We start from the raw sequence: 52,748 nt of genomic DNA, 5'->3' as shown, positions 1-52,748 counted from the left end.
GTAGTCGTAGACGGCGTTGGCGGGCTGTAGACGATCACGCCGAGGCTGGTGGCAGCGCAGACCGCGCGCATGGGTGGCCAGTCCTTCCTAGTCGGCTTCGTTGAGGTACGGGGGAGCAGGCCGTCGGCGCCGGCGCGTTCGGCGGCGCGGGCCATGTCCACGGCCATCGCGGTGCCGTATCCGGCGGGGGCGATCACCGCCAGCTCATCGGGTGTGCCCCGGCGGCGGTGAACACGGACTCGACCTCGGCCGGGGTCCGCGAGAAGAACTCGCCGGTGCTGGCCGGGGTGTTGTGGCTGCTGAAGATCGGTTCCGGGGTGACCAAGCGCGGGGTGGCCGGAACGGCTGGGGATGACACTAAGGTGGGCTATCAATGCAAGCCCAAGTCCAACAATGCTTCGCCGATACCGGGACGGCATCGATGTTCACCTTCAACCAGCTCACCGGCTTCGTCGCGGTCGCCGAGGAGCAGCACTTCGGCCGCGCCGCGCAGCGCCTGCGCATGACCCAACCGCCGCTTACGCGGCAGATCCAGCAGCTGGAGAAGCAACTCAAAGTTCAGCTGTTCGACCGCACCAGCCGCATCGTGCGGCTGACCCCCGCGGGTCGCGCGTTCCTGCAGGACGCGCGACGTCTCCTGCACGAGGCCGAGAACGCCGCGCTGGCGGTGCGGCGGGTGACCCTGGGCCAGGAAGGCATCATCCGGTTCGGCTTCACCGCGACCTCGGCGTACGGGGTGCTTGGCGGCGTGCTGGCCACCGTTCGCGAACACCTGCCGCACGTGGACGTCACGTTGCACGAGTTGGTCACCCGCGACCAGATCGAACGGCTGTCGGGTGGCTCGCTGGACCTCGGGCTCGCGCGCCCCCCGATCGCGCGAACCGAGCTGGCGTCGCGCGAGTTCCGCGCGGAGCCGCTGCTGGCGGCGCTGCCGGAGGGGCATCCGCTCGCCGGCGGTTCGCGACCCCTGGAACTAGCGGAATTCCACGGTGCCGACCTGGTGATGTACTCGCCGACGGAATCGAGGTACTTCCACGAACTGCTCGTCACCACCTTCGGGAACGCCGACGTGCAGCCGACCTACGTGCAGTACGTCAGCCAGATCCACACCGCCCTGGCGCTGGTCCAGGTCGGCCTCGGCAGCGCCCTGGTGCCCGCCACCGCGGCCCGGTTGCACCTCGAGGGCGTGACCTTCCGGTCGCTCCGGCTGCCCGAACCGGATCCGGTGGAACTGCACCTGGTTTGGCGCCACGCGAACGACAATCCGGCCCTGCACGCGCTTCTCGCACTGCTCTGACCGATGGGAGCGCTCAGGCATTCGCCTTCCAACCCACCGGTTCCGGCTCCCGGCGCCGCGACCGGATGAACCCCTGCAGGAGCGGCATCACGAACATGCCGATCAGCGGGCTGCTCATGATCAGCAACAGAATTCCCACCGTTATCAGCGACGCCAAGGTGCCCACCGGGCGGCAGAAACCGATGACCGAGGTGGCCATGCCGTTCGCCGAGATCACCACGGAGAACGGGTTGGAGGACATCGGCTTCAGCTACTCCAAGCCACATCTCGTCGCGGGCCTCGGCCTGACCATCAGCGACCAGGCCCGCGCCCGGACGGTCGAGGAGCGCGAGATCCGCGCATGACGTGCGCCGAGTGCCAACGGATCAGCGCGGCTGGAATGAGCTCGGGGTAGTTCCGCTCTGCTTGCGGAACATGACGGAGAAGGCTGCCGGGGTGTCGTACGCGAGCGCCGCCGCGACCTGCGTGACGGTCCTTCCGGCGGAGAGCAGCCGGATGGCGTGGAGGAGGCAAGCGCGCTGTCGCCACTGCTGGAAGCTGAGCCCGGTTTCGGCGCGGAACACCCTGTTGAACGTTCGCGCGCTGAAGCCCAGGTCGGCAGCCCATTCGGCCGGTGACTCCCGGATGTTCGGCGCGGCCTGGAACGCCTCGCACAGGTTCCGGAGATCTGCTCGGGCGGGCAGGGGCAGGTCGAACGGAAGCGGCGCCAGGTTCCGGATTTCGTGGCGGATCAGCTCCATCAGCGCACCGTCGCGGCCGTGCCTGTCGTATTCGGGCGGCACGTCCACCGCGGCGAGCAGGAGTTCGCGCAGCAGCGGTGAGACGCCCACGACCCGACAGCGCGGCGGAAACCACGGCACGGCGGACGGTTCGAGGTAGAGGCTGCGGGTGCTGACGTCGTCCATCAGCACTTGGTGGTCCGTGCCCGGCGGGATCAGCACTGCTCGGCGGGGCGGGACCGTCCAACTGCCGTCCGCCGTCTCGACCTGCATGGTCCCGGTCGCCCCGTAGAGGAGCTGCGCGCGGCGGTGCCGGTGGAACGCCAGCAGGTGCCGGGGCGGGTAGTCGGTCCCGATCGCCAGGACGGCGCGGTCGATCCAGTCCATCTCGTCCACCGGTACGTTCCGCATCGCAACACGCTAACCCAAGCTTTGGCGCGAACTCGAATGAACATGGCGTGGCATCGATAGTGCGCCATCCGGTGGCGGGCCTACCGTGGCCGTGTGCTCGTCTCCTTCCTCGTGCTGCTCGGATTCGGATGCCTGACCGGCGTGACCACGGTCCTGTTCGGATTCGGCGGCGGCTTCATCATCGTCCCGGTCGTGTTCGCGGTCGTCTCCGCCGCGACCGGTGCCGACGCGATGCACACCGCCGTGGCGACCTCCACCGCGGTGATGATCGTCAACGCGTCATCCGCGACCATCGCCCAGGCCCGGTCCGGTCGCCTGCACGGGAAGCAACTCCACCCGTTGATCGAATTCATCGCCCTCGGCGCGGTGATCGGAGCGGTAGCCGCGAACTGGGCACCCGGCTCCGTCCTGCACGTCTTGTTCATCGCCTACCTCGCGATCACCATCGTCGACAGCATCGTCCGAAGCGGATTCCTCGACAACGCCCGGCACCAGACTTCGGGCGGGAAACCGCTCGGCAAGGTCGCCTCGACCCTCGGTGGGCTGGGAATCGGGGCGGTCGCCAGTTTCCTCGGCGTCGGCGGGAGCGTCATGACGGTGCCGCTGCTCCGGCGCAGAGGGCTGCCCATGTCCGCTGCTGCCGCGATGGCCAACCCGCTCAGCATCCCGGTGGCGGTCGCGGGAACCGCCGTGTACGCCCTCGCCACGCCGGCCGCCGCCTACCCCGGTCAGCTCGGCCACGTCAACTTCGTCGTCGCGGCGGCCCTGCTCTGCGGCTCCCTGCCGACGATCGCGCTCACCAAACGCGTCGTCGGGAAGATCCCCGACCACATCCACGCGATCGCCTACCTCGTCCTCCTAGTGATCGTCCTCATCGCGATGATCGCGACTGCGCTCCGCTGAACAGCGACCGAGCGGGAGGTGCGGAGCGCATTGGGGTCCGCAGTTTCAATTGAAACCGGAGGACCACGTGACCAGTACGAACAGGGCGCATGGTCTGGCCGTCGAGCCGTTCGGCACCACAGTCTCGGGCCTCACAGGGGTCTGTAGACCCTGCTTGGGCTAGCACTCGGTCGGTGGTTGATCGGTATCTATTAGTGATCTTTCGCTAATTGATTGATCTTGGTTATAGGTGGAGACCTGTGTGGTCGAGGAAGGCGAAGCTGAGCTGTTAGCTGCTGCCGATACGGTTCAGGCCTGCGCGTGCGGCGGTGTCGGCTTCGTCGATGGCCTCGGGGCAGAGGTTGGCGAGCTCGGTTGCTTTGATGTTGCCCCATACCTGTTCGACGGGGTTGAGTTCGGGCGCGTAGGCGGGCAGTCGCTCGACTCGGAGCCAGTGTCGCTGGGTGGCCAGCCAGGCTTTCATGTCTTTGGAGCGGTGGGCGGACAGGCCGTCCCAGATCAAGGTGACCGGGTCGCCGTCGAGTTGGTCGTGCGGGTCGGTGAGGAACTCGATCAGCGATTCGGTGTTGTAGCTGCCGGGTTTGGTTTGGAACACCAGGGACGCTTGGCTGCCGTCGGGCCGGTAGAGCAGGGCGGCGGACATCGACATGCGGGTCCAGCCGAAGCGGTGCCGCGGGACCGGGGTCCGGCCTCGTGGCGCCCAGGTCGCTCTTACTGCCGGGAGGAGGGAGAATCCGCTTTCGTCCTGGAAGCAAATCCAGGATTTCCGGCGTCGGGCCCCTTTTTTATCCGTGGCCACTCGACTTTGACCTATTCCTCGATCGCCTCGTCATCGCGTTCGGCGGCTTTCCGTGCCGGGCGCTGGCGGCTCCAGCCCAGCCCGTCACGCAAAATCGTCCCGGTCTGCGTGACCGAGTATCGGACACCGGTCACGCGGTCGATCACCTCGGCCACCCGCGCGAGAGTCCACATCTCCGTAGCGAACCCGTTGGCACGCGGGCCTTTCATCAACTCGGTCTCGACCTCGGCCAGTCGCTCATCGGAGAGCTTGCGCATCCGCCCGGCACGGCCGGCGCCCGCCATCGCCTCTCGTTCACCGGCCGACCACGCCCGGTGCCACTTCGACACAGCCTGCGCCGACACCCCCAATTCGGCGGCCACCCCGGACTGCCGTCTGCCCTGGTCGAACATCTCCGCCGCCCGCATCCGGCGCTCACGCAACGCATCGAAATCCCTTCTGGCAGCAACACGATTACCATCACGGGCCTGCTCGCCCGACTCCCGCGAAGGCTTCGACACCTCACGATCATCCCACCCCGCAACCACAACCCAGAAAACAGATCAACCTATAAACAAAAGATCATTTGATTCGCCGAAGCTAACCGGGATGATATGGGTTAACCGGGCGAAACTGGCGATCTTCGAGACATGCATGTTGCGCTGGGGATGCTGGTTGGGCTGCTGGCCTGGTCAGCGATGTTCATTGTGTGGTGGCTGCCGGGACATCGGCAGACGCAAGTGCAAAAGGCAGCGGTGCGGCGTCGGGATGAACGGCTTAGCCGCCGCGCTCCGGGACGTGCCGTGTGAACGAATATCCTTCAGGGGCGGTGATCCTGGCGCGGCTACGGCCGGAGTACTCGCCGCCGGATCGGCCGCCGGAAGTGCACGCCTACCGCGTCGATCACGTCGTGTGGGTGGCTCCGTGCGGCGACACGGTGAGGCCGGGTGAAGTCGAGATCGTGAAGCCGTTCACGGGTAGCCAGTGCCCGCAGTGCTGGATGTTCGCCGCGCTCGCCAGCGACGCGCCGATGGTCTCACGCGCCGAGCTCGAAACCGCACCGCCGCCGGAGCTTCCGGCGGCATTCCTCTATACGTTGCTGACCTGCTGTGAGTACGCAGTGGGACGGTTTCGAGCCCACGTTTGCCCCACGCGGTTGATCACGGTTTGCCCCACGAGCAAGGAATGGGACGGGCGCGTCACCGCTACTCCGAACGGGTGTCAGGCGTTCGCGCCGGTAGCGCCCGCTTGCTCGTCACCTGATCGGGATCTCGCTAGCCTGGGGGCACCTCTTCGCGGAGGTACGCCCCCGGTCGACGGGCCTTGGGCACGCGAAGAGGCATCCGCGAAGAGGTGATGTGATCGTGTCCACCACCGATCCGTCTATCGGTGCCCGCATCCGGCAGGCACGGGAACGCGCCGGGATGAGTCGCCCTGTGCTGGGCGGTTTCGTCGACCGTTCCGCCGAGTGGGTTAAGGCGGTCGAAACCGGCCGGTTGCAGACGCCGAAGCTTCAGATGCTGACCAGGATTGCCCGTGCGCTCGACATCCGCGATCTTGCCGAACTGACCGGCAACGACGAAGCGGTGTCGATCTCGAAGTTCGCGCCCGGCGCTGCGCACCAGGCGCTCTACGACGTGCAGTCGGCGCTGACCGAATACCGGTTGTCGCCGGACACGCGGCCGGTGGACCTGGCGCACCTGGCGCAGCGGTTGGCCGCAGCGTGGAAGGTGCGGCACTCCTCGCCGGATCACCGCACGCAGCTCGGGGCGCTGCTGCCGGACCTGATCCGGGACTCCCAGCGGGCCGTGCGTGCCCGATGGGACGCTGAACGGCGCGAGGCTCGCCGCATCCTGGCGGGCGTCTACCAGCTCGCCGACTTCTACGTAGCGTTCCAACCCGCGCCGGAACTCGTTTGGCTGGTCGCCGACCGGGCGGTCACCGAAGGCCAAGAGGCAGACGACCCGTACGCGATGGCGGCCGGGGCGTGGGCACTGGTTCAAGCACTCCGGGAGTCTGGGCGCTGGGAAGAGGCGATCAGCGTCGCCCACGATGGCGCAGCGCAGCTAGAGCCCTATTTGGAGTCCGCGCCGGATGACTGGCGCGGCATGGTCGGTGCGCTGCGGGCGGAGAACGCGCTCACCTATGCCCGCCGGGGCAGGCACGGACAAGCCTGGCGGTGCTGGGAGTCGGCCTACGACATCGCCCGCAAGCTCGGACCTGGTTACCGCCACGTGCAAACAAGTTTCGGTCTGCCGGTAATGCAGGCGAACGCGGTCACGCTCGGCGTGGAGCTACGGCGCGGCGGGGAAGCGTTGCAGGCGGCGAACGCACTCGACCCCGGCGACATCGTGTCGGTGCCGCGCCGGTCCCGCCACCTGATCGAAGTCGCCCGCGTTCACGCGCTACAGGGCGATTGGGCGGCAACGCTGGCCACGCTTGACCAGGCGGAGCGCACAGCGCCGGAAACCGCCAGGTTCAACGGGTGGGCACGGGAGTTGACGCACAAGCTCATGGATCGCCCGCCGGGTGGTGAAGCGGCGGCGGTGCGGTCACTAGCAGGACGCGTCGGGGTCCGCTGATCGGGTAGGGGTACAAACCGTACCTATCGGCCGTGTCTGGCCGGGCGATCTTGGCGTCATGCATGAGGCGCTGGGGATATTGCTCGGGTTGCTGGCCTGGTCGGTGATCTTCGTTCCGCTGTTCATCCTGTGGTGGCTGCCAGGGCATCGAGAGAAACAAGCACTCAAAGCAGCGGCACGGCGTCGACTGGAACGGCTTCGCCGCCGCACTCCGGGACGTGCCGCGTGAACGGCCGACGTTCCGTGATCCTGGCACGGCTAAGGCCGGAGTACGCGCTACCGGATCGGCCACCGGAAGTACACGCCTACTGCGTCGATCACGTCGTGTGGGTGGCTCCGTGCGGCGACGCGGTGAAGCCGGGCGAAGTCGAGATCGTTGAGCCGTTCACGGGCAATCCGTGCCCGCAATGCTTGGTGCTCGCCACGCTCGCAAGCGACGTGCCGCCGGTCTCACGTGCCGAGCTCGAAACCTCGCCGCCGTCTCCGGAGCTCCCGGCTCCCCCCAACGGACGGCGCCGTTGAGTCGCCAGGCGCAACGCTGCTGTACGCGCCGTCATGGCGCGAGCGCGTCGTCCACTACGCACACTCCAAAGCGCCGACGCAGAAGTACGGGACAAGTGGGACCGTCGTCTCCGGTCTCTGCGGAGAGATCGGGTGGGGGCCGCACACGCGCCCGCCGGTCGACTGGCCGATGTGTTCCGAGTGCGTCGAGACCGCGAGCACAGGGGTTTCGTAGTCATGTCGGGAAAACACCGCCGCACAGGAATCGTTGCGTCCGGATGTTGTTGGCAAGGAACCATTTCCGAGAGCGCTCGCGGTTGGTTCACGCCGTACACCGAACCGGAGTCCCCGGCGTGGCCGAAGCACGATCACGACGCCGAAGCCGCCCGCGCCGAAGCGCGCCGCGTCGCGGCCACCGAGACGGCGCGGTCTCCTGCCGTGCTCGCCGAAGTCCTAAACGTCTTGCAGCGGATCTAAGACCCGGCGGGGCATCGGTTGCGTTCCATGCCCGATGTCACCGCCGTCACCACGTGGCCGCCGTCGGCCCCCAGAGGCGGCAGGGCACCCCGGACGGTTGGGCGGAAGAACGCGATCTGGGTTGCCGCCCGTCGCTGAGCGCCGACACCACTGTCTGAACCCGCGCGGGCGGCTGCGGACGTCCTGCTCGGGGAGCTACGGGGTGCGTGAACCTAGCCCAGCGTAGCCCGCCGCCAGTTCCTCGGTCAGCTCTCCGCGCAGCCCTTCATCGAGCAGAGCCCTTGCGAGCACATTGGCGTCGGGCCTCGGGTTCCCGGCGTGAACAACGATCGCGCGCACGGTGCCGGCGTCAAGGCCAAGCCCCTGACGGGGTGGCCTTACGGCCAGCCCTGACACCGACACCTCAACCGCGCGTGCCCACACCCATCCGGAAACCGCGAAAACACCCCACAAACCGGGGCACAAACAGCCTTGACCGGCCCCGCCTCTTCATGGATGATCAGCGGCGAAACGTGACGAGTGCGTTTGAGGTGAAAGGTGCCCTTCTCGCAGAACTACAACCCGATGAGCTGTGCTATTGCTGTTATCCCTGGTCAGAGTGGCTGTTAAGCCTGTTCCAGGATATCACTTGCATGACCTTGTGGGGCCCTCGGTATTACCTGGTCAGACGCTTGTGGGGGTCGTGTAGCTACACGACTGCTACGGGCAAGATCAGGATCGAGGTGTCCTGCGCCCGTAGGCAGATGGCCGGTCCCGTGCGCAGTGGCGTCGGGGCCGGCCATCGTTGTGCCGATCAGTTGTCGAACTTGCCGAACTTGATGTTGGTGAGGAACTTGGCGAAGTCCGCCTTGGCGAAGATCAAGGCGGCTTCGCGCGGGTTCTTCGAATCGCGCACCGCAGCCATGTCGGCGAGGTTCTGTGCAACCTCGACGCACTGGCCGCTGCCAGCGCTGCGTGACGACTTGCGCCACACAGCACCTCCGAGCTCGTACATCGTGCGGTTCTCCCTTGCAGGGGTCTCTCACAGGGACTTCGCCAGGTTAACCACCCGATCGCGTGTCTCCTCTGGTGAGAGCGCCTGCTTCCGCATGGCTCTGAACACCGTGGTGTAGTGCTCGACGTCGGCGGGACGCTCCAGCCAGATCGCGCCGCGCTCGTTCTCCAGATAGACGGCGTCCATGTCCAGAGTTTCCGGGAAGCGGAGCAGTGAGAACGGTCCCTTCATTGCCGGGTGCGCTCCGGCCATGAAGGGCATGAGCTGGATGGTGATGTTCGGTCGTGAGCCCATCTCCGCAAGACGTTCGAGCTGGTCACGCATCGCATCTGCGCTTCCGATCACGCGATGCAGCACAGCCTCGTCGAGCACCACGTGAAGTTGCGTCGGGTGGGTATCGCGATTGAGACGGCTCTGACGAGCGGTGCGGAGTTCGACCGAGCGGCGAAGGTCGGCGTCGGTCGACTGCGGCAGGCTGGCTTCGATCAGAGCTTCGGCGTAGTCCGGCGTTTGGAGTAGGCCGTCTACCACCGAGGGGTTGTAGTTCCACAGCTCGGTCGCATCGCTTTCGAGGCCGACGAATTGCTCAAACCAGTCGGGCATGGTGTCCGAATAGAAGTCCCACCAGCCCCGCTGGTTCGCCTCGTCCGCGAGCCGCACAAGCAGGTCTGAACGGTGGCGAGCCGACGTCGTAGAACTGGCACAGCAAGCGCACGTTGCGCGGCATGATCGCTTGCTTTCCGTTCTCCATCTTGCTGATCGTGCCCTCGCGCAGACCGGACCAGGTCGCGGCTTCCTTCAGTGACCTGCCCCGGCTCTGTCGGATCTCGCGTAGCAACCGACCGAGGTGCCGCCGACGCAGGTTAGGCCCAGCGTCTTCCTCCAGGACGAGGTCCTGTTCGATGCCGTGATCCTCTGCCATGACGACCTCTCTACGACTCCAGTGAAACGCTGCTCAGTCTGCCCTACTCGGCCATGTTCCTGAACAGCACACGATCGGAGCAATAGCCTCAGGAACTTTCCTGAGATACCTTGTCTGACGTTGGTTGCATTGGCGGAAGCCTCGTGCAGCCAACGGGCCCTCCCCGCCCAGGTCTCTCACAGGGCTAAGCGGCGGGGAGGTGTCCCGATCAAGGACCGACGAGATACGAAGGAGGCGGTCATCAAATGACCGTTCTCGGACTTCTCGGATTCACCGCTGGGACGCTGCTTACCGGTCCCGTGGTGTTTCTCAGGTGGACCCCTGACTGCTTCAAGACGGCCACTCGGACGCGACGACCGACCCGCAGGTTGGCGCGCAGTGGCCCGGCGGGGCCGGTGTGCGTCGGCGATGAGAAAGGCACCGGCCCTGCCCTGACTCCATGGATGGTGGCGTGATGTATCGCCCTCATCCGTTCAGCTGGGTTCCAGCAGGCGGGGCGCGGCACGCGAGCGCTGAGGACAAGCCGGCCGGAGGTTGGCCGGACGGCACGGTGCTCACGTCGCTGTGTGACCGGCAGATCCAGGCCGCGTCGGGCGAGCTGGCGTGGTTGTGGCAAACCTGTCCCGAATGCGCTGCCGCAGCCCGGGTTTTGGCCGGACTACCGCCGCTGGGGGCCGCACAGTCGCCACACCGGGAACACCACCCAGTTCGCGGAAGGCAGGGGAAGTGAGCCGCACCGAGGTTGACGAACTGCTGAGCGCACTGCGTCGCAGGGGCGGGGTGCTCTACGTGTTCGGCCCGAAGGACGGTCCAGAATTGGTGGCCCATGTGTTTCAGTGGCCGACATGCGCTGACGTCCTGATCCTCCGTGGGGAAGACGATGCGAGCGCCTATCGCGCCCCGACATTGGCCGACACCGACGTGTTCGCCCCCGTACTGGTGTCTTGGCAGTACCACTCCACAACCGTATGGACCCTCCGGGCCGCACTCACACTCCCGCCGCCCGGACACGTTCACGCCCCGATAGCGGTGCTGCGACCGGCCCCTCTGTGCTTCCTGCCCGCCGACATCGGCCGCCCGATCACGATCCGCCCCACGTCGCTCACCGGGCAAGCGCACCTTGCGCAGCCGGTCCTCACGGAAAGGGCACGAGCAATGATCACCTGGCCGACGCGCACACCACCAAGCCGCCCCCAAACCGGCCATCGCCGCCAACAGCGGCCCCCGCGCTCGGAGGCGGGTTCCCCACGCCATCCGACGACCTGCTGCAACACGTCCGGAATGGGCGCCTGCGGCTAGAGCCCGGGCCGGATGCCGTGCCCCCGAACCCCCGACCGGCATCCGGGCCGCGTGGGCGGGGATGTCCTGCCCCCTGGGGCATCCCCGCCCGCAACCACCTTCCCGTTTTCATGCTTATAGGAGAACGTCCTTGCCAGACCATCAGTCCAAAGAAGACAGTCCTGTTGGATACTGGGCTGCGTTCGGCTACCAGAATCACGTCATATCTATCGAAGCTCTGCCCCGAAAAGACCGTAAAATCGCCGGGCTGTGTGGCGTTCTGACCCCGCCACAAGAAGCGTCCGGCAAGGACGATCGCCCGACGTGTGCATGGTGCGCCGAGCAAGTCCGTACCGGACACGTTCGGATCGTTCCCAGGCCCAACACGGCATGAAAAAGCTGGCCGCGCCCTACCCGAGATGGACGGGGGGCACGCGGCCATCAGTCAACTCGATGTTCGTCGACTACTTTTCCTCAGGCGGACGGGGCGGTTTGCCGTCCTCGGTCTGCGCCGTCCAGTCGCCGAACACCGGCGGCGCGGTATTGGGCAGGCCGAGGTCGGTGAACGGGTCGGTGTTGTGTTCGGCGTATTTGTTGGTGTGCTCTTTATCATCATCGGAGCCCTGGCCGCGTCCCTGCGCACCGGTCGCACCGGTCACACCACCAGCTGCGCCGCCACGCGCTGTTGTACCGCTCGTACCCGAAGCTGCGCTACTTCCTGGTGTGAGGCCGCCGGTTCGCCCACCGCTCCCGAGATTGCCTCCTCCACCGCGAGGAGTCCCGGCCCCGAGACCACGACCCGTACCGGTGCCGATTCGGCCGCCTGTTCCCGTCCCGGTTCCCGTGCCACCGGGCGGGATCACCGCTCCGCCGACGAACCCACCGCCGGGCGCTGGAGTCGGTGCTGCCGGACCCGGCAACGGGCCTGCTGCGGCGGGCGGGGTCGCCCACGCCGAACCGGACTCGGCCGGAACCTGCGGCGCCGGATCCACCGATGACTGCCCGCCAGGCGGCATCGAAGCCGAAGGGATCGGACTGCCGGGAGTACGTGCGGTCGAAGACTGCGCCGAGCTCATGTCACCGGTACCGGTGTAGCCCGTACTCATCGGGCTGACCTTGTTCACCGGCGTGGTCTGGGCCGGGGTCACGTCTCCGGCGAACGTCGGTGGCGGCGCGAACTGCTGGATGCCGTTGACCCGGTCGTTGGTGGCCTGGGTGTAGGACTCGTACTGCTGCCGCGCCTGCGCCTCGACCTGATCGTGCTTTTCTTCGTGCGCAGCGCGGACCCCGGACTTGTAGCCGTAGGAGATCGGGTTGACGTAGTCGCCCCACCCGATGTTGTCCGGCGGAACCTGGTGCGGAGCGGGGAACGCGTTCTTGAAGTCCGCCGAGCCCTGCGCCTGCTGCTGCACCGCTGCCCCTGCCTGCGCAGCGACCTCGATCGAGCCCCGCGTCGCCTGCGACAACGGCGTCACGGCATCCCGCGACTGATCCCCCGCAGCGCCCTGCATCATGATCTCGGAGTCTTTGAGGACCCGGTCAAGCGCAGCGTCCGCATCGGCGAATGCGGCACTGACTTTCTCTTGCCAATCCGCTGCAGTTTGTGATGCCACAGCGACGCCTGGGCCAGTCTCCACGTCGCCGTAGACCTTCGGGTGGTCAAACGCCATCTGCGCCTGACCAGCGACCTCCTGTTTACCGAAAAGCCAGTCGAACGCCCCCATAGCCCTCTCCTCGTATTCCGCGAAATCCGGCCTCACGCCGGAGGAAGGTTCGAGATCACCATTCCTGCGATCTTGTCGGCCGTCGCACACGGATCGGTAAACTCGGGATTACTACGGCCTTCAGACCCCACCCCGAAATGCACCAAGACCATTTCCTTGTCCGAGACACCGACGTAAGTTCCGCACGACCCACTACTCTTTCCTTCGTGAACCGCTGGATATCCGTCGATCTTGGCAGTAGGGTTTCCGTTGTCGTCGCCAGCGATCTTCGCGATGTACCGAATCCCTTGGCCCTGCACTGTGTCCGGCGAAACCTGAAGAGTGAGCTGTTCGTTGTCCCAGGCACAGTTGGTTTGGCCCCATTGGGCTTGGGCTGGCTTCCCTTCGGTCGTAGCGCCGAGCTGCTGCAATTGCTGAGGGGTCAACAGCTGGCAGGGTTCACTGACCGCCTTGAGGTTCTTCGGCTGACCTATTTGGAACGGATCGTTTGCGGCCGACGTAGTCTCGCCGCCGTTGGTGGGTTCCGGGGTTCCCGGTGTCGGGCTTGAGCATCCGGCTAGGCCGAGAGTGAGCAGGCTTGCCACGGCGGTGACGGCGGTACGTGTGGTGTTCAAGGTCAGGCCATCCGGTTTTCGTCATCGATGCGCTGGTGATCTTCGATCGCTTTCTGGACTGCGGCTTTGAAACCGTCGACCCAATCGATCATCCCCTGAGCAGTGTCGTACAGGCAGCCCTCACCACCTTGAGCACGCTCGCGGATCTTCTTGAACGCTGCGACCGTAGTGTCATCTGCGAACGGGGGCGTGACGGCTGATAGCTGGACTGCAAGCCGCTGCGCCTCAACGTACTTGCCGCGGACTTCGTCGAGTCCGGCAAGAACGCGCGGCAACTGTTCGGGCTGGATTTCGAAGGTCTGGTGGCCGCTGACGGTGCCGGCTGCGATCATCGCGGCGCCGGTGACCGGGTTGAACGGCGTCATCACCATCCCGGCGGCCTGCATCGCGGCCCCTTGCTGCGGCGACATGGGCTCGCTCACGCCTGCTGTCCTCCTGTATCCGATCTCCCCTACGGGCGTGATCCTGGCACAACTGCCCGTAGTCGTGGGCAAAGTCGAGTAGAACTACCCAAAACGCCGAGCGGCACCCCGCCGCCGACAGGAGTACAGGAATTATCGCTGGTCACGGACTTGCCTCCGGAGTTCATCGCGATACGAACGCAGCGCGCCCGAGATCACGGAAGCCGCGCCTGGTTCAACGCGGGTCTGTTCTCCTCGGGGTGGCTGTGGGATCTGCGCGACTCGCCCAGAGGGACAGTGGTGGGTCACGATCGCCCACGGCGCAAGATGGCTGCGGCCGTCGAACTCGCGGATACCGACGTTGAACTGTCCGATCACGCGATCAGCCAGTTTCGCGAGCTTGCCGACCGTGCGGGCGTCTTCGGTGCGGATACCGGCCTGCCCAAGCTCGTAGGTGACCCAGTCACCCTGGTCGGCCTTGTGGTTTTCGGCGTCGGTACCGGCTGCGGCCAGGATGTTGGTCGGAACCGTGACGCCACGACCGGATGCCGGGGCCACGTCGGGCAGACACCCCACCAATGCATTGTCGGCCGCCTTCCGGGAGACCTCGTCGATCCACACCTGGTCACCGCGCAGGACGATGCGGAATCCCAGGTGATTCACGGTCACCATTGCCCGGGTCTCGGCCTTACCCGGCTCGGTGAGGTAGAGGTAGGCGAAGGAGTGGCCGAAGACCAGGGCGGAGACGATCTCGAACCACTGATCGTTCAGCTTGCCGCTGCGCTCGATCCAGCCCTTGGCCCGCGCACTGTCCTCGGCGGCTTCCAGCCTCGCCCGCGGATCGGCTGGCTGGTCAAGCCCGCTGTCGCGGGAGGCTACGAATGCCGGGACCTCGAACCGGCGCCGCGCATCGGAAGACGCGTCCATCTCGGCATCGTGACGCGCCTTCTCGTGGCGCACGATCGCGCCGAACTCCCAAAAACTGCACTCCACCCCAGGCACCTACTCGGCTCCACATAAGACATCTGGCGTCATCCGACCGGGCGGTAGCATATCGACACCCGGCGCCCGGCATGTTCGATCCGGTCGGCACGAGCGCGCTCTCACACGAATGGTCTAGTCAATGCATTTTGACTGCTACGGTCGCCGAAGAGAAACGACAGGAGGCCCCCGTCGCCGTGCCATAAATCACATATGCGGGGAAGGGCGAGTGCCCTTGTCGTCGCCCCGTCCAGTGGTTCGCTGGCTCGGTCGGCTTGGACGCCCAGGGGAGGGAACGGAAGCCAGTGGCAGGTTTCGGTGTCAGCAGCGAGGATCTCGCTGCGGTGGGAAATTCAATCCAGGCAATGGTGGGGCCGGTGGAGGACAAGTCCGCCGAGGTGGCAGGTAGCACCGTGTCCGGGGGGAACGTAGGCGAGCCGTTCCATTATGCGGGCGAGCAGTACCGCGCACTCATGATCGACATGAGCAAAGGACTTCGTGACTACGCGTTGCGTGTCGCAGGAATCGCAAACGCGTTGGGCGCCTCCGCGGACACGTACGGCTCAGTCGACGCGGACAACGCCCGCAGTGTCGGTTCCGTCCAGGCTGGGGAGTAAGAAACATGGGCGAATGGGACGAAGTCAAAAAGGCTGTCGAATTTGCAGGCCGACTTAATCCGATAACCGCAAGTCGAGAATACGCAGATGTAACTGCAAAAGCACTTCCTTCGATCAAGGAATACGGGGTCCGGGCTGCGGAGGCGAAACGAACCGTCGAGGGCGCCAAGGGTGAGCTGGCGCAGATGGCGAGCTCTGGTGCGAGCCGGTCCGACGAGTTGCTGAACGTCGGGATCTCGGGGCTTGGATTCTTTGACGCCTTCCTGCCGCTCTACAACGACTGGACGAAGGCCGGACTCGATCTCGAACGTGATATCTACGGCCAGTACCGGAAGTTTTTCGGCATCGACTTTGGCGCCTTCCGTCATGACGTCGGCACGGTCCAAGGCTCCTATAGTGCCATGCAGAACACCTACGCCGAGGTCGATTCGGAGTTCCGAGCCTTGGTGGAAACCTGGAGTGGCGATGCCGCCGTGGCCGCGACGAACCACATCTCGAAGTTCCTGGAAGCAGGCCATGCGTTCCAGGAAGGTGTCAATACGTTCGGCCGCAACGTCGAGCACCACGTGAGCGCGATGGAGTCCATCATCCGGCTTTGCGCGCAGTCCGCCCTTGAACTGTTCAGCGTGGACTGCGCCGGCCAAGTACCGCCCACGGTCCAGCAGCACATCAAAATGGCACGACACCAATCAGGCGTCGCAATGTACGACGCCGTAGGCGCTGTCACGGACGGATTTGGGGACATTGTCAAAGGCGCGGCTTCCTACGTCCCGGTGGTCGGAGAATATGCGGACGGCGCCGTGGACATGCTCACGGAAGCGGCTAACCTGGCGAAAAAACTCCTGGACGAGAAATTTGTTCCCGCATTCGAGTCGAAGCTGACCAAATTCAACGAGATCGTGTGCGCCAAGACGGAGGAAGATCTGCGGAGCCTGTGGGACGAGTTCATCGGCGCAGCCGAGTGCGTTCCGGATAACCCGTTCGCGGACGTACCGCCGCTGTTCTCAACATGAAGGCAGTGCCAAAATCTTCCCGAAGTTGATGCAAAGCAGAGGGTGAAGTTTCGTGGACTCCTACCCGGCTCGTGTTGCGGCGATTGTCAACGGCGCACATGAACGAGTCGCAAATCTCGCCTCCGAGCTGCGGGACGAAGAAGAGTGCTACCGTGAGGCGACAATTCGTGATTCAGAGGATCTTGAGCAGAGCCTGAAACGCGCCTCTGAACACCAGGACCAGCCTGAACAGCCGCAGGAACCGGTACGACCGAACCGCGATTCGTCCCCATCCTGGGACGACGATGACGACTTTTCCGACAACACCTGGCTGGAGAATGTCGATGACTAACCAGGGATATCCGCACCCATCGCAGCCAGGCGGTTTTTATGGCGCTCCATCTTCCGGTGAAGCGCCCCGCCGGCCTGCCGTTTTGGAGCTTGCAGCCGGAACATGGGCGGCAGTCGCCGTATTGTTCTGGCTGCTCGGTGCGATGGCATCCGAAGGCGCGATTCTTGCCAGCCTTATCTTCGGCGCGATCCTCGCTGCGATTTTTTTGTTCGGCTGCTGGAAAGTGCGTTCCGGGTCTAACGGCTGGCGCGTGTTTTTCACAATAATATCCGGTTGCTACGCCGTCCTGGTTCCTTTCGGCTTGCTCGACCCAGAATGGGGAATCGACCGCAAGGCGCTCAGTGTGCTCATCGGTGCACTATGCGTTGTAGGCCTTGTGTGTTCCTGGCTACCGGCCTCAAACCGCTACTACCGTGACAACGCCGAGTACCGACGCGCTCGTAAAGCCCAGCAGTTCGCGGAGTTCGTCCGGGACAACCCGCCGCCCGAGAGCCTGCGACGGAAAATGTTCTCCAACCAGCCGCCCCAGCCTCCCATACCGCCTGGACCGCCCAGTCAGAACGAGCCACCGCACCACAGCTGATCTGAGGTTCGGGCTCGGCTACCCAGTGACGAGCCGCAGGTCGACGGCCTGCCCGTGCACATGACGAAATGCCCCCGCCCGCGTCCGGTTACAGGCACACAACCGGAGGGCAGGCGGGGGCGTTTCTGTGCCCGGCGGTAGCGCACCGGGCCACTCAGAGGGCTATTCGGCGGGCCGGGCCGGTGGCTCGGCGGACACGAGCGGCGTGCCGTCGGTGGCGCGTGGGGCGGCGAGACTGGTGACCTTTCGCCGTGTCCACCAGGTCAAGGCGACCGAGGCCAGCACGCCGACCACTGACACGATCGAGGCGAGGGTCGTGTCGTCGAGGGTGAGCCACCCGGCGCCGACGAGGGCGATCAGGATGATGCGCACTGCCTCGGCGATCGCAGCCGGTTCAGTCTGCGTCGGTGGGCCAGTTGGTTGGTTCATGGCGTGCCTTCCGGTCATGGTCACTTCCACTGGGTGTCAAACTCGAAGCTGACGTAGATCTCGGCATCGCCCTGGTAGGCGATCGACAACTGGGTGGCGTAGTCGGGCATCCGGAACGACTGCCGATCGCCTGGTTGGAGCGTGTAGTGCCCTTGCAGGCCGACCTTTTCGCCGCGCTTGCCGTCCGCCTCCCAGTCACGCTCGGCGTAGATCTCGTGGACCTCCACCGGCTCGCCAGCGGTCACCGAGGCGAAAACCGTGCCCTCGTTGCCGGTGATCACCCCGTTTCGCGGGGCGTACGGGATGGTGGCGGTGCGCACTCGGTCAGGCGAGCGCGGGACGGTCACAGTGGTGGTTAGTCCGCTGGGGATGTAGCGCCGCACGATGTCGGCGACTTCTTGCAGGGTTGCCATGTCGAGCTCATCTCCTCCGTGCAGTGCCGCCACGCCACCGTCGAGCAGCGCACCTCCCAGGCGCCGGCAGTCGTTCCAGCGGCGTCGGCGATCGTTGATGCCGTTGGTGCCGCCGTTGATAGCCCTGGTCGCGCCGACGATGTCGCCAGCGTCAGCGAGCCTGTTGAGCTGTGGGCGAGCGGCGGTCCAATACCAGGCCGCGGCAAGGAATCCCCATTGCGAGGTAGCGACGACGGACGGGTTGTTGACGAAGTAGTTCGCGTCCTGAACCAGGCCAGCATTCTTGGCCCACCGTCCGAACGCGCCGTAGTTGTTCCGGCCCGTGAGCTGGATCGGTCCCCGGCCTTTGAACCTCCGGCCGTCGCCGGGCTGGGTGTTGCCGAGATCCCTGCGGCCTTCGTAAGCCTGGCCCGAGGCGATTTCTTCCATGTACCGCAGGCCCGCCGACTCGTGGCCGATTTGCGCGCACCACATGGCAACCCTGTCCACTGTGGTGCACTGGGCCGTGACCAGCGCTCGGGTGAAGTCCGTGGAGTATTTCGCGGCGACCGCTGGAGAACAGCCCATCGCGAGCGCGAGCGTCGCGCCATTCACTGGTGATCACCTCCCTGGTTGGTGCGGGTCGGTGCCGTCGCGGCTCAGGCGGTGTTGCGGCGCGTGCGGCGGGTCTGGAGCTCGTCGGGCAGCTCGGGCACCGCGATCTGCGCGGCGGTCATGACCCCGCGCAGCTCGTAGATGTGGCGCAGGGCGACGTCGAGCCGGGTGCGCATGTCCTCGACTTCGGAGGTCAGGTCGCCGATATCGCGGGACACCTGCTCGGTTTCGACTTTCCGCTTGTTGAGCGCGTATCCGGTGAGCACGGTCAGCACGCCGGTGACACCCGCGAAGATGCTGCCGATCAGTGCCGGGTCCACGGCGTACCTCGCTTGGAGTAGGCCGAGGCCAGCAGCAGCGCGTGTATGGCGAGTGCGGTGGCGAGCCCGGCCGTGACGATGCCTCGGGTGGAGACGGAGAGGATGGCGGTGGCCCAGAGTGCGGCGGCGTAGCCGCTGAGGCAGCCAGCGGCGAGCGCGTGTGCACCGTGTCGCCCACGGCCGGAGACGAGCGCGAGCACCAGGAGCAGCGCCGTCGTTCCGAATAGGAGTTGCAGCAGCGGCCCGAGGCGATCGAGGTAGCCGACGACCGACTGCGGCGGTGACGCGGCCGTGGTGACGGTGTAATGGACGCAGGCGCTGACCAGGGCGATGATGATGCCGGTGGAGGCCAGCCAGCGGTAGTTGTTCATCGTGGCCCCAGGTAGCGGACGACGAGTTGGGTGGAGGCCGCCAGCGAGCGGGCCAGAAGCCGCACGCTGGCGAAGCGCGACCAGAAGTTGATCCGGAGCTGGTCTCCGGCCGCGAGCACTCGGTCTTCGGTGTGCAGGTCGTAGCAGGTGCTGGCGAAGGGCAGCATGTACGCACTGGCCTCCGCGATCGCGTTGGTCACGGGGTCGGTGCGGGAGTTCAGCAGTACCGAGGTGGATACGCAGTTCGGTACGTCGGGGTTGAAGCTGCTGGGCCTGCCCCACTTCGAGGCCACGGTGATGGAGTACCGGCCCGCACAGGGCAGCCGGACGAAGCTGTCGCCGTTGTCGTTGTAGTGCCACATCCCTCGCTCGTCGCGTTCGGGGACGGACTGCCACTCAGTGATCGGCACGACGTCCTCGGACTCGGCGTCCCAGGCGGTGACGTCGGTGGTGAGGCGCACGACGCACAGTGGTGGGGAGCCGGTGTTGCGGCTGAGTTCGTCGACGCGGCGGCCCAGCTGGCGGAACTGTTCGCCGAGTGTGCCGGTGCCGGGAGGTTGGGGCATCACAACTCCGCAGGGGTGGGTTGCAGGTCGATCTTGATCGAGGAGGCGTCGTTGTTGCCGTAGCCCAGGATTCGGCGGCGGTAGTGCCCGTCGGAGATCCAGGGGTGGCCGCTGACGCCGAGCATCGGGGCGTCGCCGAGGCTCCAGTTGCCCAGCGCCGGGGTCACCTCGAACCGGCTGGTGTTGGTGCCGTCGATGCGCACCACGCACGACCAGGTTTCGGTGGGTCGGCTGAAGGCGGCCAGGTCGGCGCGGGCGTAGCTTTCCAGCGTCGCCTGCTCGATGACGGAGGTGTGGTCGCCGTCGACATAGTCGGTGGGCGGAAAACCCAGACCGACGAGTGCGGCGTCCTCGGCGAAGCCGGTCAGCAGCGCCCGGTCGGAGCCGGAGCCCTTGGCCCACACACGGGTGCATGGGCTGGCGCTGCCGTTGACGTCGAGGTCGATACCGGTCAGCGCCGCGCCGGAATCCCACACTGCGGCGGAGTTCTGGTCGCCCAGCAGCGGGGCGCCGATGAGCAGCTGCCAGCGCACCTTGTTCTCGCCGGGAACCAAGTACGGGAAGAAGTCCAGCTCCGGGCCGCCTTGCACTTTGGTCAGTTCGTCCAGGCGATCCCAGACCGTGGCCAGGTCGTAGGCGAAGTAGTTGCGGGTGGCATCGCCGTGTTCCGGTGCGGGCAGGTCGAGGGGCAGGCCGTAGCCGGGCTGGGCGAGGTTGGCCGCCACGATCTCCCGGGCGATGCCGCGCAGGGTCTTGTCGGAGATCATGAGGTCTTCGCTGGGGTCCACGATCGCCGTGTGCCCCAAGGGATTTCGCAGCACTCGGCGGGCGAACAGTCCTTGGATGCCGGTGCCGGAGACCGACAGCGTGCGGGTGGACTCATCGAAGGAGTACGTCCAGGTCGGCCCGGCCTGGACCACGACGGTGCCGTAGAGCACGATCCACGAGAACCGTCCGGCGTCGGTGAAGGCGTGGAAGTCCAGCGTGGCGTTGGCCGGGTCGTCGGGGACGACATTGACCGTCCATGAGCCCTTGTCGGTGAGCTTGCGGGAGAACGAGGGGACATCACGCGGGGTCACGTCGGCCATCACCGTGCCGGTCACGGTCTCGGCCACCATGACCCGCCAGTCGCTCATCCCGTCCCCGGGGGCTGCACCGTGGACGGGTAAACCACGACCGACAGCAGGTTGTGGCCGGTGTCGGAACCGCGATACCCGAATCCGCCGCCGTTCGGGGAGGCGATGACCTGCGCGGTGAGGTAGACGCTGGTGGAGCCGGTCAGCTCGCCGAACATCAGCGGCGGGATCGAATAGACGTGGTTGGTGTCGGCGTTGACGTTGCCGGTGTCGTCGCCGACCCAGTTCACCGCTGGACCGTCGGGTTTGGTCAGCTTGATGTGGGCGTGCACAGCAGTGCCGGGGCTCTGCAAGACGGCCAGCCGCCCCGTCGGGAAGATCATGTACGGCACGCCGGGATCCGGGATCGTCACCGAGCAGATCGCTTCCAGCCGCCCGGCCCCGAGGACCCATTTCCGTTCACCGGCTGGCGGGTTGGCGTTGAACACCTGGGCGTTGTGGACACCGCGCCAGCCCTGGCCTGCGCCGTAGTACACCTGGTGCTGGAACCCGCTGGTGTGCACCCACCTCTGGTCACCGGGATAGGCGCCGGGTTCGGCGTAGGCGTCCGAAGTCGGCTCGGCATCGGCGCCGTACAAGCTGCGCATCCCGCCGCGAGCCACGAGTGCCGGCCCTCGCAGGTCGGTGATGTCGGACGCGCTGATGGTGGTGGCGTTCTTGTTCACGCGGACCTCGGCGAGCGGATGCCACCCGGCGTTGACCGTCGGCACGGGCCGGGTCGGAATGCCCGTCGCCGGATCGCCGGTCCAGATCTCCACGGCGAACTTGCGCACGCCGGAGGCCGAGGCCAGGGCGGGGTTGAGGTCGTCGTAGACCCTGGCCACGATTAGGTCGATGCGGTTGGTCGTGGCCGACGATGCCGCCAGGTTCAGCGTCTTCACGCTGTCGAGCGCGCACATGTAGGCGCCCATGCCCGGCGTGTTGATCACGCAGTTGCCCATCTCGACGGTGACCGCCAGCCCGGAGGCGGCGGGCTTGACGAGCATCGCCATGTGCGAGGTGCCCGCGTCACCGCTGGCCATCACGCCCGAGCGGTAGTCGATGTAGGACAGGTTCGGCCGGGGCATGAGTACCGAGTCCAGCGCCAGTCGCGCATCGGTGAGCCCGATGCGCGACTGCACCGCCCACGGGTCCACCGCCGAGGCCATTGACGAGCCGAGCGCGACCATCGCCTACGCCGTCCCGCTCGCGGGATCGGTGCCCGGCTCGCTGTCGTCGGCAGGCCACTCGTCCAGCGAGGGCTTGAGCGCGGAGGCCCGCAGTGTCTCGTCGTCGATCGCGGTGTTGCCCTTGTAGAGCCAGTCGCCCAGCCGCAGCTGGTAGTAGCCGAACCAGCGGATGGTGGTGCCGTCCTCGCCCATGCGGACGTTGGTCGACGCCTGGCCGCCGAAGGCGTAGTTGATGCGGTCCATGAACCACCGCGCCTGGCTGAGGTCGGTGTAGCGCACGCAGTCGGCCGTCTCCACGACCTGGAAGTAGGTCGGCGGATCGGGCTCGTCGGAGTAGATACCCATGCGGGAGCGTCCTTTCTGATCGCGGAGGCGAAAGGTGTGACACAGGCGGTGCTGAACGGGAGAGGTCAGAACCAGGCGCTGCGGAAGCGAGCGCGGACCGAGCCGGCATCCGTGACCGGGCCGGTGTGGGTGAGGCCCACCGACAGCTCGCCGGGCTTGCCGGTGGCCGGGTCGGCGGGCGGGATCGCGAAGCCCGCGAAGCTGGCGGGGTTGAGCAGGTGGCGACGTACCGCGGTGCCACCCAGAAGCACCGACGGTGCGGCGGGGTCGATCACGACGTACTCCCCGGGAGCCAGCACCGCGTTGTAGCGCATGCTCGCCTGCCCTGCCGTCAGCACCGGATTCGTCAGCGGCCCGTACAGGGTGAACACCGGCATGGTGGGCGCGGTGCCGGTGTTGGTCAGCCGCATGAACCCCGAGGCGTTCGAGGTGCCGAAGGACAGGCCGTCGTCGTCGGCGCCCATCCCGAAGAACAAGCCCTGGTTCGTGTCAGGCGGCATGACCCGTGCGAAGTCCAGCCCGTCTCCTGCATCGCGGGGCAGGCCGGTGGACATTTCCTGGTAGTCGATGGCGTATTTCGCCGGGTCCGGCGCGACGAGCTGGATGCTGAACTCGATCCCCGGTTCGCTGATGACCTTCAGCGGGGTGCACAGGATGTCGCCGTCCAGGAACACCTCGCAGGACAGCGCGCCGATCTCGGAGTAGCAGGTCAGCGTCGCCGGGCGGCGGGGGTCGGCGAGCAGGCCGAGCACGTTGGCTTCGGCCTGGCGCAGCAGCGCGTAGTTCGGGCAGTAGGCCCGCCCGGTCAGGGTGATCGTGCGCTGGTTCTTCCAGCCGGGCGAGCGGTAGGCCCCGTGCTTGCCCAGCCGGGACGACAGGGTGGCGTTGGTGCCCGGCGAGGACCAAAACCCTTTTTCCTCGGTGAGGATCCACTGGACGCCGAAGCGGTCGCGCTGCGCACCGTCGGGGTGCAGCCTCAGCCAGTCCAGGGTCCAGACGTGCGCGCCGAGTACCACCGCCTCACCTCCGTCACAAGCGAGTGCCCAGCGCCAGGTGGCGGTCCACGGTGTGCGCGATGTGCTGCGGGTCGGCGTCGGTGCGGGCGTAGACGGTCACCGACGCCGACGGCTCCCGTTGCGCCTGGAGCTGCCCGGCCAGCGCTTCGTACTGCTCGTGCGTGAACACGGCCTCGGGCTTGCCGGTGCCGTTGTAGACAGTGGACAGGCCGGGCGGAAGCCAGCCGCCGCTGTCATAGCCGCGTGGGGTGGAGCCGACCGCTTGCTGGACGTTGAAAACGCTGCCGTAGCGGGCCTTGATGTAGTTGATGCCCGCGACGATGTTGGCGATCGGGTCGTAGATGTCGGCCGACAGCCGCTTATCCCGGTAGGCGCTGAAAGTGCCGCCGATGGTCTGCATGAGACCCCGGCTCGGATCCCCGCGTTGAGCGTTGACGTCCCAGTTGTTGATGGCGCGGGGATTGCCGCCGCTCTCCCGCATGATCAGGGTCCGCAGCGGTCCTTCCCAGGACGCGGGCACCCCGGCGATCATCATGCCGGTGCGGATCCACCCGGCCAGGTCGCCGCCGACGGTGGGCGCACCGCCTCCGCTTCCGGCGAACGGGTTGATCTTCTCCCACAGCCAGTGGACCGACTTGCCGATCAGCTCGGCGGGCATCTTGGCCAGCATCGTGATCCACGGGGAATCCGGGAACCCGATGCGCGACTTGATCCAGCCGATGGGGTCCTTGAACAGCGCGGTCGCGTTCTCTCCGATGCCCTCGGCGAAGGACAGCAGCGTGTCCACGATCCCGCCGCCGGCGAAGCGCGGGAACCCATCACCATCACCGACGGTGGCGGCCCGTCCGGATGCTGCGGCGTTGAGTGCCAGGACATTGGCCGGGCCGACCATCCGTGTGGCCTCCGGGGTAAGCACGGCTTCGCCCGGCGACAGCCACGCCAGCATCGTGTCCCGGCCCGGTTCGTAGCCCGGGATCAGCCCGCCTCCGGCGAAGGTGGGGATCATCGCCGCCTCTTGCAGCTTGCCCAGCCCGAGGAAGTCGGCCACCCAGTTCCAGACGGCGCGGATTCCCCGGTTGTAGACCCAGTCGATGACGAAGTTGACCGGCGTGGCCGCGATGTTCTTGATCTTGGACCAGACATCGCCGATCCACGTCACGGCTTGATCGAAGGCTTCGCCGACGGAGCGCACCGCCGACTTCGCCGCCTCGAACGCCGGGCTGATCGCGTTGGCGTAGACCCACCCGATCACTGCGCCCACTGCGTCCCAGGCTGGGCGGATCCGCTGCTGGTAGATCCAGGTGAAGAAGTCGCCGAGCTGGCCCAGACCCCACTGGATCCAGCCGAACACGACCCCGATCGTTCCATTGTAGACAGACGAGATCGTGTTCCCGATTCCCGTCCAGGCCGGGACGATCTTCTGCTGCCACAACCAGCTCGCGGTGTCGCCGACCCGCCGCAGGCCGTCGACCACGACGCCCACGACCCAGCCGATGGAGTGGTCGTAGAGCCACACGAACGCCTGCCCGATACCGGCCAGCGCGGGCGAGATCTTCGCCTGCCAGAGCCAGGTGCACCAGTCCCCGAAGGCGATCAGCGCTCCCACGATGGCGTCGATGGCGGGCTTGATGTATCCGGTCCACAGTGCCGTCGCTCGTTCGCCGACCCAGGAGAAGAACGGGGAAAGCGCGTTGGCCCAGAGCCAGGTCGCGATCGCGGCGAGGGCCTGAAAGGCAATCACCCAGGGTGCGACCAGGACCGTGACGATTACCGCGACGAGCGTGCGTGCGGCGAGGCCGATGAAGCCGAACACCGGGGAGAGCACGTTCGACCACAGCCACGATGCCGCCGCGCCGACCGCCTGAAACGCGACGACGACACCGTTTTGCCAGATGGTGACGAAGAATTCGCCGACCGCGACCGCTGCCGAGGCGATCCCGTCCAGCGCCGGTTTCAGCGCGTTTTGCCAGGCCCACAGCGCCGCTGTCTGGATCGCCGACCAGCATGCGAGCACGACATCGCGGAAGCCCTCGAAGTTGTTCCAGGCGTAGATGACCCCGGCGACCAGGCCCGCGACCAGCGCGATCACGAACCCGATCGGCGAAGCGGTGAACGCGAGGCTCAGCGCGAGCCAGGCGATGCGCACCGCCATGATCGCCTTCTGGACGAACCCGATCGCCCCGGCGACGGTGGCGACCGTGGCCGCGATGCCGTACCAGGCGGCGAAGCCCGCCGCGATGCCCACCAGCAGCGGCATCAGCGGGCGCAGCCATTCCGAGACCGTGACCAGCGCGAGGCCGAGGACATCCCGCAGGACCGAGCCGGCCAGCCGCAGCCCGGCCAGCAGTGCCCCACCCAGGATTTCCGCGACCGGCTGCACCGCCGACCAAAGGTTTCCCAGTGCGGGCAGGACCGAGTCGGTCACGAACGCGCCGAAGTCCCGGAAGGCCGCTCCGGCGATCTCGGCGGCCGGGCGCGCTGCCTGCTGGAAACGGGTGATGAGGTCCGGCAGAGCGCCGAGCCCCTCGGTCAGCCCGCCCAGCGCGGACTTCACCAACGGCAGCGCTGGGGCGACCAGCCGCCCGAGGGCCTGGTTGACGTTGTCGGTGAAGTTCGACCAGATCCCGGTCAGGGTCGTGGCCTGGTTGGACATCATCCCGGCGAACGCCTGGGTTTCCCCGGCCGCGCCCCGGGTGCCCTGCTCGATGCCGGACATGAGCTTGGGGATCGCCTCGGCGCTGGCCACCACGCCCTTGGAGATCATGTCCTGCATCGCCGAGGTCGTGACGCCGTACTGGTTGGCCAGGATCCGCAGCGCCGGGATCCCGGCCTCGGTCAGCTGCAAGATCTCGTCGCCCTGCACCTTGCCCTTGGCCTGCATCTGACCGACCGCGAGCACGACCTGGTTGATCTGGTCGGCCGAGCCGCCCATGCCCGCCACGGCGTCACCGATCGCGGTCAGCGTCGGCAGTACATCCTGGGCGGCGAACCCGAAGGCCATAAGCCGCTGCGACCCGGTGGTGACGCTCGGCAGGTCGAACGGTGTTTTCGCCGCGAAATCCTGCAACTGCGCGACAAACCGCTGCGCCTGTTGCGCGGAGCCGAGCATCGTGGAGAACGCCATCTCGGCCTGCTCCTGGGAGGCCGCGAACTTCAGGCCCATACCGACCGCGGCGACGCCAGCCCCGGTGAAGATGGTCCCGGCCGACAGCCCGAACCCGGCCAGCACCGTGCCCGCGCCCCGGATCGGTGCGGTCAGGCCCCGGGTGATCGCCGACCCGGTGCGGCTCAGCGCCCCTGCCGACAGCGTGGACATCGCCGTGAACTGCGAGCCGACGCGGCTGGTCTGGTCGACCACGGTGCGCAGCCGTCCGCCGACGGTCCCGGCCGTGCCGGAAAACACCGAGGCGGCGGCGTTGCTGTCGGTGAATCCGTCGCGGACCCGGCCCAGGACCGGGTACAGGCGGCCGAACTGATCGAGTACCGGGGCCGTGCCCCGCGCCAGGGTGCTCATCGAGGTCGCCCCGGAGCGGGCCAGGTCATCGAACCGGCCGCGTAGCCGGGTCAGCGCGCCCGTCAGGCCGGTCTCGACTCCGCCGCCGACATTGCGCCCGACCTGTTGGCCTGCCGGTTCGCCGACGTCGGCGAGCTGGGACTTGATCTGTGATGCTGCCGAGCTGCCGAAGCCGCGCAGGCTGGGGAGAAGCTGGATGTAGGCGGATCCGGCCAGATACACGGGAGATCACCTCCCGAGCATCAGCCGCACTCGCTCCTGGTGACGGTGGTGACGGTCGGCCGCGTCCAGCCGGTCTCGTGCCAACGTCGGACGGGGCATGGAATCGGGCTTCTGGCTCTTGCCGGTGCGTTGAGCGTCCAGCGAGGCCCGGATGGTCAGCAGGATGTCGGCGATGTCGGTCAGCGCCGCCCGCTCCGGGGTCCAGGTGTGGGCGTCCACGCCCGGACGTGGCGCGGCCTGCGGGCTGGTGCGCTCGGCTTCGCGCTGTCGGCGAGCCAGCTCGTCGTCATCGCGGATGGCGACCTTGTAGTGGGAGTGATCCGGTAGCCGCTCGATCAGCCGGTACAGCTGCGGCCACGGGCGTCTGCCGGTGAAGAACTCCAGGATGTCGATCCCGAGTTCGTGCTGAACGTCGTACTCAAGGGCCTCGCCGTAGTCCTCGATCAGCGCGACGAGGCCCGCCCACCCCCCGGCGGCACCGGCGATAGTCCAAAGTGCTCAACCATGTCGGAGACCAAGCCGTTGAGCGCTCCTGCCGGGGCATGGCGCACCAGCTCAAACACGCGGTCGTACTGATCGCCGGTCAGCAGCTCCAGACGACGCCGGGAACTGAACGCCTCCTCGATCTCCAGCAGGACTTCGCCGGACGGAGCCTGGATGCTGATCTGGTCGCCGTCGTCCAGTTCGAGGACGAACGGCTCCTTCTTGGCCTCGGCGACGTAGCGGCTGTACTTGTAGGTCTTGGCCATCGTGGGGTGGTCTCCTTCTTACTCGGTCGTCTCGTCGGCCGGGGTGTCGTCGGTCTTGGTCGCCTTCCGGCGGCCGGGGCGACGCTCGGCGGGCTCGGTTTCCTCGGGCGCGGCCGGTTTGTCGGGAACGACGGTGTAGCCGTAGCCGAGGGTGAGGTTGCGGACCTCGGTGTCGTCATCGGTCCGGTACGTCCGGCCCGATGGGGCTCGGAGGGTGGGCATCGCGGTCCTCCTGGTGGTTGGGCGGGGTGGCCGGATACGTGAGGCGAAGGGTGTGGCGTGGCGCCGTGGCCACCCCAACCGCCAGCGCCGCGCCACGTCTCGAATGCCTCAGCCAGCCGACGGCGAGCTACCCACTCGGCTGCGCCTTCAAAGCTGCGCGAGTGCCCGTGCGTTTCGATTGGAGCGGCGTGGTCGCCAAGGGGCACGGCACGGATCAGTCAAGGGGCTTGAAGCGCCAAACCCAGTCAAGAGGCTTGGCTCCAAACCAGCGTTCAACCAGTTCGCGGCCCTTATCTGTCAGGGACACGTACCTCGCGTTCCGATCAGTGGCCACTTGCTTCATAAAATTGTTCGGACCCGGGCCGTCAGGGTGGCCGGACGGAAGCAGCCAGCCGTCATCGCGCAGCTCGATCAAGCCGTCAGACAGCAGGTCTCCGACCACCCAGATCATGCCATCGGGAAGCATCGGGCGACCGCGCCCAGGCATGTAGTCCACCAACCACCGCAGGAGTCGTAGTTCGAGGTCGGTGTAGCGGCTAGTCAGCACGCCCAGGTTGATCTTGTACTGCTTCATCGACTTGATGTCGATCTCACCGCGGGTCTTGCGAGCGTGGCAGGTCGGGCACAACGCGATCAAGTTGTCGAAATCGTGCCGCTGTACTTTCGCCCAGTCGACGATGTGATCAATATCGACCGGGTACTGCCGACACGTCGGAATCGCGCACCGGTGCCCTGCCTCAACCAGCACAGCACGGCGCAGCTCAGCGGGGATTGACGGACGATCGTTTGGCACCACGCAAGGGTAGGGTTCTGTCCCGACATCCAGAGCGACATAGGGCACCCACGAACGTCACGCTCCGTTCTGGCCGGCGGTCGCCGGAGCGGTCTTGAACCCCATGTCCTCCAGCAACGCCTTCCAGCCGGGGCCGCCGAAGAAGAACCGCATCGCCGTGCCCGCAGCCGCGTCGAAGTAGGCCGTGAACGTCACGTCGTAGCCAACAACCTCACCGTCGGACCACTTCTGGTCGCCGGTCGAGGTGACGGCGGCCCGTGGCGCGAGCTTGGCGACGTAGATCGTGTCCGCTCCCGCGCCGTCCTGGAACAGCCCCATCGCTCGGAAGTAGCGCGGGGCGGGACGCGTCGGGCGGTCGAAGGTGACTTCGCCCGTGGTCGAATCGGGGGTGACCTCGGCGAGGTTCACGCTCTCGTAGATCTCCAGGGTGCGCCGCTTGGTCTCCTGCGCGATGAACTTCAGCCCGTCGGTCTGCTTCACGATGTCGGTACGGGTGGGCTCGACCGCACCCCACGACTCCACATCCGAGGTGTCCACCGAACGCGACCACGTGGCCCCGTCGGACTTCTCCACCCAGCCGACATCCTCATACCCCGATGGCAACGGGAGCAGCTGCGCCGCGTCGCCCGTCGTCAGCGCCGTCGGCAACTCCGCGGACTCGTCGGCGATGAACACCGAGCCCTCCAGAGCCTTACGGATCAGCTGGTTCTTCTTGTCGCGCAGAGCTTCGTAGCTCGTCCCTGATGGAGCGGTCATCACGTCTCCTCTTGTTCAAATCCCGGACACCGACCGTGACGGATGGGTACGCTGCGTTGCGTGGTTGTGCACAGACGTGGATCAAGCCTGGTCACGAAGGAATTCCGCGACCTCGGCAAGGTATTAGTGACAATTGATGGACTCCAGGCGCTTTGTGACGAGATAAAACGTCTCGACGGGGACGGCGACGCCCCCGTGATGGAATTCAACGGCGGCACTTTCGATGAGGCAGTGGACCTCCGCTCTCTATCTGACCTTGAGTCACAGCAACTCGCAGTGAAGGGCAAAACTGTCGAAGTTCACCTTTCTCGAAGTTCCGCAGAGGCAGTCGGAGATCCTGAAACATGTGAAGCCGTGTACGGCCACTGGGCACGTTCGCGACAAACGAAGCAGCGGGCAACTCGGCCACGATGGCACGAGATCCTATTTGCTTTGGTATTCGGATCGGTGGGACTGCTTATTTTTGGCCGCACAATATTTCTACTTCTAGATTGGAATGCGACGCGACTCAACCCTGAAGGTGTTCCTTACTCGCCGCTCCAACTAATCGTCGGCGCCGTTGTTATATTTGGAATGGGTGCAGCATTCCTGTATGGCGCCAAGGTGGCCATAAAGGAGACAATTGGGTCGTATGCAATTATTCGCGCCGTCACAGAAGATGAGTACAGGAAGGAGCGAGCGACGACCGTTCGCCATTGGCAAACTGCCACGATCGCACTTGCTGGCGTCTCTGCAACCCTTCTGATCGGAATGTTGACGCTGCTGTTTAAGAGGTAGCCCGGGGGCGACGCCACGACAGCCGGAAGTAGCCGAGGACGCGGCGGATGTCCTCGGTGTGCGCGTACGGGGTTTGGGTAGGCGGGTTGTCGGTGCGGGCGTTGTCGATGAGCACGCCGTGCGCCACCGTGCGGGGGCTGCCGAGGATGGCCTGTCGGCATTGTTCGGCGAGCTGCCACGCCTGCTCGCGGTCCTGGCCGTAGCAGGCGATCTCCATGCGGGGATGGTCGGTGATCCCGTCGTCGCTGCCGCCGACCCGGTTGACGCGGATCAGCGGCGGAACGAGGGTGGCCGGGGTCGCGGTGACGGTCGATGCCAGGGGTTCGAGCAGGGCCATGACGACGGTCTCGGCGTCGGGGAACGGTGGCAGGACCAGGCCCACCGCTAGCCCGCTTCCACGATGTCGATCGTGCGGGCGAGCACGTGGTGCGGGTGCGGCTGGTGGGCGTTGCCCCATTCCACGGCCGCCGAATGCCCGGCGGTCGCGACGATCAGCCCGACGGCCCGGTCCTGCCGTGGTCCGCCGAGGCCGCCGTCTTCGGCGTGGATGCCCGCCGCGTACTCGCCGCTGCGGTGCGGGGCGATGCTCTGGGCGAACTGCGCGCCGCCTCGGGCACGGTCCATGACGAGCTCGTGGGTCTCGAGGCCGCGCAGCAGCTCGCCGAGCCCCTGGTGGTTGAGGACGACTTCCACAGTGGACATCAGCCGGTCACCCTTTCCAGGTTGATCACGCACACGCCCGAGCCCGGCACGAACGGGCTCAGGTAGCGCTGGGGTCCGCCGGTCACCGCCCAGTGGGTGCCATCCGGCAGCACGATCCGGTCGGTGGCCAGTACGTCGGCCTCCGGTCCGGTGTAGACGGTCATGCGGGCGGTGACCTGATCGGCGCTGTCGGTGTCCTCGGTCGAACCGCCCGGGGCCAGCACGCAGCCGGGGATCTCGTGCTCGGTGGGCGGCAGCGGATCGCCGTAGCGATTGGTGCCCGCCGGTCTGGAGACCGTGAGTACCTGCCCCGCCAGGCCCTCGGGGATCACGGGACGTCCAGGATCGCGCTGCCGGTGCCGACGCTGAAGGCCGCGCCGAGCCCGGCTGCCTTCCGTAGCCGGATGCGCTGTTCCCTGCTGAGATCCATGCCCTGGGGGCCCCCGCTGTCGGTATAGGTCGCCGCGTACGGGCCGATCGTGGTCGAGGCCGCACCGCCCGGCGTGGGCACCGCCGCTTTGGCCACCTCCAGGGCCACCGCGGTGACGTCGGGCGGCACAGGGTCGGGCAGCTCGCCGATCTCGCCGAGGATCGCCGCGAGCGTCCAGGTGTGGATCGCTGCGCCGGTCTCGGCCGAGACCGGGCGGCCCACCAGCGCGGCCAGGGTCTCGGCTGTGAACAGCTCGGCCATCACGTGCGCCGCGTTCTCCGGGCCTTGGCCGGGGCGTCCGTGCCGGGATCCTCATCCCCGCCGGCCTGACGTACTCCGAGCTCGGCCGGGAGGGTGCGCAGCCGGGCCGCCGTCGCGGCGTCGACCTCGGCCACGCCATCGGTGAACCGCACACCCAAATCGCGCACGTACAGGCCGGGATGCCGCTGGCAGGTGAACTTCACGACCGCCCTCCCTTCCGCTTCGGCTTGTTGCGGCTGCCGGTCTTCGGGCCGGGTTTCGCCCGCGCCCGGAAATCCGTTTGTCTTTCGGCGTCCCGGGATTCGGCGTGCCACCCATCACGCCTCCGGTGCGGCCGGGGCGGTGGTCAGTCCGGTGATCTTGCCGTGGGCGCGCTCGTTGCCGTAGTTCAAGCCGACCTCGCCGTAGATCTGGTACTTGTCGCTAGCGCCGCTCTTGGCCAGCGGCTCGGCGAACAGGAATCCGCGACCGGGGACGCGCAGGAACACCGGGGTCAGCTCGTCCAGCGACGCCACCACCACCGTGTCGGCGGGCATGTAGCGGTTGAGCATGATGTTGAGCCGCCCGAAATCCGTTTCGATGGTCTGCAAGCTAACGCCACCGACGTTGCGGGTCTGCTCCTGGTAGTTGCGGTCGGAGATGAACGCCTTGGTCAGCTGTCGCTTCTGGTAGGCGTTGCAGATCAGCGTCGCCGTCTCCGAGACGGTCAGGCCACCGTTCTCCCAGGTCATCTGGAGCAGGTCGATCACCATCTCGGCCGTCAGCGGCGCGGCGGTGGCGTTGGTGATCACGTTGGTCTCGATCGCTTGCAGCAGACCGCGTGTCTTGCGGGGCTGGGCGTTGTCGCCGGGCTGCGCGAAGCGGCCGGTGATGAAGCTCAGCTCGATGTCGCGGGCGATCTGCTCCAGGTGCCGCTGGGTCTGCCACGTCAGCTCGTCGCCGACCGGGTTGATCCCGCTGATCGACGCCGAGGTCGGCACGTTCGACCCGGTCGCGGCGTACTGGCCGGTCGCGGCCTCGCGGGTGTAGGTGATCGACAACGCCTCCTGGTGGATCTCCACCACGTTGAAGTTGTTCCACCGCGTCCTGGCCTCGGCCTCCGGGGCGTCGGCGCCCTCCAGGCGCTGCCGGGAGTCATCGGCGGCACGTAGGTCGTAGGACTGCCAGGTGAAAATCGTGGAATCGGTGGACTGGCCGCCGGTCAGCCCACCGATCGAGGCCAGCAGCGGCGTGTCGGTCGGCGTGACCGAGAACAACTCGCCGACGAAGTTCGGCGAGTTGAACGTGTTGAGCATGCCGGTAATGCCGGGCATCGCATCTCTCCTTGTCTGCTACGACGCCGACACCGCGACGTCGGTTTATCGCTGATCGAGCAGCTGCGCGGTCTTCAGGCGCAGCGCTTCCCGGTGATCTCCCGAGCGTTCGGCGTCGCGGATCTGCTCCGCCACCGACAGCGCGCCCCTCGCCCCCTGCCCCGGATCGGGATTGGGCCCCCGACGGCCGGATTCGGCCGCGCCGAGGTGCGGGCGGTCGGTGAGCACTTCGGCGACATCGCGGGCGATGGAGTCGATGTCGATCTCGCCGTCATCGCCGATGTAGCGGGCCTTGTCGTCGAGGTAGCGCGGTGCGTCGGCGGGGTTGGCCCAGCCGTGGGCGGCGGCGCGGATCTCGGCATCGATCGCGGAGATCAGCGCGGTCTGGGCACGGGCCTCGGCCTGCTCGGCGCGAGACTGCAATTTCTCGGCCTCGCTGCGGTTGGCTTCCTCGGCCTCGTCCCACTTCTTGGCCTTGGAGCTGTTCTCTTTGGCGCGGGACTCCCACTTGCGGGACTGCGCAAGGGTTTGTTCGTAGAGCGTGCGGTAGTCCTTCTCCGGTTCGGCCTGCGCGGGCGTTTCGCCGTGCGGCGGACTCGCCGGCTGGGACTCACCAGCGGAGCCGGAGGGAGTGGTGTCGTCGGTCCCGCCGTCGGCGGGCGCGTCGGTGGTGGTATCGGACATGGTGGTTCCTCCCGTGCGGGATCTCCGGGCGGTGGCGTGCGCCTGCCCGGTCATGGGGTGCGGTGGTGCGCCGTGCGGCGCGACCGGCTTTAGCGGAGGTAGGCGTAGCGGCGCAGCTGGCGCACCAGCTCCTCGCGCCCCCATCCGAACTCATCGCCCAGCCGGAAAATCTCGCCCGGTGTCAGGCGAGGAGCTTTCGTCGTGCGGTACCGGCGGCCCGGTTCCTTATGCAGCTCGGCGTCCGTGCGTCGCCGCAGGCTGCCGTCGGGCCGGATCTCGTAGCCGCCGTAGAGAGCACGCTTGGTCGTGCCCGTGGTCGTGACCTGGAGGGTGCGGCCGAAGCTCTTGACCGTGGCCATCCCGCTCCGGGCATTGACCACCTGCGCGATGTCGCCGCCCATGCGGATCGTCTCGGCGTTGGCGGTGCCGAAGCGCCGGTTCTGCTCGGCCTCCGACATCTGCTCGAACAGCGCCCCCGGCTCGGTGCCCGGCTTTCCGTCGCGCCACTCGGCCCGGCTGACCGGGACCATCGTGCAGTCGCAGCGCGGATGCCGAAGAAATCCCGTGCTGTAGCGGTAGAACTTTCCGGCCAGCACGACGCAGCGATCACAGGCGGGAAGCCGGACCACGCGCTCGTGCCCGGCCGCGCCGGGGTGCGCGGTCTCGGCGATCTGCACCGCCGACCGCGCCGCGTCGCTGATCTCGGTCGAGGCGTAGGTCAGTGCGCGCCGCAGCCCGGCCTGGTGGGCATCCATCGGAGACATCCCCGCGAGTAGCTGTTCCAGCAGCCACAGATGCAGCGCCTTAGCCAGCCAGTCCAGGCTCATCCCGCCAGCGGTCACACCGCCGAAGCTCGCGGGCACCACCGAGGCGACCGCGCCCTCGTCGGTGTCGGCGAGGGCCTGGTCCACGAACCCGCCGGCCAGCGCTGCGGCGGCGACCTGAGCACTGCCCACCGCCCGGACGAACGCGGGCTCGATCGCCTCCGGGTAGGCGCTCGCCAACGCATCCGGCGCGACCTCGCGCCAAGCCCGCTGCACCTCATCGGCGGCCCGCCGGACGATCAACTGGGTGGCATCCTGGTGGTCACGCCCCAGCGCGGCCCGCTCGATCGCTGGGGCGGTCACGACGCCGGATGACCGGAGGTGGCCGGGCTCCGCTGCTGCTCGTCGGCGGCGGCGGGTTCGGCCTTCGGGCCGGTCTCGGCCGCCGGGTCGAAGACCCCACGGGTCACGTCCTCACGGTCCTCGCGCTCCATGTCCCGGATCTGCGCGGCCGTGTAGCCCAAGGTGCGGCGGGCCATCCGGCGCGGCACCAGCCGATCCGCAGAGTAGAGCTTGACCACCGCATCGGACTTCTGCGCGAAGGTGGGCGTCGCCGGATCGGCCCACATGGTCTCCATCCACCGCGCCTCGTCCGGCACCGAGCCGTCGCGCACCAGCATGACCAGCCGCATGATCCGCTCCCACGCGGTCTCGAAGCCCCGGATCCGGCGCTCGGCCCGCTTGACGTGGCGGGACTCGGCGGCGCGGATGCCATCGGCGGAGGCGGGGTTGTCGCTGGAGTAGCCGAGGTGGTGCAGCGCCAGCCCGGCGACCGTGGACACCTGTGTGGCCAGCGCCCGCAGCGTGTTGTGGAAGTTGGTCAGGTCCGCCTCGGCGAACTGGCCGACCTCCACGCCGTCGTCCTTCTTGGTCTTCGCGGTGGCCCAGATCTTGCCCGCGATGGTCTGCCACACCGAGACTTTCTTGCCGTCGGCGTCGCGGAAGTCGTCCTCATCGAAGCCCAGCGCCCACCGCCGGGGCATGGCATGGAACTCGGCGCTGATCATCATGTCCGTGGCGATCTTGCAGGCCGCGTCGGACAGCGGGATCACGTCGGTGAGCTCGCTGGTGCCCAGCGGCGCCCACAGCTGCGGCCGGTTCACGATCGGTACTACCAGGACCTCGCTGAGCCCGTGGTCATCGCGGGACACTTCGATGTAGCCGCCGCTGTCGCGGGAGACGACGAAGGTGACGGTGTAGTCCGGCAGGTACAGGGTGATGAAGTGCCGGACCTCGCCGTCGGGCAGCTGATCGTGCCAGCGCTTGATCGCCGCGATCACCCGCCGGGTCGCGGGGTCCAGCTCGACGTGGACCTCCAACGGCGACTCGATCGTCACCAGCGGGTACTGCGCGTCGCCAACCCTCGGGTTCGAGCCGACGATGGCGTAGGCCCGCTTCATCACCATCGCCGTGACGTGCGCCTGCTGGTATCCGGCGTCGAGGTCGTTGTACTGCGCGACGTGATCCAGGTCGGCGTCCAGCTCGGGCTTGCCGCCGAGCCGGAACCCCTGCAAGTCGATCCGTTCCTCCAGGGCATCGACCACCAGACGCGGCCAGTTGATCACCACCTGGCGGACCCGCTCATCCAGCGTCTCCACCAGCTCCGGATGCATGTAGGACAACCGCTGACGGCCCCCGTAGTAGGCCAGAAGCTCCTGCAACTCCGGAAGTTCGGCGTTGTGCTGCAAGATCAGCCGGGTCAGCCATTGCTGCTCGACCTGCGTGGGAGCGTCACCGATCGCCATCAGTTCACACCCCCTGGAACAGAATTAGTTGATCAACAAGATGCAGGATGCCGAGTCTTTACAAGTCGTTAGCGCGAACATTTTCCGAGGCCGAGGAGTCACTCTCGTCGTCATTCAAATCACTTTCATTTCGCTCGTGATCATTTTTGCGAACCATGCCTTCGAGCTCCCGTAGTGTCACCCACAAGTCGTTACCCATTTCTTTCCTGGAGGAATCTGAAAAGCCATCGCTTGTTCTCCATTTTCCTTCGGAAAGTTCGCCGCGAGGGCTTCGCTTCCACTCAACTTGAGTCACGTCCGTAAATTGAATTGCGATTCCTTTTTCCTGGCTGAGTTCATAAAGAATTTTATGTAACTGTCCCTTGGTCCGCGAAATTCACCCCCGAACTCTTCCTTCAGGGAAGAGTGGCTCTCCCCGGCGATGCGCTGGACCTCTGCCGTCAACTTCGCCAGTGAAATTCTCAATGGCTTCTTCGTGGGCGGGAGGGTGTCGGCCTGCCAAAACCGCTCCGGGATACATACAGGGAAGGCGAAGAAGTTAAACACAGGCAGGTCACTGCTGTTCATGCAGCGGAGAACCAGCTCTTTTTCCGACCGGCCATTGTTTCCAAAAACGACCTCTACTGTGATCCAGGCGGCCACTTTGTTCGCCTGTTCGCGATCTTTACTTCGAATCGTTTGTTTTAACGTTTCATCTGAATTCTTGACTTGTCGCCACGCTGCACGTGCAGCCAAGGCGGCAGTGCTAAACGCTGCGAGCGAACCGATCGCGGACACCCATGACGGAACGTTTCCCCAGTCGACCATGGCGATGAATACTAGCGGATTTCCTGTTTCACGAGGGCCATCGGCGCACTATCTGACGATCATGCGCCCGGACCGTGCGTGCTTCTGCGCCAGCTCCCGCCAGCGCGTCACCGCCATCGCGGCCGTGGGTACCGCGTCGATGCGTTTGCCGACGGCGGCGCGGTCGGGTTTGTCGGGACGGAGCTGGTCGGCGTCGCCTGGTGGGTGGCGGACTTCCACGGCGTCGAAACACCACCCGGCGACCGGGTTGGCGTGGTGGGTCCAGCCTCGTGATTTGGTCAGCGCCATCAGCTCGGTCATGCCGTAGGTGAGCCCGCGGTAGGTCTGCGGGATCGACGCGAGGTCCAGCCGTGTTTTCTTCTGGATCTCCTGCCGCACCGGTTCACCGGACCATTCGTCGTATCCGGCGGCCATCACCTTGAAGTCGCGGCAGTCGGCGGCGATGTCGGCGTAGATGACGTCGTAGTCGATGACATCGCCCGGCGTGACGGTGATCCAGCCGCCGTCGGCCCACTGCGAGACCCGCCCGTTGGTCCGGGAATCGAGGAAGTGCACCGCCGACTCCGGCAGCCAGAAGCGCCACAGCATCGAGGGCATCCCGTCCAGCCCGTCCGGAATGACCAGTGCCCACGCGGTCATGTCGAGCTTGGCCGCCAGGTCGAGGCCGCCGTAGGCCCGCCGTCCGGCCAGCTCGGCGCGCAGCCAGTCCGGGGCTGGTGCGACGGTGCCCGCGCACTGGCGGTAGAGGTGCATCGGCATCCAGCGGTGCGACTGCTGCACCCACTGGTTCAGCCGGTACTGCCGGAACGCGTTCTCTTTGCTGGGGTCGTTCTTGGCCTCTTCGGCTTCCTGCCGCAGGGACCGGATCGAGAGGAAGTCGCCGAGTGCGGGGTTGGCCAGCGGCCAGTTGCGCTCGTCCCAGGGGTCGGCGTCCTCGGGAACATTGCGGACGTAGGCGAAGCGGTGCTTGGCGCGGTCGGGGTCGTCCATGATCCGTACGCACTCGTCGTGTTCGGATCGTGCGAAGCTCGCTGGGTCGTCGCCGGCGGTCGTGGCGGCGATCATCATCGGCTGCATCCGCGTGCCCATGCCGGTGCGCATCGCATCCCACAGCCGGGCGTCGCGCTGCGTCAGCACCTCGTCGAACACGACCCCGTGGGGGTTGTGGCCGAGGTTCCCGGCCGCGTCGGCGGCGACGACTTCGTAGTAGGAGCCGGTGCGCTCGTCGATGATCCGCTTGATGTGGTCCTTGACCACCAGGCGGGCTGAGAGCACCGGGGAGAGCTTGACCATCCGGGCGGCGACGTCGAAGACCTTGGCGGCCTGGCCCCGGTCCATCGCGCAGCCGTAGATCTCCGCGCCCTCCACACCGTCACCGACCAACAAGTACAAGGCGATGAAGGCCAGCAGCTCGGACTTGCCGTTCTTGCGCGCCAGCTCGATCCAGCCGATCTGATACCGGCGGACGTAGGACTCCCACTCCGGATCCCAAGCGACCTCGCCGAACAGTGGCTCGATGATGTCCTCACGTTGCCAGGGCGCGAGAACGAACGGCCGGCGAGCCCACTTGTCCTTCGTGTGCACGCACAGCTCGGCGCAGAACGCCGCCGCGTGTGCGGCCCTCGGACGGCAGAAGTGATCGCCGCGCTCGCGGCAGACCTCGCCATCGAGGGTGAACCCGCACTCGGGCAGCTCAGGAGAGCAGGCGTTCGGCACCTGGCCCCTTGGCGGCGCCGCCCACGTCCACCTTCAGCTGCGTGCGGTCAGACGGGGTGAGCCCGAACCTCGCGCCATACTGCGCGAACGTGGACTCGGCCTCGCGCTGGACCGTCAACGCGGGGTTCTTCACGAAGCCGTTCGGCCCCTGCACCAGCAGCGCCGAGCCGTTAACCAGCTTGGTCGCCTGCTTGTACCGGGCCAGCGCCTCGCAGACCACCACGAAAGCGTCCACGTCCCACGGGGTCAGCACGCCGACCGCGATCAGGCTGGGTGCCAGCCGATCCCACGTGGCGCGGGCGTCATCGGACAGATCCCCCGGCGGCACGATCTCACCTTCGGGCGGCATCGGCTCGGCGTCGTTGATCCGGTCGGAGCGGTCACCGTGCAGAACTTTCAGCGCCGTCGGCTTCGGCTTGGTTCCCCGCGATCCCATCGCAACTCCCTTCCCTTGCAGAGAGCACCGAGGACTGCACGGCGTTTTCCCTGGAGTGACGTCTTTGCCGGTGTCTTCTGGCTCGATTTGTTCGCCGAGTTCAGCGCAACGCGGCGATGCGTTGTGATCCCATGCGCCTCAGCGTTGGGCGACACGCGGCTCCGCTCGTAGATGAGGGAGAGGACTCAGAATCCGAACGCACCGCCCTCGATGAGGATCAGTAGTCCGATACCGATCAGGACCACGGGAAGCAGGATGTGACCCCAGCGGGCCAGGGCGCGGGCGATTACCGGGCGGCTGGCGAAGAACCGGCCGAGCAGACACCAGACTGCGACCAGCGCAAGGAACACGACGACGAACACGATCAGTCCGACCGTCCCGACAGTGGCGAAGACCGGCACGTAGACGCCGATGTTGTCGCCGCCGTTAGCGAAGGTCACCGTGGCGACCGCGAATACGGTCGGGCCGCTGCCCGTCGCTGTAGCAGGCTCGTTTCCGCCGGAAGCGTCGTGGCGCTCGCGCCAGGCTTGCCAGGCGGCGCGGAGGCCGAGAGCCAGCGGCAATAATCCGAGGTAGGGGGTCATCTCAGCGGGCAGCAGCCCGGCACCGAGCGCGCCCACGATCGAGGCAATCAGGATCGCGGCGAACCCGAGATACTGGCCGACCACCACCCGGACAGCGCCACCCCGGTGCCCTGTGGCCTGACCGAAGAACAGAGCCAGAATGAGGATGTCGTCGACGTTGGTGGCTGCGAACATGCCGCTTGCCTGGCCAATGAGCCCCAGATCCACCACGGTCCTTTCGTCGCCGCTGTCTGAAGCGACTCTACGGAACGACCAGGACCGAAACGGGGTGACGGTCTCGGTAGGTACGACGAAGCCCCCGCCGGTCGGGGGGCATAAGAGCACGGGGGCTTCGTCGTGGTTCAGGTTTAATCAGGTGCCGGAGCTGCGTCCGCCAGCAGCGCCCGCCGCCCGGCGGCTGCGGAACATGCTGCCTGCCATCCGGCGGACTGCTCCGCCTGCGAGTCGGAACCGCATGACCTCCTCCTTCCCTTACTCGTCGTCCATCTCCACGCCGAGCACGCGGGCCACGGCGTAGCCGTCCATGTACTTGTCACCGATGGCGACGGCGTGTCCTACCTCCACCCGCTCAGCGACCCGGCCAGCCATGAGCCGGTGCCGGTGGAGGCCCCACCGAACTGGCGCGGACGGTGCGACTTCTGCACGCTCGCTGTACCCGAGTTTCTTTTGCCAGCGAGGGATTTCCGTGTTCCTCACCATGACAACGAGATGAGTCTTGGGAACTGGGCGGCCTGTTCGTTCTGCGCCATGCTGATCGACTCGAACCGCTGGAGCGAGCTGGGCCGCCGGGCGGCGACCGGACACGAGAAGCTGCACGGCGTCCCGCCGGATGAGCAGCGGCTCACCTCGTCCGGGCGCTCTACCGCGAACTGCGCAAGCACATCAGTGGCTCGCTCCGCCCGATCGGAGGCCAGCAGTGATGCGGCACTCCCCAACACACCAGGGCTGCCAGGCCTTCCGGTTCGCGGCCTGGAAATGGTGCATCAACACCGCCGAGGTACTGATCGACGCCGACGGAGAGGCCGCCGCGACTTTCTACGAGCAGAGCGGCATCACCACCCTGGACCAGTTCCTTCCGCTGGAACCGGCCGAGCCGGGCTTCATGCGGCTGATCGAGATCGGGATCGACCACGACTACGCCATGACCCAGACCGATCTGGGGAAGCCGATCATCGTCGCTCCGGTCGCACCGGAGACCGGTGATAACGGCGTGATCGTGATCGATGGCTGGCACCGGGTCTACCGGGCTCGCAAAGAAGGACGCGAGCACCTGCCGGTCTACCTGCTGACTCCGTACGCCGAAAAGGCTTCTCGCATACCGATCTTCGCCTAGGAGGGCAGCATCGTGATCAATTGGAATCCCCGCGATCTGCCAGATCTGCGGTTGCGCATGTTGGATTTCTGGAAAGGCTCCACCTGTGTCGACTGGGCCTCGCATGTCATGGGCCTGAAGGAAGACGTGCCCGACCACGTGCGGAAAGACACCGCCGAGGTGATCCGCACCAGCGTGGCCGATAGCGCGTTGTTCCACGTCGATGACGTGACGGCCGTGATGGAAGAGATGGATGATCTGCGCGTCGACGAGTACGGATTCATGCCGTGGGACCTGCCCTCACCACGGGGGTTCATGTACTTCGCCGACGGGCAGGACCCCACCGAGCCGGAAGACGAACTGTCGGTGGTGTTGACGTGGTGTGTGTACGACGCCGTGGAGGGATTTGATTTCCCGCACGGGGTTGTGGACCTCTTCGTGCACGTTCCGAAGGCCGGGGTACGGAGGGATGTCCTTAAGGATCCGGAGTATCCCACGAAGTTTGATGCCGAGTTTCCCGATCATGTGCTCGTGCACTACGTCACGGTCGGTTTCGCGGAGAACAGCGAAGACCTCACCTTTCATGCGCTGGACAAGGCCTCGGCCTTGTTCGTGCGCATGCTGTTCTCGGTGTGCCACATGCTGCGGCAGACCGAGATGGCCACCGAAGTCCCGCACCGGATGTCTCGCCGTCGGCATCAGCGGGCGGGCCTGGAACCGCCCGAGATCCGCGTGATCCGCTTGCGGCGCTCAGGTAGCCCCGCCGAGACGGCGGAGTCCCGGAAGGCATGGCGTCACCGCTGGAAGGTGCGGGAGCACTACCGGCGCCAGTGGAACCCGAGCCTCGGGGCACACCGTCCGAAGTTGATCGAGGAGTACGAGAAGGGGCCGAAGGATGCTCCGCTGATCAGCGGGCAGAAGGTCCACAGGATCAACCCGGACTGAGCGGAGGTTAACGCCATGTTGAACGATCGCCCCGGCCGTTCGCCGGCCGGGGCTATCGTGTCTTCCTGTGATGTGTCAGCAAGACAGGGAGACGCGCCGATGATACGTGACCCGCTGATTCCACGGCTGGTCTCGGTACCCGAGGCTGCCGACATCTTGGAACTCAAGCGCTCGCGGGTCCATCAGCTCGTGACCGGAGGCAAACTTCCAGGTGCATGGTCAGGCAGCGCCATCGTCTTGGCCGAAGAGACTGTTCGCCGGTACAAGGCCGGTGAGCGGTTCGCGTTCCCGGCCCTGCTCGTGATCTATGCCTACGACGACGCCGCCGAAGGGTGGACCGAGGTCGAGCGCCGGGCGGTGAAGCCGGACTACGTCCTGCCGGGGGCGTTTGGCCTGGACGAGATTGGTGGCGAGCCGGGCGTGAGCTACCGCGTGGAGCTGGTGGACAACGAGGACAAGACCATCGGAGTGGTCAAGGTCGGCGCCTGAGCGGGCCGAAGATCGGGGTTGTCAGGTGAGGGGGCAGAGCCACACTCCTCGAACCTGATAACCCCGATCTTGCACGACGGCCGGGGTGTTGGCAAGGCAGGTTCAGGCGGCGTGTCGAGGCTTACTCACGTGCGCTAACGCGAGGTCGCGGACGTCGCCGAAGCGGAACACCGGGCGTCCGCTGGCGTCGGTGCCGTGCGGGACGATTCGGCCCCGGCTCACCCAGGAGTCCCAGGTGCCGCGTGGGATGGTCTTGTCCAGCAGTAGCCGGGTCCATCCGAGTGCGACCGTGGCGGTGACCCGGAGGTCGGCGGCGTAATCGATCATCCAGCGGCGGCGTTCGTCCACGTCGTGCTCGGTGCCGCAGGTCGCGCACCGGGCGGTATGGGATCCGGGCCGGGCATAGAGGTGGTCGGTGCATCGCTCTCCTTCCACCTGCGCGTCGCATGGTCCGGCGTAGATCCGGTCCGGTGGCCGGTCGATGACCTGGCGGACCCGGGCCACGACGCTGGTGATTTCGTCGTGCAGCTCGTCGGCGGCCGGGTGCAGCGCGAGCAGGTTGGGCAGGCCGACCAGCCACGCGACCGCAGCCGCGGTGGACCCTGCGGGAGGCAGCAGGTGCGGGTTGCGCTCGTGGACCTCCCGCGCCCAGGTCGAGACGGTGTTGGCCATTACCCAGCCGACCTCGCTGGCGGCTTCGTGGAACGGCACCGGTGTGCTCGCCGAGTGTGCGACCACGCCCGAGCCGGAGGCCATCACGTGCTGGCGAGACAGGGTGATGCCGAGTTCGGCGATCAGCCCGCGCCCGCCGTTGCCGTCGGAGATCAGCGGAGCGCGGCGAGCAGTTCGCCGAGGCAGCTCTGGCAGAGCATGTCGTTGGTCGGTCGGCCGCAGCCGGTGACGCAGGTGGTCATCGGTAGATCACCCACAGCGCAGTGACGAGCGCGAACGCGGCGGTCGATGCCGTGAAGGCGACCAGGCGAGCCCAGGTCGTCATGCGGCCACCTCCGGCGGTGTCCCGTAACCAGCGGCGTGCAGCAGCGGCACCAGGTCGGCGAGCTCAACGCGGGCGGGAACGTGCAGCCTGGTGTCGAGCACCGCCGGCCAGTCGTGCTGCCCGGCAGCGACCAGGGCGGCGAGGTCGCCGACAGGGAGCCAGGCCCACCACCTACCAGGATCGGCCTTGCCCGCACGGCGTTGGATGAGGATGCCGTAGTCAGCTCCCGCTGCGATGGCCTGCTGGGTGGTCTCGGCAAGAATCCGGGTGATGTCCAGACTGGACAGATCAGCACGAGCTTTGACCTGCCACACAAGCCGATCGGTGCCCCGGATGTCCCCGAGGTCCGGAGAGACCCGGTCGGCGCTGCGCCAGCCGGGGTCGGGCTTGCGTTCGGCGTCCGGCCAGCCGTGCCCGCGCAGGTAGCGCGCCGCGTGCCGTTCGTAGTTCTTGCCTTTGCGGTTGTTGGCCCGTCCGATCTCGGAGCGACTGCGGGTCGACGTGCTCACGGCGTACTCCTTCGGCCGGTCAACGGCGTTCGATACTGAGCGGGCCGTCCGGGACGGAACCGGCGATGTCGAGGTCGACGTAGACGCGGCCGAGCTCGGAGTTGCTGCGATTCGGGTAGAAGTCGGAGATCTCGCGGATGCGGTACTGGACCGGCGCGGTGATCGTGGGCAGCAGCTCGGCGAGCGCGGCCGTGGTGATCTGGTTTTCGCTGCGGGTTCCGGTGAGGCGGATCTTCATCTGGGCTCTCCTTCAGAACGGCGGCTCGTTAGCGAACCCGCTGTGCGGGCCGGCGGGCGCGGCTCCCCACGGGTCGGTCGGCGGAGGGCTCGCCTTCGCGCCGTGGCGGTCGGGCTTGTTCACCGTGGCGGTGGCGTAGCGCAGAGACGGGCCGACCTCGTCCACTTCCAGCTCGACGACGGTGCGCTTCTCGCCGTCCTTGGTCTCGAAGGAGCGCTGGCGCAGCCTGCCCTGCACGATCACCCGCATGCCGCGTGTCAGCGATTCGGCCGCGTTCTCTGCTGGTTGCCGCCAGATGTTGCAGCGCAGGAACAGGGCCTCGCCGTCTTTCCACTCGCCGGTTTGGCGGTCGTAGGTGCGGGGTGTGCAGGCTACGGTGAAGTTCGTTACGGCGGCGCCGGAGGGGGTGAAGCGCAGCTCCGCGTCGGCGGTGAGGTTGCCGACCACGGTGATGATGGTTTCTCCTGCCATGTCAGAACTCCTTCATCCGGTCGGCGTAGAGGTAGTAGTCGGGATCCGCTGGCGTCCACGGCAGCGTTTGCCCGTGCTGCAACGAGGTCGGCCAGTTGCGTTTCGCGGGAGCCGCGCCAGGCCACGACGTCGACCAGCACGGGCCGCTCTCGGTTGCGGCGGGCCAGTTCGCCCGTGCCGAGGTCGCCTTGGTCCTTGGCTCGGCGCAGTCCATAGCCGTACTCGGGCCAGCGCAGCCACAGCGACGAGCCGGAGGGCCGCATCCGCCGGTCACCAGCGGAGTCGGTTGCATGACCGGCGTGGGCTTCGGTGATCAGTGCGCAGTTGTGCCGTACCCGCACGGAATCCAGGACGTGCACCAGCTCGCGGGCCAGGCGCTCGTCGTTGGGGTCGCCGTGGTGCAGCCGGTACAGCGGGCCGATGACGAGCAGGTCCGGCGCGGTCGCCTGCATCGCCCGTTCCAGCCAGGCCACGTCCGCGCCCCGGGTGAGGTCGAGGCCCTGCGGGCGGATCTCCACGAAGAACTGGTGCGCCCAGTCCACGGGTGGCATGTCGGCGTGGAACCGCAGGCCATCGACGCTGCGGACCAGGCGCCGGTAGCGGCGGCGGGTTTGGGCTTCGCTGTTCTCGGTGTCGACCACCAGGACGCGGATCTGCTGGCTGCCGTCGCCGAGCATGGTGCCGGTGAACGGGTGCAGACCGCCGCAGAGCGTGGCCGCGACCTGCGAGACCAGCACGGACTTGCCGCTGCCTTCCGCTCCGGTGAGCACCATCCGGTCGCCGCGTTCCAGCAGGCCGGGCACCAGCCATCGATACTGGTCCTCGCCCGCGAGCAGTTCGTCCAGCGAGGTCGGCTCGTAGGTGGTGGCCTGGGCGCTGCGTTCGGCTTCGTCGCAGGCGGTGCGCAGCCGGGACACCGCGGAGTGGGTGTCGATCCGGTCGTCTTCGACGAACTCGCCGTCCAGCATCGCGATGTTGCGCTGCATGGTCATCACGAGGTTTCGCTGAGCGCCCAGCTCGGTGATCCTCGCGGCGTAGGTCGGCGCGTGGTTGACGACGGTGAACCCGGTGTAGAGCCGGGCCAGGTACGCGCCGTCGACCTGGGTCAGCAAGCCGTCGGCCATAACCTGCGACAGCACCGTGGTCGGGTCGATCGGCTCGCCGCGCACCAGCATGCCGGTCAGCACCGTGGCCAGCGTCTGGTTGATCGGCCGCCACCACGCATCTGGCGGCACGGACCGCAGCGCCGGACCCGCCGCGTCGGCGTTCCACAGCACCGCGCCGAGCAGTGCTTCTTCGGCGGCGACGTCGGAGATCGTGGTCATTGTTCGCAGTACCTCCGCCAGTCCTCGGTCTTCGGGCCGCCGGCGGGACGCAGGTCCCGGGCCTTGTCCAACCAGGTCGTGAACGCGGCATTCCAGTTGGCCATCAGCCGTCCAGTGGCTTCGGCGTGATGCCGGAACCGAAACGCTTCCCGGTCGAGGTCGAGCCGGTGTTCGTCGGCGTAGGCCCGGTGGGTGTCGTTGGGGCGCCACTCGTGCGGCAGCCGGGAGCGGGGTTTGCGTCTCGGGGGCTTCGGGGCGGGCGCGGACGCGCCTCCATCCAATAACCCTTCAATTCCCCTTCTATTACCCTTCTGGGTCCACGACGTGGAGGGGTGACCTCCACCGTGTGGAGGGGTGACCTCCATGCCGTGGAGGGGTGGGGTCCACGAGCTGGAGGGGTGGGGTCCATGCGGTGGAGGGGTAGAAGGCGGTTGCTCCTCCGGCTCCTGGCGGGGTGCGGTGTCCTCGGTGGACGGTTCCGGTGCCTGCTCAGGTTCCGGCGGGATCTCCCTGCGGGTGGCCGTTCTCGTCGTAGGGCGGAAGCGTTCCGGGTGGAACCGGTAGACGTTCGAGGAGTTGGAGCGCGGGGTGCGGGTGATCACACCGTCCCGCTCCAGCTCGCCGAGGTACTTGCGCACCGTGGAGTGGCCCACGCCGGCCAGGTCGGCGATGTGGGCCACCGACGGGTACACGGTCAGCGTCTCCGGCGGCGCGATGCTGGCCAGTGCTGTGGCGACCATGCGCTTGGACAGCGGGGCCAGGTCCGAGTGCAGGACCACGTTCAACAGCTCGACACTCATTGCTGCCCACCGCCCAAATTCAGGACGTACAGGGGCTTCCGGCCGATCTGTTCGTTGGTCGGCACCAGCACCCCGTCGACAACGAGTTCACGCACGGCGTCCTCGATGGCGTCATCCGGCAGCGCCGTCCAGCGTCGGAGCGTGACGTAGTTGATCACCACCTCGTTGTGGATTCCCGCGCAGTCGGCAAGGCAGAGCAGCACCAGCCGCTTGTCTGCCGGGCCTACCCGGCTCCGCAGTGCCGCCACCAGGGCATCTCCACTCACCGGTTCACCTCCAGGTCTTCGATCGGTTCACCGCAGCACGCGCCCGAGGAGTTCGGCGGTGGCGCGGGTGTAGGGACGGTGCGCGAGCACGGAGAGCGCGAGCTGATTGCGCCGCAACAGTTCCGCTCGCGCAGGGGCGTTGATGGGCAGAACCCTCGCGTGGTCGTCGGTCACGGCTGTTCCTCGGCGGCGATCCAGACGCGGTTGACCGAGGCGTGCCGGGAGGGGCGTGACGACGGTTCCCACCGGACGGGCACGATCTCGCCCCGGCGTGCGGCGGCCTGGATGATCGCGGGAAGGACGTTCGGATGGTGCGGCTGCACGTCGGGTGGCACTCGCTCGCGGAGCGCATCCGCGGTGAACTCGCAGCGCTCCCGGATCATCTCGGCCAGGGTGGCTTCGGCGTGTTCCCGGAAGGTGTTTCGGTGGACCGCGACCTCGGCCGCGAGCACGGATTCAGTGCCGGCCAGCCGCAGCTGCTCTCCTGACTCAGGCATCGCCACCGCCCCCGATCGCACGGCGGATCGCTCGCAAGTCGCGTTCGGCCTTCTGTGCGCGCTGTTTCCAGCGGTCGCGGTCCTTGGCGATCTCATCGAGCTTGGCTAGCTGCGCGAGCACCTGGGCCACGCTGTCGTTTCCGTTGGCGGCCTTCGTCTTCTTGTCCTTGCGGTGCCGGTTCAGGTGCGGACGGACGCTGGCCGGGTTCGGGTTGGTGTAGTCGCAGTGCGCACACCCATAGGTCACCTCGCCGCCGTCGAGGACCAGCGTCCGGATCTGCTGCCAGTAGACCGGGCTGCCATTTCGCGCCGCGATGGGCGCGAGGGTGGGTTCGTCGGTGATGACTCTGCGGCCGTTCACGATGCGCGGCATGGGACCTCCTGATCGGTGTGCAGGTACCGGCCCGCGTCATCGAGCAGGACCATGCCGTGGCTGAACACGAACACGGTGACCGCCCGAGGGTCCTGCCAGGACGGCACGGACCAGCCCAGCCGGTAGGCATCGGCGGGGTTCTGAGTGATGCGGCCGTGGCACCCGGTCGTGCCCGACCCGCACAAGTGCAGGCCGTTGGACGGCAACCACAAGCCGCCCTGCGAGGCGTTCTTGCGGTGGTGGAAGTTGGTGGCGGTGGCCGACCCGCAGACCTCGCAGATCCATCCGGAACGGGCCGCGACCAGATCACGGGCGGTGCGCTGGCTCATCTCCCCACCCCCGTTTCGACGCCGTACATCAGCCGGACCGATGCGCCGACCGATTGCCAGGCCCGCAATTCCGCCTCCACTGCTTTGGCGGTGCGCTCGGCGTACTTGAACAGGACCTCGGCCTCCTCGGCTTCCGCACGCTGCGTGCGGGTTGCCAGCTCGGCGCGGTGCTTCTTCTCGTGAGCCGGGCCGACAGCGTCGAGATACGCCTGGGAGTAGGCGGCCTCGTAGTCGCGGCGGGCCTTGCGGGAGGCCCGTTCTCGCTCGGTGCAGACCGTGACGCCCTCGTGGATGCGTTCGGAACAGGTCCTGATGTTGTTCTCGATCTGCACCGGGTTCAGCGGCGCGTCGGTCATGCCCGCTCCTCGGACGCCTTGTAGTCCAGAAGCCGTTGCTTGTACTCGGCAAGCTCCGCGACGTCCGCAGCGCGGATGTCCGCGCCGTTCATCACGCGCCGGAAGTCGGACTCGATCGTCTCCAGGCCGTAGCCCTTCTCCTTCGCCAGCGCCGCGATCTCGCCCCGGACCTGGGCGGCTTGATCGCCTTGCGCGGCTGGCTCGGCGCGTTCGTAGCTCTCGGCATCCGGATCACGGTCGTCGGTGGGCAGCGTCAGCAGTTGCAGCAGCGCGATCCGGTAGGCCACGGACATGGCCTTGGCGGTGCCTTTGTCGCCCATGTCGAGTGCTTCACCCGGAACGACCGTGTCGACGTAGTCGCCTGCTGGACCCCAGAACCGGTAGCGGACCTGCACCGTGCATTCACGAGCGGGCTTGTCCTTGCTCGTGCGCACGTCGCGGTATGCGGCCGACTCCAGCAGCGGCGCAGGCACCACGCCGAACTCCCGGAACTTCGGGCCGACAGCGTTGACCACATCGTCAATGCCCCGGAAATCGAACCCTTGATCCCGGTTGCGCTGCGCCTTCGCGACCGATCGCACCGAGGACATGACCTGGCTGATGATCTCGTGAATGGGCAGCTGCCGGTGTCCGTCACTCACGAGCCCCCTCCGGCAATCTCGTGACCCGCCAGGTAACCCACCGCGTTGTGCTGGGCCTGCATGACAACCTGTTCCGCGAGCCGGCGGCCGTGCTCGGTCGGAGTCACCCGGGCGGCCGAGGGAGGCGCGGTGACGACCTCAAGCCCGGGAACGTCCAGCGTTCCGTCCGGCGCGCACGGCTCGCCCGCAGCCTTCGAGACGTCCTTGAGCCGTTCCAGGAACGCCGGGCGCACCACGGGCACGGTCTCGACTTCGGTCGGGTAACGCTCGGCGACCCATGCCGCGAGGGCGCGTTCGTCGGTGACGACCACCTTGGTCGCCGAGCGAGGGACGGTGACGGCGGCGATCTCGGTGCCGTCCGGCAGGGTCGGGTGCAGCGTCCCGCGACTGGCCATCTCCGCCAGTGTCGCCGTCTTCTCGTGCTTGGCGGCCGAAGAGAACGCCTCGGCCATCAGATGCAGCACGGCCGCACGGTTGGCGTGGTCGGTCAGGCTCATGCCGTCACCGCCGCGACCACCATGAGCTGCTGGCAGATCTCCATGAGCACCTGGATGATCGCCACGATTCCCTCATCGCCTTCGACCGCGTGGTGCGCGCTGATGATGTCGCTGCCGAGCGCGGGGTCATCGTTGAGCGCTGCCGCCCACAGCCGGGTCGCGGCGACCTCGTTGACGTCGGTTTCGTCAGGCAGCTGCTCGGCGTCGAGGAAGAAGAACGCCTCCTCGGAGTCGACCCCGGTGATCTGGTACGTGAGATCGGCGGCCGACAGCGCACCCCCGACGGTCAACATCCACATCTTCTGGGACTGGTCGCCGTCGCCCTGGAGGTAGCCGTGCAACGTGGGCAGCGTGGGCCGGTCAAGGATCCGGTCCACGACGAGGTCCCGGAAGGTCGACAGTGCTCTTTCCATATCGGCCGTGCGCTGGTTGTCCTGCTGCGTCTGGTCCATGTGGATTCACCTCGTCAGGAACGTGTTTCGGGCAGAAGTCGCCGTGCTCGTCGATGCACCAGCCCTCCTCGCGGGCACGCAGACGCAGCACCCAGCACGTGGTGGTGTCATCGAGGTAGAAGGCCGTGCAGTCAGGGGCGTCGCAGCGCAGCAGCATGTGCGCGCTCATGGCCCCTCGTTCTCGCCGGACCCGGCGGTCGCCAGCAGCTCGGGGAGGAACTCTGGCTGCGGCTCGTCCAGAACGGTCTGGATGTCGGCGGACAAAATGAACGGGTCAACGTCCACTTCGGCCATCAACTCATCCAGGATCGGCACCGGACTAGATTCCGGCACAGACGTACCGATTTCAGCTGAGCTACCTGTTGAACTAGACAATTTGGACCGTCCTTGACCTGGCGATTAGCCGAACCCGATCGATCTCTCGATAGTCAGTTCGATAAACAGCGCCCGGATCGTTGGAGCTGTGCCCGTTCGGCGTTACGCGCCCGGCGGTCGCGCTCCTGCGCGCCTCGCGCACGCATTTGATCGCGATAGCGCTCCAGTTCGGCCACCTCGATGAGATCGCACTGGCGGCCCACCCCAGCGCGAAAGAGTGCGATCCGCCCCTTGGAGACCATTTCTCGCATCGCCTTGGGGCCGACTCCGAGAATTTCCTGGGCTCCCTTTCGGGTCACAACCTCTTGCCCCAGGTATAGGTAAACAGTCGTACCTGGAGATACGATTTCACTGGTCGGGTTTTCAATTGCCCTTACGTCCACCGGATGAACCTTCCCATTGGGCATGTAGTACTCCTTACGACAGCGTCCCGGTCCCCTTCCCGGAGGCGCAGTGGTCTTGCTTCTCCTTGCATGGTGTTTGCGCTGTGCTCGTTCCCCGTATGCGCCTTCGATCTTTAACCTCGTCCCACGGGAACGTCAACGACCAGCGATCTTCATGACGCACACGCGAAGACACAACATCGACCACGCGAGGGCACCACAAAGACACCACAAAGACACCACGAAACTGCGTTCAAATAGTGAGAAAACTGCGTCTTGACGCACCGAGACCAGCGCAAAGAACCGGCGAGGCGATCAAAGCTTGATCGCCTCGCCGGATATTTGCGTTCCGCGTGAAATTATGTCGCAACGCCACCCGTTCGGCGCAGCGCAGCCGTGCGAACATACGTTCCACGGCATGGGATAGCCGCTGGTTAAGCAGCACGCTCCGTGATCATGCTCACGGGCGCTGAGGCGGCCGGGGACTCGCCTCCGGCCACCCCAGCGGGGTACAGCGGGGGCGTCGACAGGCCCCCGCCGAAGGCCGCGTCGACCGCCTCCCTGTGCTCCTGCTCGTGCTCGAAGTCCTGGATGTACCGCATGGTCATCGCCACCGTGGCATGGCCCATCAATTTCTGTAGTTCCCGGATGTCGCGGGTAGCCCGGTAGATTTTCGTGGCAAAGGCGCGACGCAGATCGTGCCATCCGACAAGCGGCTGTTTACCCGAATCCGCCATGCGCTCAATCTGTGCGCGATCACGGCACTGCTGCATTGCGCCGGTAAGGTAACCCGTGCCCGCCGGAGCAAGACGACGCTTTCCTGACGAGCCTTTCCGGAAAATTCTTTGCTGCCCCTCGGGAACGAAATAAGCGACGTGGTGATTCCACGCCGACAAGGCTCGGGCACTGAGCGGCACCCGGCGGATCACCCCGTTTTTCACGTGCGGGCTCAGTTCGGTTCCATCGCGACTCGTTGTTCGCGTGATCCACAAGTACGCTCGCCCGTCGGGGGAATACTCGATATCGGTAACCGACAGGGCCGCCAGTTCCGACACTCGCAATCCCGTGTCATGACCGATGATCACTGCGGCCCACAGGTGCGACGGCATCGCGGCGGCCAGCCGGGTCAGCTCGGCGTCGGTCAGCAGGCGCCGCCGGGTGGGCTGGTCCCCGCGCACCGTGATGCCCCAGTGCGCCGGATGGTGCTCAGCCGCCAGCACGCCGTCGCGGACGGCTCGCCGAGCCACGGTCGCCAGGGCGATGATCCGGGTCTGCCGCGTCTTCGCAGCCAGATGCCCGATGGTGGAGTAGTAGCGCTCGACCGCGTCGGCAGTGAGCCGTTCAACCGGGAAGCCGTCGCCGAAGTGCTCCCGCACGGCGCAGCGCACAGCGCCCCGGTAGGAGTTGCGACTGCTGTTGGCGAGATCAGGCGTCCGGTCGATCGCACCGGGTGCGTAGGCGTCCAGCGTGACC

General features: G+C 66.7%; 72 protein-coding genes and 1 pseudogene (1 of these 73 running past the window's edge). 16 read left to right on the top strand and 57 right to left on the bottom strand.

The features are described 5' to 3' along the window. Positions 1–6: 6 nt before the first annotated feature. Positions 7–280: pseudogene (locus SSPN_RS0117790) on the bottom strand (dihydrodipicolinate synthase family protein); the annotation flags it as partial. Positions 281–421: 141 nt separating this feature from the next. On the opposite strand from SSPN_RS0117790, the gene SSPN_RS0117780 reads away from it, so the two are divergent. Both SSPN_RS0117780 and SSPN_RS54950 read left to right on the top strand, forming a co-directional pair. Further along, entirely contained in the window at positions 422–1,297 is an 876-nt protein-coding gene (locus SSPN_RS0117780) for a LysR substrate-binding domain-containing protein (protein ID WP_010696678.1), read from the top strand. A gap of 95 nt (positions 1,298–1,392) precedes the next feature. Beyond that, a complete protein-coding gene (locus SSPN_RS54950) occupies positions 1,393–1,641 on the top strand; it encodes a hypothetical protein (protein WP_010696676.1) in 249 nt (82 codons plus the stop codon). A 21-nt stretch (positions 1,642–1,662) separates the two neighbouring features. Here SSPN_RS54950 and SSPN_RS0117765 read toward each other — a convergent pair whose 3' ends face one another. Next, entirely contained in the window at positions 1,663–2,427 is a 765-nt protein-coding gene (locus SSPN_RS0117765) for an AraC family transcriptional regulator (protein WP_029535455.1), read from the bottom strand. 93 nt (positions 2,428–2,520) lie between these two features. On the opposite strand from SSPN_RS0117765, the gene SSPN_RS0117760 reads away from it, so the two are divergent. Further along, positions 2,521–3,330, top strand: coding sequence for a sulfite exporter TauE/SafE family protein (locus SSPN_RS0117760; RefSeq protein WP_010696668.1), 810 nt, complete (start codon positions 2,521–2,523; stop codon positions 3,328–3,330). Between the two features lie 268 nt (positions 3,331–3,598). Here SSPN_RS0117760 and SSPN_RS44340 read toward each other — a convergent pair whose 3' ends face one another. Together SSPN_RS44340 and SSPN_RS0117750 are read right to left on the bottom strand one after the other, a co-directional pair. Beyond that, a complete protein-coding gene (locus SSPN_RS44340; protein WP_143539548.1) occupies positions 3,599–4,129 on the bottom strand; it encodes an IS630 family transposase in 531 nt (176 codons plus the stop codon). An 11-nt stretch (positions 4,130–4,140) separates the two neighbouring features. Further along, positions 4,141–4,629: a winged helix-turn-helix domain-containing protein gene (locus SSPN_RS0117750; protein WP_029535454.1), complete on the bottom strand. Its 489-nt coding sequence runs from the start codon at positions 4,627–4,629 to the stop codon at positions 4,141–4,143. Positions 4,630–5,472: 843 nt separating this feature from the next. Here SSPN_RS0117750 and SSPN_RS0117745 point away from each other — a divergent pair. The 4 genes from SSPN_RS0117745 to SSPN_RS0117735 all read left to right on the top strand — a co-directional run bounded on the left by SSPN_RS0117745 (position 5,473) and on the right by SSPN_RS0117735 (position 7,668). Beyond that, positions 5,473–6,690: a helix-turn-helix domain-containing protein gene (locus SSPN_RS0117745; RefSeq protein ID WP_237710582.1), complete on the top strand. Its 1,218-nt coding sequence runs from the start codon at positions 5,473–5,475 to the stop codon at positions 6,688–6,690. A 58-nt stretch (positions 6,691–6,748) separates the two neighbouring features. Continuing rightward, positions 6,749–6,919: a hypothetical protein gene (locus SSPN_RS56795; protein WP_158309582.1), complete on the top strand. Its 171-nt coding sequence runs from the start codon at positions 6,749–6,751 to the stop codon at positions 6,917–6,919. A gap of 225 nt (positions 6,920–7,144) precedes the next feature. Beyond that, complete coding sequence (locus SSPN_RS62710; RefSeq protein WP_158309581.1) at positions 7,145–7,426, top strand: DUF3039 domain-containing protein; 282 nt, start codon at positions 7,145–7,147, stop codon at positions 7,424–7,426. A 2-nt stretch (positions 7,427–7,428) separates the two neighbouring features. Continuing rightward, positions 7,429–7,668, top strand: coding sequence for a hypothetical protein (locus tag SSPN_RS0117735; protein WP_029535452.1), 240 nt, complete (start codon positions 7,429–7,431; stop codon positions 7,666–7,668). 793 nt (positions 7,669–8,461) lie between these two features. On the opposite strand, the gene SSPN_RS0117730 is transcribed toward SSPN_RS0117735, so the two are convergent. The 3 genes from SSPN_RS0117730 to SSPN_RS59910 are packed head-to-tail and all read right to left on the bottom strand — an operon-like array spanning position 8,462 to position 9,584. After that, positions 8,462–8,641 carry a DUF397 domain-containing protein gene (locus tag SSPN_RS0117730; protein ID WP_237710581.1) on the bottom strand — a complete coding sequence of 60 codons (180 nt, stop codon included), beginning with the start codon at positions 8,639–8,641 and terminating at the stop codon, positions 8,462–8,464. A 48-nt stretch (positions 8,642–8,689) separates the two neighbouring features. Then, a complete protein-coding gene (locus SSPN_RS44335) occupies positions 8,690–9,322 on the bottom strand; it encodes a DUF5753 domain-containing protein (RefSeq protein ID WP_010696660.1) in 633 nt (210 codons plus the stop codon). Continuing rightward, positions 9,249–9,584: a helix-turn-helix domain-containing protein gene (locus tag SSPN_RS59910; protein WP_237710580.1), complete on the bottom strand. Its 336-nt coding sequence runs from the start codon at positions 9,582–9,584 to the stop codon at positions 9,249–9,251. The genes SSPN_RS44335 and SSPN_RS59910 overlap by 74 nt, the downstream gene beginning before the upstream one ends. A 439-nt stretch (positions 9,585–10,023) precedes the next feature. On the opposite strand from SSPN_RS59910, the gene SSPN_RS51270 reads away from it, so the two are divergent. Continuing rightward, positions 10,024–10,314 carry an HC3 family zinc finger protein gene (locus tag SSPN_RS51270; RefSeq protein ID WP_083821762.1) on the top strand — a complete coding sequence of 97 codons (291 nt, stop codon included), beginning with the start codon at positions 10,024–10,026 and terminating at the stop codon, positions 10,312–10,314. 1,012 nt (positions 10,315–11,326) lie between these two features. Here SSPN_RS51270 and SSPN_RS0117720 read toward each other — a convergent pair. The 4 genes from SSPN_RS0117720 to SSPN_RS0117710 form a co-directional block, all read right to left on the bottom strand. Further along, positions 11,327–12,586, bottom strand: a complete 1,260-nt coding sequence (locus SSPN_RS0117720) for a hypothetical protein (protein ID WP_010696658.1) — start codon at positions 12,584–12,586, stop codon at positions 11,327–11,329. Between the two features lie 32 nt (positions 12,587–12,618). After that, positions 12,619–13,200 carry a DUF3558 family protein gene (locus SSPN_RS51260; RefSeq protein ID WP_158309580.1) on the bottom strand — a complete coding sequence of 194 codons (582 nt, stop codon included), beginning with the start codon at positions 13,198–13,200 and terminating at the stop codon, positions 12,619–12,621. Positions 13,201–13,202: 2 nt separating this feature from the next. Further along, a complete protein-coding gene (locus SSPN_RS0117715) occupies positions 13,203–13,622 on the bottom strand; it encodes a hypothetical protein (protein WP_010696657.1) in 420 nt (139 codons plus the stop codon). 132 nt (positions 13,623–13,754) lie between these two features. Further along, positions 13,755–14,603, bottom strand: coding sequence for an ESX secretion-associated protein EspG (locus SSPN_RS0117710; RefSeq protein ID WP_237710578.1), 849 nt, complete (start codon positions 14,601–14,603; stop codon positions 13,755–13,757). A gap of 323 nt (positions 14,604–14,926) precedes the next feature. On the opposite strand from SSPN_RS0117710, the gene SSPN_RS0117705 reads away from it, so the two are divergent. The 4 genes from SSPN_RS0117705 to SSPN_RS54940 are packed head-to-tail and all read left to right on the top strand — an operon-like array spanning position 14,927 to position 17,126. Continuing rightward, positions 14,927–15,199, top strand: a complete 273-nt coding sequence (locus SSPN_RS0117705) for a hypothetical protein (RefSeq protein ID WP_143539550.1) — start codon at positions 14,927–14,929, stop codon at positions 15,197–15,199. 5 nt (positions 15,200–15,204) lie between these two features. Further along, positions 15,205–16,212 carry a WXG100 family type VII secretion target gene (locus SSPN_RS0117700; RefSeq protein ID WP_143539551.1) on the top strand — a complete coding sequence of 336 codons (1,008 nt, stop codon included), beginning with the start codon at positions 15,205–15,207 and terminating at the stop codon, positions 16,210–16,212. A gap of 52 nt (positions 16,213–16,264) precedes the next feature. Beyond that, positions 16,265–16,543, top strand: coding sequence for a hypothetical protein (locus SSPN_RS0117695; protein ID WP_010696652.1), 279 nt, complete (start codon positions 16,265–16,267; stop codon positions 16,541–16,543). Continuing rightward, a complete protein-coding gene (locus tag SSPN_RS54940) occupies positions 16,536–17,126 on the top strand; it encodes an FUSC family protein (protein WP_143539552.1) in 591 nt (196 codons plus the stop codon). Before SSPN_RS0117695 ends, SSPN_RS54940 begins: the two co-directional genes overlap by 8 nt. Before the next feature lie 162 nt (positions 17,127–17,288). Here SSPN_RS54940 and SSPN_RS0117690 read toward each other — a convergent pair whose 3' ends face one another. The 15 genes from SSPN_RS0117690 to SSPN_RS0117620 all read right to left on the bottom strand — a co-directional run bounded on the left by SSPN_RS0117690 (position 17,289) and on the right by SSPN_RS0117620 (position 29,741). Then, a complete protein-coding gene (locus tag SSPN_RS0117690; RefSeq protein WP_029535449.1) occupies positions 17,289–17,573 on the bottom strand; it encodes a hypothetical protein in 285 nt (94 codons plus the stop codon). Positions 17,574–17,575: 2 nt separating this feature from the next. Next, the gene (locus SSPN_RS48995) at positions 17,576–18,562 is read right to left on the bottom strand and encodes a glycoside hydrolase family 19 protein (RefSeq protein ID WP_010696650.1); all 987 of its coding nucleotides are present in this window, start codon (positions 18,560–18,562) and stop codon (positions 17,576–17,578) included. Positions 18,563–18,606: 44 nt separating this feature from the next. Continuing rightward, complete coding sequence (locus tag SSPN_RS0117680; protein WP_010696642.1) at positions 18,607–18,882, bottom strand: hypothetical protein; 276 nt, start codon at positions 18,880–18,882, stop codon at positions 18,607–18,609. Next, the gene (locus tag SSPN_RS0117675) at positions 18,867–19,253 is read right to left on the bottom strand and encodes a hypothetical protein (protein WP_010696641.1); all 387 of its coding nucleotides are present in this window, start codon (positions 19,251–19,253) and stop codon (positions 18,867–18,869) included. The genes SSPN_RS0117680 and SSPN_RS0117675 overlap by 16 nt, the downstream gene beginning before the upstream one ends. Next, entirely contained in the window at positions 19,250–19,819 is a 570-nt protein-coding gene (locus SSPN_RS0117670) for a hypothetical protein (protein ID WP_029535448.1), read from the bottom strand. The genes SSPN_RS0117675 and SSPN_RS0117670 overlap by 4 nt, the downstream gene beginning before the upstream one ends. Next, positions 19,819–20,955, bottom strand: coding sequence for a hypothetical protein (locus SSPN_RS0117665; protein ID WP_029535447.1), 1,137 nt, complete (start codon positions 20,953–20,955; stop codon positions 19,819–19,821). Before SSPN_RS0117665 ends, SSPN_RS0117670 begins: the two co-directional genes overlap by 1 nt. Further along, positions 20,952–22,124 (bottom strand): hypothetical protein, encoded by a 1,173-nt coding sequence (locus SSPN_RS0117660; RefSeq protein ID WP_010696635.1) that lies wholly within the window; start codon positions 22,122–22,124, stop codon positions 20,952–20,954. The genes SSPN_RS0117665 and SSPN_RS0117660 overlap by 4 nt, the downstream gene beginning before the upstream one ends. Before the next feature lie 3 nt (positions 22,125–22,127). Beyond that, positions 22,128–22,469, bottom strand: a complete 342-nt coding sequence (locus tag SSPN_RS0117655; protein WP_010696634.1) for a hypothetical protein — start codon at positions 22,467–22,469, stop codon at positions 22,128–22,130. 65 nt (positions 22,470–22,534) lie between these two features. After that, positions 22,535–23,485, bottom strand: coding sequence for a phage tail family protein (locus SSPN_RS0117650; protein WP_010696628.1), 951 nt, complete (start codon positions 23,483–23,485; stop codon positions 22,535–22,537). A 13-nt stretch (positions 23,486–23,498) separates the two neighbouring features. Next, complete coding sequence (locus SSPN_RS0117645) at positions 23,499–27,221, bottom strand: tape measure protein (protein WP_010696627.1); 3,723 nt, start codon at positions 27,219–27,221, stop codon at positions 23,499–23,501. A 6-nt stretch (positions 27,222–27,227) separates the two neighbouring features. Beyond that, positions 27,228–27,440 (bottom strand): hypothetical protein, encoded by a 213-nt coding sequence (locus SSPN_RS0117640; RefSeq protein WP_010696626.1) that lies wholly within the window; start codon positions 27,438–27,440, stop codon positions 27,228–27,230. A 224-nt stretch (positions 27,441–27,664) separates the two neighbouring features. After that, complete coding sequence (locus SSPN_RS0117635; RefSeq protein WP_010696625.1) at positions 27,665–27,970, bottom strand: hypothetical protein; 306 nt, start codon at positions 27,968–27,970, stop codon at positions 27,665–27,667. 18 nt (positions 27,971–27,988) lie between these two features. Then, positions 27,989–28,192, bottom strand: coding sequence for a hypothetical protein (locus SSPN_RS0117630; protein ID WP_010696624.1), 204 nt, complete (start codon positions 28,190–28,192; stop codon positions 27,989–27,991). 214 nt (positions 28,193–28,406) lie between these two features. Further along, positions 28,407–29,033, bottom strand: a complete 627-nt coding sequence (locus SSPN_RS44325; protein WP_044573028.1) for an HNH endonuclease — start codon at positions 29,031–29,033, stop codon at positions 28,407–28,409. A gap of 9 nt (positions 29,034–29,042) precedes the next feature. After that, positions 29,043–29,741, bottom strand: a complete 699-nt coding sequence (locus SSPN_RS0117620; protein WP_010696618.1) for a phage tail tube protein — start codon at positions 29,739–29,741, stop codon at positions 29,043–29,045. A 60-nt stretch (positions 29,742–29,801) separates the two neighbouring features. Between SSPN_RS0117620 and SSPN_RS54935 the strand changes: the two genes are divergently transcribed. After that, positions 29,802–30,518, top strand: a complete 717-nt coding sequence (locus SSPN_RS54935) for a hypothetical protein (protein ID WP_143539553.1) — start codon at positions 29,802–29,804, stop codon at positions 30,516–30,518. On the opposite strand, the gene gp17 is transcribed toward SSPN_RS54935, so the two are convergent. The 13 genes from gp17 to SSPN_RS0117550 all read right to left on the bottom strand — a co-directional run bounded on the left by gp17 (position 30,508) and on the right by SSPN_RS0117550 (position 40,227). Then, positions 30,508–30,855, bottom strand: a complete 348-nt coding sequence (gene gp17, locus SSPN_RS0117615; RefSeq protein WP_455566939.1) for a tail completion protein gp17 — start codon at positions 30,853–30,855, stop codon at positions 30,508–30,510. The genes SSPN_RS54935 and gp17 overlap by 11 nt on opposite strands. 47 nt (positions 30,856–30,902) lie before the next feature. Continuing rightward, the gene (locus SSPN_RS0117610; RefSeq protein WP_010696614.1) at positions 30,903–31,220 is read right to left on the bottom strand and encodes a hypothetical protein; all 318 of its coding nucleotides are present in this window, start codon (positions 31,218–31,220) and stop codon (positions 30,903–30,905) included. After that, the gene (locus SSPN_RS0117605; protein WP_010696612.1) at positions 31,220–31,552 is read right to left on the bottom strand and encodes a hypothetical protein; all 333 of its coding nucleotides are present in this window, start codon (positions 31,550–31,552) and stop codon (positions 31,220–31,222) included. Before SSPN_RS0117605 ends, SSPN_RS0117610 begins: the two co-directional genes overlap by 1 nt. Continuing rightward, positions 31,549–31,911: a hypothetical protein gene (locus tag SSPN_RS0117600; RefSeq protein WP_010696610.1), complete on the bottom strand. Its 363-nt coding sequence runs from the start codon at positions 31,909–31,911 to the stop codon at positions 31,549–31,551. The genes SSPN_RS0117605 and SSPN_RS0117600 overlap by 4 nt, the downstream gene beginning before the upstream one ends. After that, positions 31,911–32,114: a hypothetical protein gene (locus SSPN_RS0117595; protein WP_010696607.1), complete on the bottom strand. Its 204-nt coding sequence runs from the start codon at positions 32,112–32,114 to the stop codon at positions 31,911–31,913. Before SSPN_RS0117595 ends, SSPN_RS0117600 begins: the two co-directional genes overlap by 1 nt. Positions 32,115–32,228: 114 nt before the next feature. Next, a complete protein-coding gene (locus SSPN_RS0117590; RefSeq protein ID WP_010696605.1) occupies positions 32,229–33,224 on the bottom strand; it encodes an SU10 major capsid protein in 996 nt (331 codons plus the stop codon). Between the two features lie 45 nt (positions 33,225–33,269). Continuing rightward, positions 33,270–33,908, bottom strand: a complete 639-nt coding sequence (locus SSPN_RS48990; RefSeq protein WP_010696603.1) for a hypothetical protein — start codon at positions 33,906–33,908, stop codon at positions 33,270–33,272. A gap of 89 nt (positions 33,909–33,997) precedes the next feature. Then, positions 33,998–35,035: a VG15 protein gene (locus tag SSPN_RS0117580; RefSeq protein ID WP_010696601.1), complete on the bottom strand. Its 1,038-nt coding sequence runs from the start codon at positions 35,033–35,035 to the stop codon at positions 33,998–34,000. Next, positions 35,032–36,477, bottom strand: coding sequence for a phage portal protein (locus SSPN_RS44315; protein WP_010696598.1), 1,446 nt, complete (start codon positions 36,475–36,477; stop codon positions 35,032–35,034). Before SSPN_RS44315 ends, SSPN_RS0117580 begins: the two co-directional genes overlap by 4 nt. 291 nt (positions 36,478–36,768) lie before the next feature. Next, positions 36,769–37,254 carry a hypothetical protein gene (locus SSPN_RS54930; protein ID WP_148271984.1) on the bottom strand — a complete coding sequence of 162 codons (486 nt, stop codon included), beginning with the start codon at positions 37,252–37,254 and terminating at the stop codon, positions 36,769–36,771. A gap of 78 nt (positions 37,255–37,332) precedes the next feature. After that, positions 37,333–39,000 carry a terminase large subunit gene (locus SSPN_RS0117560; protein WP_010696587.1) on the bottom strand — a complete coding sequence of 556 codons (1,668 nt, stop codon included), beginning with the start codon at positions 38,998–39,000 and terminating at the stop codon, positions 37,333–37,335. Further along, entirely contained in the window at positions 38,978–39,436 is a 459-nt protein-coding gene (locus SSPN_RS0117555; protein ID WP_010696586.1) for a phage terminase small subunit P27 family, read from the bottom strand. Before SSPN_RS0117555 ends, SSPN_RS0117560 begins: the two co-directional genes overlap by 23 nt. 185 nt (positions 39,437–39,621) lie before the next feature. Further along, positions 39,622–40,227, bottom strand: a complete 606-nt coding sequence (locus tag SSPN_RS0117550; RefSeq protein WP_010696585.1) for a cadmium resistance transporter — start codon at positions 40,225–40,227, stop codon at positions 39,622–39,624. 712 nt (positions 40,228–40,939) lie between these two features. Between SSPN_RS0117550 and SSPN_RS0117535 the strand changes: the two genes are divergently transcribed. From SSPN_RS0117535 to SSPN_RS0117525, 3 genes are read left to right on the top strand one after another with little or no spacing between them, the layout of a single operon-like run. Next, complete coding sequence (locus SSPN_RS0117535) at positions 40,940–41,353, top strand: ParB N-terminal domain-containing protein (RefSeq protein WP_010696582.1); 414 nt, start codon at positions 40,940–40,942, stop codon at positions 41,351–41,353. Positions 41,354–41,365: 12 nt separating this feature from the next. Next, positions 41,366–42,277: a hypothetical protein gene (locus SSPN_RS0117530; protein ID WP_010696580.1), complete on the top strand. Its 912-nt coding sequence runs from the start codon at positions 41,366–41,368 to the stop codon at positions 42,275–42,277. Between the two features lie 15 nt (positions 42,278–42,292). Next, positions 42,293–42,766, top strand: a complete 474-nt coding sequence (locus SSPN_RS0117525) for a helix-turn-helix domain-containing protein (RefSeq protein WP_143539556.1) — start codon at positions 42,293–42,295, stop codon at positions 42,764–42,766. Between the two features lie 102 nt (positions 42,767–42,868). On the opposite strand, the gene SSPN_RS0117520 is transcribed toward SSPN_RS0117525, so the two are convergent. From SSPN_RS0117520 to SSPN_RS0117425, 18 genes are all read right to left on the bottom strand, one after another. Continuing rightward, entirely contained in the window at positions 42,869–43,477 is a 609-nt protein-coding gene (locus tag SSPN_RS0117520) for a hypothetical protein (RefSeq protein WP_143539557.1), read from the bottom strand. A gap of 282 nt (positions 43,478–43,759) precedes the next feature. Beyond that, positions 43,760–44,272, bottom strand: a complete 513-nt coding sequence (locus SSPN_RS56790; protein ID WP_010696574.1) for a PDDEXK family nuclease — start codon at positions 44,270–44,272, stop codon at positions 43,760–43,762. A 19-nt stretch (positions 44,273–44,291) separates the two neighbouring features. After that, on the bottom strand, positions 44,292–44,510 hold the full coding sequence (locus SSPN_RS44305) for a hypothetical protein (protein ID WP_010696569.1): 219 nt from the start codon (positions 44,508–44,510) through the stop codon (positions 44,292–44,294). 12 nt (positions 44,511–44,522) lie between these two features. After that, the gene (locus SSPN_RS0117495) at positions 44,523–44,981 is read right to left on the bottom strand and encodes a single-stranded DNA-binding protein (protein ID WP_010696568.1); all 459 of its coding nucleotides are present in this window, start codon (positions 44,979–44,981) and stop codon (positions 44,523–44,525) included. Continuing rightward, on the bottom strand, positions 44,897–46,306 hold the full coding sequence (locus tag SSPN_RS0117490) for an AAA family ATPase (protein WP_010696566.1): 1,410 nt from the start codon (positions 46,304–46,306) through the stop codon (positions 44,897–44,899). The genes SSPN_RS0117495 and SSPN_RS0117490 overlap by 85 nt, the downstream gene beginning before the upstream one ends. Beyond that, on the bottom strand, positions 46,303–47,106 hold the full coding sequence (locus tag SSPN_RS0117485; protein WP_010696564.1) for a helix-turn-helix domain-containing protein: 804 nt from the start codon (positions 47,104–47,106) through the stop codon (positions 46,303–46,305). Before SSPN_RS0117485 ends, SSPN_RS0117490 begins: the two co-directional genes overlap by 4 nt. Further along, positions 47,103–47,372 (bottom strand): hypothetical protein, encoded by a 270-nt coding sequence (locus SSPN_RS0117480; RefSeq protein ID WP_143539558.1) that lies wholly within the window; start codon positions 47,370–47,372, stop codon positions 47,103–47,105. The genes SSPN_RS0117485 and SSPN_RS0117480 overlap by 4 nt, the downstream gene beginning before the upstream one ends. A gap of 27 nt (positions 47,373–47,399) precedes the next feature. Beyond that, positions 47,400–47,546 carry a hypothetical protein gene (locus SSPN_RS56785; RefSeq protein ID WP_010696552.1) on the bottom strand — a complete coding sequence of 49 codons (147 nt, stop codon included), beginning with the start codon at positions 47,544–47,546 and terminating at the stop codon, positions 47,400–47,402. Next, positions 47,543–47,869 carry a hypothetical protein gene (locus tag SSPN_RS0117470; RefSeq protein WP_044574265.1) on the bottom strand — a complete coding sequence of 109 codons (327 nt, stop codon included), beginning with the start codon at positions 47,867–47,869 and terminating at the stop codon, positions 47,543–47,545. Before SSPN_RS0117470 ends, SSPN_RS56785 begins: the two co-directional genes overlap by 4 nt. After that, entirely contained in the window at positions 47,862–48,242 is a 381-nt protein-coding gene (locus tag SSPN_RS0117465) for a hypothetical protein (RefSeq protein WP_010696549.1), read from the bottom strand. The genes SSPN_RS0117470 and SSPN_RS0117465 overlap by 8 nt, the downstream gene beginning before the upstream one ends. Next, entirely contained in the window at positions 48,227–48,571 is a 345-nt protein-coding gene (locus tag SSPN_RS44300; protein ID WP_010696548.1) for a hypothetical protein, read from the bottom strand. Before SSPN_RS44300 ends, SSPN_RS0117465 begins: the two co-directional genes overlap by 16 nt. After that, on the bottom strand, positions 48,568–48,927 hold the full coding sequence (locus SSPN_RS0117455) for a hypothetical protein (RefSeq protein WP_010696547.1): 360 nt from the start codon (positions 48,925–48,927) through the stop codon (positions 48,568–48,570). The genes SSPN_RS44300 and SSPN_RS0117455 overlap by 4 nt, the downstream gene beginning before the upstream one ends. Further along, complete coding sequence (locus SSPN_RS48985) at positions 48,924–49,568, bottom strand: ERF family protein (RefSeq protein WP_010696546.1); 645 nt, start codon at positions 49,566–49,568, stop codon at positions 48,924–48,926. Before SSPN_RS48985 ends, SSPN_RS0117455 begins: the two co-directional genes overlap by 4 nt. Continuing rightward, positions 49,565–50,065: a hypothetical protein gene (locus tag SSPN_RS0117445; RefSeq protein ID WP_010696544.1), complete on the bottom strand. Its 501-nt coding sequence runs from the start codon at positions 50,063–50,065 to the stop codon at positions 49,565–49,567. The genes SSPN_RS48985 and SSPN_RS0117445 overlap by 4 nt, the downstream gene beginning before the upstream one ends. Next, positions 50,062–50,517 (bottom strand): hypothetical protein, encoded by a 456-nt coding sequence (locus SSPN_RS0117440; protein WP_010696542.1) that lies wholly within the window; start codon positions 50,515–50,517, stop codon positions 50,062–50,064. The genes SSPN_RS0117445 and SSPN_RS0117440 overlap by 4 nt, the downstream gene beginning before the upstream one ends. Positions 50,518–50,682: 165 nt before the next feature. Further along, positions 50,683–50,811: a hypothetical protein gene (locus SSPN_RS61670; RefSeq protein ID WP_272941741.1), complete on the bottom strand. Its 129-nt coding sequence runs from the start codon at positions 50,809–50,811 to the stop codon at positions 50,683–50,685. A 134-nt stretch (positions 50,812–50,945) separates the two neighbouring features. After that, the gene (locus tag SSPN_RS54920) at positions 50,946–51,299 is read right to left on the bottom strand and encodes a hypothetical protein (protein WP_143539559.1); all 354 of its coding nucleotides are present in this window, start codon (positions 51,297–51,299) and stop codon (positions 50,946–50,948) included. 410 nt (positions 51,300–51,709) lie between these two features. Beyond that, positions 51,710–52,748 carry the 3' portion of a tyrosine-type recombinase/integrase gene (locus SSPN_RS0117425; protein WP_158309579.1) on the bottom strand. The gene runs 122 nt beyond the window's last position, so only the last 1,039 of its 1,161 coding nucleotides appear in the window; its start codon lies off the right edge, out of view; its stop codon occupies positions 51,710–51,712.

Origin of the sequence: Saccharopolyspora spinosa NRRL 18395 (assembly GCF_000194155.1) — a bacterium.
Lineage (GTDB): Bacteria > Actinomycetota > Actinomycetes > Mycobacteriales > Pseudonocardiaceae > Saccharopolyspora > Saccharopolyspora spinosa.
The sequence above is the reverse complement of the archived record's forward strand: the minus strand, read 5'-3'. Positions and strand labels throughout refer to the sequence as shown.

What these genes read in the sequence shown, in the direction of transcription:
- SSPN_RS0117780 (WP_010696678.1), top strand. Translation starts at nt 422, where the DNA reads ATGTTCACCTTCAACCAGCTCACCGGCTTCGTCGCGGTCGCCGAGGAG.
- SSPN_RS54950 (WP_010696676.1), top strand. Translation starts at nt 1,393, where the DNA reads ATGCCGATCAGCGGGCTGCTCATGATCAGCAACAGAATTCCCACCGTT.
- SSPN_RS0117765 (WP_029535455.1), bottom strand. Translation starts at nt 2,427, where the DNA reads ATGCGGAACGTACCGGTGGACGAGATGGACTGGATCGACCGCGCCGTC.
- SSPN_RS56795 (WP_158309582.1), top strand. Translation starts at nt 6,749, where the DNA reads ATGCATGAGGCGCTGGGGATATTGCTCGGGTTGCTGGCCTGGTCGGTG.
- SSPN_RS0117735 (WP_029535452.1), top strand. Translation starts at nt 7,429, where the DNA reads ATGTCGGGAAAACACCGCCGCACAGGAATCGTTGCGTCCGGATGTTGT.
- SSPN_RS59910 (WP_237710580.1), bottom strand. Translation starts at nt 9,584, where the DNA reads ATGGCAGAGGATCACGGCATCGAACAGGACCTCGTCCTGGAGGAAGAC.
- SSPN_RS51270 (WP_083821762.1), top strand. Translation starts at nt 10,024, where the DNA reads ATGGATGGTGGCGTGATGTATCGCCCTCATCCGTTCAGCTGGGTTCCA.
- SSPN_RS0117720 (WP_010696658.1), bottom strand. Translation starts at nt 12,586, where the DNA reads ATGGGGGCGTTCGACTGGCTTTTCGGTAAACAGGAGGTCGCTGGTCAG.
- SSPN_RS0117700 (WP_143539551.1), top strand. Translation starts at nt 15,205, where the DNA reads ATGGGCGAATGGGACGAAGTCAAAAAGGCTGTCGAATTTGCAGGCCGA.
- SSPN_RS54940 (WP_143539552.1), top strand. Translation starts at nt 16,536, where the DNA reads ATGACTAACCAGGGATATCCGCACCCATCGCAGCCAGGCGGTTTTTAT.
- SSPN_RS0117690 (WP_029535449.1), bottom strand. Translation starts at nt 17,573, where the DNA reads ATGACCGGAAGGCACGCCATGAACCAACCAACTGGCCCACCGACGCAG.
- SSPN_RS0117675 (WP_010696641.1), bottom strand. Translation starts at nt 19,253, where the DNA reads ATGAACAACTACCGCTGGCTGGCCTCCACCGGCATCATCATCGCCCTG.
- SSPN_RS0117670 (WP_029535448.1), bottom strand. Translation starts at nt 19,819, where the DNA reads ATGCCCCAACCTCCCGGCACCGGCACACTCGGCGAACAGTTCCGCCAG.
- SSPN_RS0117665 (WP_029535447.1), bottom strand. Translation starts at nt 20,955, where the DNA reads ATGAGCGACTGGCGGGTCATGGTGGCCGAGACCGTGACCGGCACGGTG.
- SSPN_RS0117660 (WP_010696635.1), bottom strand. Translation starts at nt 22,124, where the DNA reads ATGGTCGCGCTCGGCTCGTCAATGGCCTCGGCGGTGGACCCGTGGGCG.
- SSPN_RS0117655 (WP_010696634.1), bottom strand. Translation starts at nt 22,469, where the DNA reads ATGGGTATCTACTCCGACGAGCCCGATCCGCCGACCTACTTCCAGGTC.
- SSPN_RS0117635 (WP_010696625.1), bottom strand. Translation starts at nt 27,970, where the DNA reads ATGGCCAAGACCTACAAGTACAGCCGCTACGTCGCCGAGGCCAAGAAG.
- SSPN_RS0117630 (WP_010696624.1), bottom strand. Translation starts at nt 28,192, where the DNA reads ATGCCCACCCTCCGAGCCCCATCGGGCCGGACGTACCGGACCGATGAC.
- SSPN_RS0117620 (WP_010696618.1), bottom strand. Translation starts at nt 29,741, where the DNA reads ATGACCGCTCCATCAGGGACGAGCTACGAAGCTCTGCGCGACAAGAAG.
- gp17 (WP_455566939.1), bottom strand. Translation starts at nt 30,855, where the DNA reads ATGGCCCTGCTCGAACCCCTGGCATCGACCGTCACCGCGACCCCGGCC.
- SSPN_RS0117610 (WP_010696614.1), bottom strand. Translation starts at nt 31,220, where the DNA reads ATGTCCACTGTGGAAGTCGTCCTCAACCACCAGGGGCTCGGCGAGCTG.
- SSPN_RS0117600 (WP_010696610.1), bottom strand. Translation starts at nt 31,911, where the DNA reads ATGGCCGAGCTGTTCACAGCCGAGACCCTGGCCGCGCTGGTGGGCCGC.
- SSPN_RS0117590 (WP_010696605.1), bottom strand. Translation starts at nt 33,224, where the DNA reads ATGCCCGGCATTACCGGCATGCTCAACACGTTCAACTCGCCGAACTTC.
- SSPN_RS48990 (WP_010696603.1), bottom strand. Translation starts at nt 33,908, where the DNA reads ATGTCCGATACCACCACCGACGCGCCCGCCGACGGCGGGACCGACGAC.
- SSPN_RS44315 (WP_010696598.1), bottom strand. Translation starts at nt 36,477, where the DNA reads ATGGCGATCGGTGACGCTCCCACGCAGGTCGAGCAGCAATGGCTGACC.
- SSPN_RS0117555 (WP_010696586.1), bottom strand. Translation starts at nt 39,436, where the DNA reads ATGGGATCGCGGGGAACCAAGCCGAAGCCGACGGCGCTGAAAGTTCTG.
- SSPN_RS0117535 (WP_010696582.1), top strand. Translation starts at nt 40,940, where the DNA reads ATGCGGCACTCCCCAACACACCAGGGCTGCCAGGCCTTCCGGTTCGCG.
- SSPN_RS0117525 (WP_143539556.1), top strand. Translation starts at nt 42,293, where the DNA reads ATGTTGAACGATCGCCCCGGCCGTTCGCCGGCCGGGGCTATCGTGTCT.
- SSPN_RS44305 (WP_010696569.1), bottom strand. Translation starts at nt 44,510, where the DNA reads ATGAAGATCCGCCTCACCGGAACCCGCAGCGAAAACCAGATCACCACG.
- SSPN_RS0117495 (WP_010696568.1), bottom strand. Translation starts at nt 44,981, where the DNA reads ATGGCAGGAGAAACCATCATCACCGTGGTCGGCAACCTCACCGCCGAC.
- SSPN_RS0117490 (WP_010696566.1), bottom strand. Translation starts at nt 46,306, where the DNA reads ATGACCACGATCTCCGACGTCGCCGCCGAAGAAGCACTGCTCGGCGCG.
- SSPN_RS0117485 (WP_010696564.1), bottom strand. Translation starts at nt 47,106, where the DNA reads ATGAGTGTCGAGCTGTTGAACGTGGTCCTGCACTCGGACCTGGCCCCG.
- SSPN_RS0117470 (WP_044574265.1), bottom strand. Translation starts at nt 47,869, where the DNA reads ATGCCTGAGTCAGGAGAGCAGCTGCGGCTGGCCGGCACTGAATCCGTG.
- SSPN_RS0117465 (WP_010696549.1), bottom strand. Translation starts at nt 48,242, where the DNA reads ATGCCGCGCATCGTGAACGGCCGCAGAGTCATCACCGACGAACCCACC.
- SSPN_RS44300 (WP_010696548.1), bottom strand. Translation starts at nt 48,571, where the DNA reads ATGAGCCAGCGCACCGCCCGTGATCTGGTCGCGGCCCGTTCCGGATGG.
- SSPN_RS0117455 (WP_010696547.1), bottom strand. Translation starts at nt 48,927, where the DNA reads ATGACCGACGCGCCGCTGAACCCGGTGCAGATCGAGAACAACATCAGG.
- SSPN_RS0117445 (WP_010696544.1), bottom strand. Translation starts at nt 50,065, where the DNA reads ATGAGCCTGACCGACCACGCCAACCGTGCGGCCGTGCTGCATCTGATG.
- SSPN_RS0117440 (WP_010696542.1), bottom strand. Translation starts at nt 50,517, where the DNA reads ATGGACCAGACGCAGCAGGACAACCAGCGCACGGCCGATATGGAAAGA.
- SSPN_RS61670 (WP_272941741.1), bottom strand. Translation starts at nt 50,811, where the DNA reads ATGGCCGAAGTGGACGTTGACCCGTTCATTTTGTCCGCCGACATCCAG.
- SSPN_RS54920 (WP_143539559.1), bottom strand. Translation starts at nt 51,299, where the DNA reads ATGCCCAATGGGAAGGTTCATCCGGTGGACGTAAGGGCAATTGAAAAC.